Source organism: Microvirga sp. jy35, assembly GCF_056148915.1.
Genome location: NZ_JBWBEW010000017.1, coordinates 1 through 56,452 on the forward strand (window position 1 = coordinate 1; position 56,452 = coordinate 56,452).

Genomic DNA, 56,452 nt, shown 5'->3' on the forward strand with positions numbered 1-56,452 from the left:
GTAGGGGCAGTTTCCTGCGGGTAAGAGCCTTTTGTAGAGTATACTCCGTGGAGAAATACTCTACAAGGCGGTGCGATCTCGGGTATGTCGATCCGAGATGTGCTCGCCAAGAACGTAAGGAAATACCGAAAGGCTGCCGGGCTTTCGCAGGAGGAGCTTGCCCATCGGGCGGAGATTGACCGGACCTACATCAGTTCGATCGAACGCAGCGTCTACAGTGCGACCATCGATGTGGTCGACCGGCTCGCAAAGACTTTGGGCGTTGAAGCGGCTGATCTTCTTGTCCGGCCGCGACGGCGGCCCGTGCCGAAAACATCCACGACCCTTCGTTAAGAGAGGGGGGCTCCGGACACCTGCGGCCCGCCGCTCGGAGCAAGCATGCTGTTCCAAGGCCTCCCAGCTCGACTCTACGGACGTCAGTCAAGTGATCACGACCGGTGAGCATCAAGGGGTTTGGGAGTGGCCTGCCCAGACACCACGCCGATCCGTCCTCGCACATACCCGAACGACAGGTCTGCCGCCAATCGCTCGATCCGTTGTTCCTGAATGAGTCGCTCGACGAGGAGGGCCTTGATGGCGGTTCTCGGATCACCGCCGTAGGCCTCGATGACGGCTGAGACATCCGCTTCCATCGGATCCACGTCGCGTGCTGCCTGCTCCTGCTGGGTCATCGTCATCTCCTTTGGACGCCACAATGGTACGGCTTCGAGATATCAGCGACCACAGATATGTTCCTGATTTGTTCGTGGCCTGTGGAATGCGTGGATAGCCGTTGGTCGGTTCGGATGCTCTGCCGCCGCTTGGCAGCACCTGTGCTGGTTCTGGCCCATTGATTCGATGATGATTCAGATCCGAGGAGGTCCTGACGGCGGTCAAACTGCGCTTGCAATGCGACGATCTTCTGGGTGGTCGGATCGAGCGGGAGACACCAACCAGGCTATTGACGATCGCCATGGTTGCTCGGGAAGCCGACGGTCTCGTCGTGCGTGTGATCGACCCCCAGAAGGAGCAGGGCCTGGAGCAGCTCAAGGATCTTCGGACACGCGACTGTAGTGAATTGCAGCGGCGGATCGGCCGAACGGATGTGACGGTGACGATGCCGACCGGCTAGGGCAGGGGCCAAGCAGGAGCCGTACCCAAGCAGGCGCTCAGCGCAGGAAGAGCGGCAGGTAGAGAACACCGATGGTGCAGCTCAATGTGAAGACAGCGGTGATCGCCGCTGCTAACGAAAACCGTTCTCTGTCGTCTTGCATGGCACCCTCCTGCATGATCACGTGCAGGGTCTGGGATATCGCAACGGGAACCGGCCGGCAGTGCGGCCCCGCACGCGTCTGCACGGGGCGGCAATCTAAGGGGCCAGCTGTCTCACCGGACCGTGCGCGGCTCAGACCGTCTCGGAAGCGCTGAGCGGTGGGTGAGCCGTCTCGAGAGGCGGTTGGCTCGGTTCGCTCACAAGGGAGAACAATCGGCGGCGTTCACGAGGCTTCGGGTGGTGAGCGCGTCCCCCGTTGCGGCAAAGGCCGCCGTGTTGTCGAAGATGCACCACGTTTCAATGCCTGCCGCGGCATCCCTTGCGAGCACCTCCGCGATGGCTGCCAGATACTCCGCGCTGTAGGCCGAGTAGTAGATCCGGGGCGAGCCATGCAGGCGATAGTACGACAGGCCGCGCCAGCCGCCCGGCTCGTCAGCGCCTGGGACCGGAGGCGGGTCGGCCGCCACACGGGCAATCCGAAGCCCGTCGAGCAGGGCTTCGACCTCGGGTGTGAACCAGGACGCATGGCGGGGCTCGCAGACGATGCTGCCTTCGACCCGCTTCCTCAGCTCGCTGAGGAAGCCGTCGGCAATGCCGGGCTGGAAGCTCAGTCTCGGGGGCAACTGCACCAGAAGGGGGCCGAGCTTGGGCCCAAGGCCTCCCGCCTCCGCCAGGAACCGGTCGAGCAGGTCGCCGACGTCCTTGAGTCGACGCTCGTGGGTGATCGCCTTCGGAACCTTTACGGCAAAGCGGAAGTCCTCCGGTACCGAGGCCGCCCAACGCTCGTAGGTGGCCGTTCGATGGGGGCGGTAGAACGAGGAGTTGATCTCGACCGCGTTGAGGACGGCGCCGTAGCGCTCCAGGTGGGATCCCGTCACCGGGAAGGGGGCAGCATGCTCCTTCGGGATGCTCCAGGCCGCGGTGCCGATCCGGATTGTGGCAACGGCTGCGTCGGCGGATGGGCCAAGGCCTCGGAAGGTCAGGTGGTTCAGATCAGAAAAGGCCTCCATGATCCCTCACTCGGCGAAGCGGACGAGGGCGCGCAGGCCCTCGATCAGGAGCTTGCGCTGGTCGTCGGGCACGGAGCCCTGACAGGTGGCGTCCACGAGCGCCTCCAATTCCTGGCGGCTCGGGCGCCTCTCCCGGATCTCGCGGGCCCACATGCCGATCTGCGAGGCCTTGCCGGCGCAGGAGGGGCAGTCGTCAACGATCTCCCGCGACAGGGCCATGATCTGGTCGAGGGGGCTGGTGTCTGGATTGGCGGGCATGGGCGGAGCACTGTCGCTGGGGCTGATCGTAAATTCCGTTCGTCAGTAAGTCCTGCTCTGCCAACGCGAGCAGACCGCGGGCCGTTCCGCCTCGGCCAAGGTGTAAGCCCTTGTAAAAGCAGGCTTCTACTCCCATATCAGGGAAACCCAGCGGACATCGTATGTGGGCATTGAGAGCGGCGGGCGTCACCGTCGGCTCCAATGAGGCCGTGTCAGGACGGATGTACTCCGGCCCGGCCTGTTCCTGCGCTCGCCTGACGATGCGAACGCCCGTCTGGTATCCCATTTGCCCAGGCCCGTAGTGCGCGAGGCTGAGATGCGAAGGCATCCTGTCCGTTCGCCCCGGAGCCTGGGCCTTTTCGTTTGAGTCGCACAGATATGCGTCTGTCCGCCCCAGCAGGGCGGAGGAGCCATATGCCTCTTCTCTACGGTAGATCGCCGGCCGTCGCGACGTTGCCCCCGGCTCCCCGTGTTCCGCTGCGGTTTGCTCGATGTCGGCGGCCAGGGGCAGCGCGCTCAATGGTGGTTTCGGCGATGACCCGGTCCATGTGCTCGCGCGCCTCACGCTCCGTTCCGAAAGTGCCACAAAGTTCCAGTTGCCTGCGGGAGCCGCTGAAAAACTCGACCGTGGGGCGACGGCCATTGATATAGCGGACGGATTCCACCCGGCCGGTGCTCTCACAGGTCCATTCATTGTCGGACACGCGCACCCAGCGGCGGGCCAAGCCCAGCCGTTCCAGGGCCTCGCGGAACGCCGCTGCACTGGCATAGCGCCGCGTTGGGGCCGGATCACAGGCCCTCTTCAGGATCGACTTGAGCGCCCTCGGCAAGTAAGGCTTGAACCCAATCCGCCGCGCCATCGTCCCGTTGCGAAGATCCGTCTCCCAGGCCCCCGCGTCATCGATCACGGTTCCCCAGCCTGGCATGTTGTTGGCGACCCGCAGCAGGGTCAGGCCAGCGGCGAACACGTCCCCCAGCGGCGAGAACTCACCCGAGTTGACTGCCTCCGGTGCAGCATGAAACTGATAAAACAGATCGGTCACTCTGACGCCCGTCTGGGGTTGAATGATGGTGCCGAAGTCGGAGAGCTTCGCCTTGTTCTGCGCCAGCATGATGTTCGCGGGCTTCACATCCCGATGCACGATACCTCGTGAGTGGGCGTGCTCAAGTGCGAAGAGGACCTCCTTCACCGCTTGAACCCCGTCGATCAGTGGTACAAACCCCTTGATCAGCCGGTCACCGAGCGACCCACCCTCGATGAACTCCATCTCGATGAGGACGAAACCGTTAATCACGTCCGCCCCGTGAATTTTCACGACGTGGTCGTGGGAGCAGAGGTTTTGTGCCTGCGCCTCGACCACGGCGCGGTGCGTGGTCGGATCGGTGACCTCGATGATCTTGAGGGCCGCGGGGCGGCCCACGGGCCGATTGATGACGTGGTGGACCTCGCCGAAATGGCCATGACCAAGTGGGCGGATCACCTCGAACTTGTTGAGGAGAACCTCGCCGGGTTGCACGCGATAAGTATGATCAGGCATCGAGGGACATCATGCGGCGAGGGCACCCAGCTTTTCGGGGTCACCCCACTTATCCGGGCTGCCGGCGATCATCTCATCGCAGGCCTCGAACTTGTTCCCGGCGAAACCCAAGGCCTTCTTGGAAAAGGATTGGGACACGTACTCGCTGATCGGCAGGCTGAGGTCGTGGGCGACGGGGTTCAGGATGCCGAACGGGAACGTGAGATAGGCCACCTGATCAGCGCTGTTGGCGTCGAGAGATACTCGATAGGCCAGACGGTCCGGTGCTGTTCGAGAGATGACCTCTCCGAACGTTTGCTTGAATTAGTTCGCGAGCGCGGTCCTGGGTTGGTCAGGATCGAAGCGGTCGCGACTGTGTGAGACGTAAACGGGCTCACGGCGTGTGCCGCTTAGGACACAATGCCAAAGTTCGCCCTTCTTGATGTTGAAACCGAGTGCCGACACGTGCGGGGCCCCATTGAATCCGAATGGCGCCGGGCAAGCATCCTCGCGCTGGGCAGATGCTGGCCGGCGTTCGGGCTGATTTATTTTGATCGGGATTGGGGAGCTGGGGCGCCCTTATCCGGGCGCCCCAATTTCATTTTTGCGGAAGGCGAAGCTCAATTGCGGAAGAACTTCGCCTCACACTTCACTCACTTCAGCACGTTAGTTAGTCTTACGAGCATCCCGTCGTGCTACCGCAGGTATCGCACTTCAAGCACGTTCCGTTGCGCACCAGCGTGAAGTTTGCACACTCAGGGCAGGATTCGCCGACATAGCCCTTCATCTTGGCCTCGGCGCGCCGGTCGGCGACGGACGGGGCCGTGAAGGCGAGCTTGGACATTTCGGCTTCGCCGACCGGCTTCTCCTGCGCGGCGGGCTGAGCAAGCTCACCCTTGAGCGCGTTTGCGCCGAGGGTCAGGCTGCCGGTGCGCTGCACATTGCCCGTGGCGCCGCCACCGCCGGGGATGAGCATGAGGCGGTCGGAATTGCCGCGCACGAAGCCGCGGGAGACGACGGCCGTGGCGGGGGCGGGCTCCGGGGCCTTCGACTGGGCTTCGCCCTGGCCGATGGTGGTGGGGCCGGCTTCCGACGGGTCCACGTGGGCGAGGTCGTTGCGGCCGAGATAGGACACGGCGAGCTCGCGGAACACGTAGTCGAGGATCGAGGTGGCGGACTTGATGCGCTCGTTGCCCTGGACGAAGCCGGCGGGCTCGAAGCGCGTGAAGGTGAAGGCCTCCACGTATTCCTCCAGCGGCACGCCGTATTGCAGGCCCAGCGAGATCGCGATGGCGAAGTTGTTCATCATGGCCCGGAAGGCGGCGCCTTCCTTGTGCATGTCGATGAAGATCTCGCCGAGGCGCCCGTCGTCGTATTCGCCGGTGTGGAGATACACCTTGTGGCCGCCGACCACGGCCTTCTGGATGTAGCCCTTGCGGCGATCCGGGATCTTCTCGCGGTCGCGGATCCGCTCCACGCGCTCGACGATCCGCTCCACGATCTTCTCCGACACGTGGGCGGCTTTCGCCGCGGCCGGCATGGCGGCCAGCGCTTCCACCGCGTCGTCCGCATCCTCGTCCTCATCACTGATGAGGGCGGAGTTCAGCGGCTGCGAGAGCTTGGAGCCGTCGCGGTAGAGGGCGTTGGCCTTCAGCGCCAGCTTCCAGGACAGCATGTAGGCGTTCTTGCAATCCTCGACGGTGGCGTCGTTGGGCATGTTGATGGTCTTGGAGATCGCCCCCGAGATGAAGGGCTGCGACGCCGCCATCATGCGGATGTGGCTTTCCACCGAGAGGTAGCGCTTGCCGATCTTGCCGCAGGGATTGGCGCAGTCGAAGACCGGGTAATGCTCCACTTTGAGGAAGGGCGCGCCCTCGAGGGTCATCGCGCCGCAGATGTGGATGTTGGCGGCCTCGATATCGGCCTTCGAGAAGCCGAGGAAGGTCAGCAGGTCGAAGGAGGGGTCGTTGAGCCTGTCCGTCGGCACTTTCAGCGTGCCGGTGAGGAAGTCCTCGCCCAGCGTCCAGCGGTTGAACACGAACTTGATGTCGAAGGCCGATTTCAGGCCCTTCTCCACCGCGTCGATCTTGTCGTCCGAAAAACCCTTGGCGCGCAAGCTGCCGGGGTTGATGGCGGGAGCCTGCTTCATGGAGCCGTGGCCGACCGCATAGGCCTCGATCTCGGCGATCTCATGCTCGCGGTAGCCGAGCGCGCGGAGCGCATCGGGCACGGCGCGGTTGATGATCTTGAAGTAGCCGCCCCCGGCGAGCTTCTTGAACTTCACCAGGGCGAAGTCGGGCTCGATGCCGGTGGTGTCGCAATCCATCACGAGGCCGATGGTGCCGGTCGGCGCGATCACGGTGGATTGCGCGTTGCGGTAGCCGTTCTTCTCGCCGAGCTCGAGGGCCTTGTCCCAGGCGGACTTGGCATGGGCGACGAGGTCCTGGTCGGGGCAGGAGGCGTGATCGAGCGGGACCGGGTTGACGGCCAGGCCCTCATACCCTTGAGCCTCCCCATGGGCCGCGCGGCGATGGTTGCGGATCACGCGCAGCATGTGCTTCGCGTTGGCCTTGTAGTTCGGGAAGGGCCCGAGCTCGCCCGCCATCTCGGCCGAGGTGGCATAGGACACGCCGGTCATGATCGCGGTGATCGCGCCGCCGAGCGCGCGGCCGGCGTCGGAATCGTAAGGAAGGCCCATGGTCATGAGCAGGCCGCCGATGTTCGCGAAGCCGAGGCCCAGCGTGCGGTACTCATAAGATAGCTGCGCGATCTCCCGGGATGGGAACTGCGCCATCATCACGGAGATTTCGAGCACCACCGTCCACAGGCGGCAGGCATGCTCGAAGGATTCCGCGTCGAACTTGTGGCTCGAGCGGTCGAAGAACTGCAGCAGGTTGGCGGAGGCCAGGTTGCACGCCGTGTCGTCCAGGAACATGTATTCCGAGCACGGGTTCGACGCCCGGATGCGGCCACCGGCGGGGCTGGTGTGCCAGTCGTTCATGGTGGTGTTGAAGTGCAGGCCGGGATCGGCGGACGCCCAGGCGGCGTGGCCGATCTGCTCCCACAGGTCGCGGGCCTTAAGGGTCTTCACCACCTTGCCGTCCTTGCGGGCGGTGAGGTGCCAGTCCGCGTCGTTTTCCACCGCGCGCAGGAAGTCGTCCGTCAGCGAGACGGAGTTGTTGGAGTTCTGGCCCGAGACCGTGAGGTAGGCCTCCGAATCCCAATCGGTGTCGTAGATCGGGAAGTCGATATCCGTGTAGCCCTGCTTGGCGAACTGGATGACGCGCTTGATGTAGTTGTCCGGAATCTGCACCCGGCGGGCCAGCTTGATCTCCTTCTTCAGAGCCGGGTTCTTCTCCGGATCGAAGCAGGCATCGCCTTCGGCCTCGCAGTTGATGCAGGCCTTCATGATGGCCTTCAGGTGCTTGGCGGCGAGCTTGGAGCCGGTGACGAGAGCCGCGACCTTCTGCTCCTCCTTCACCTTCCAGTCGATGTAGCTCTCGATGTCCGGATGATCGACGTCGACCACCACCATCTTGGCGGCGCGCCGCGTGGTGCCGCCCGACTTGATCGCGCCGGCTGCCCGGTCGCCGATCTTGAGGAAGCTCATGAGGCCGGACGAGCGGCCGCCGCCGGAGAGCTTCTCGCCTTCGCCGCGCAGCTTCGAGAAGTTGGAGCCGGTGCCGGAGCCGTACTTGAACAGGCGCGCCTCGCGCACCCACAGGTCCATGATGCCCCCGTCGTTCACAAGGTCGTCCTCGACGCCCTGGATGAAGCAGGCGTGGGGCTGCGGGTGCTCGTAGGAGGACTTGGACTTGGTGAGCTTGCCGGTCTTGTAATCCACGTAATAGTGGCCCTGGCTCGGGCCGTCGATGCCGTAGGCCCAGTGCAGGCCGGTGTTGAACCATTGCGGGGAGTTCGGCGCCACCATCTGGTTGGCGAGCATGAAGCGCAGCTCGTCATAGAAGGCCTGGGCGTCTTCCTCGGAGGAGAAATAGCCGCCCTTCCAGCCCCAATAGGTCCAGCAGCCGGCCAGCCGGTCGAAGACCTGCTTGGAGGAAATCTCGGAGCCGAGGCGCTGGTCCTCTGGCAGCTGGCTCAGCGCCGCCTCGTCGGGCACGGAGCGCCACAGCCAGGACGGGACGTCGTTCTCCTCCACCTTCTTCAGGCGGGCCGGAACGCCGGCCTTGCGGAAATACTTCTGCGCCAGCACGTCGGAGGCCACCTGGCTCCAGGTCTCCGGCACCTCGATGTTCTCAAGCTTGAAGACGACCGAGCCATCCGGATTGCGGATCTCGCTCGTGGCGAGCCGGAAGGCGAGGGAGGAATAAGGCGATTGGCCAGACTTCGTATAACGCCGCTCGATCCGCATAGGTCACATCCTAAATTTGGAGACAAAAGGTCCCCATGGCCGCGATTTGCCCCGCAGCTCATCAGCCCACAATTATTGTTCGACGCCCCAACGATCCGTCTTTGCGGATCGCCCACGCAACACGCCTGAGTTTCGGCCCCCTTCGGGCGTCACAGGTGGCGCGGCAACATTGTCGCCACGGGCTCTGACGCCTGCTCTGGGGAGTGTCCAACCGGCCCTTTCAGGCTGGTCGCCGGTCTCTGGTCGGCACCCCGGCAAGCTAGTCGTGTTGCGAGCCTCACGTCAAGAACTAGTGTCAGCCCGAAGGGTTCCGAACTAGATGTTGTGTGTAGCTGTGAGAATTGTGGATAACAATGGCCCCTCCGGCTAAGCCTCTCAGACTCCTCTGAGAATCCGTTCCCGATTTTTGCAATGGCCAAGCTTCGCCGGCTCAGGGTCACAGCTCGGTTATGCTTAACAGACGGTCGATGTTGTGCCGGCGCATCAATCCGTAGTCAGCGCTCGGGGCGGCGGTTCTGGATGCCACCCAGGCCTAAAATGGCCTGATTGCGGGAAATTTGGCTCCCATGGCCGGGGAAGGGGAGAAACCGAGAATCAGGGCTGGCTTTCGCAGCCCGAAAGGCTGGACTTCACGGAAGGCAGCGGCCATATTCCGCGCAAATTCACGAACCCCTCCGGCGGCAGCAGCATGAAAGAGTTTTTCACCCAGTTCTTCACCTGGTGGAACGGACAGACCCTCGGCACCCGATTCTTCACCTGGCGCAAGGGCGTGTTCGTGGGCACGGACGAGTTCGGCAACACCTACTATCGCTATGTCCAGGCGCAGGCGATCGACTCGAACGTGGGCGCCGAGCGCCGCTGGGTCGTCTACAACGGCGAGGCCGATGCCTCGAAGGTGCCGCCCGGCTGGCGCGCCTGGCTGTGCCACAACGGTGACGTGCCCCCGAGCGAAGAGGCCTACCAGCCCCGCGCCTGGGAGAAGCCCTATGTGCCCAACATGACCGGGACGACACAGGCCTACCGGCCGCAAGGATCGCAGCTCGGGACGGGACAGCGCCCGGCGGCCACCGGCGATTACGTGCCATGGACTCCGGGCGAGTGAGGCTCCAGGCAGCCGCCTGATCCGTTATGCTGAAGAGAACCCAAGCCCGAAGCTGCATCGAGTGCGGCTTGCCGTATGGCCATCCGGATTTCGGCTATCATTATGGCCGGTTCGAGAACGGCCCGGCCTGTTGGTCGGAACGCGGACTCCTGTGCTCGCATGTCTGCTCCACGGCGCATTTCGAAAAGCGGGTGAGGGAGGGCGATCCGATGACGGAGCCTGCGCCCAATCCGCTGGAGCGGGGGTGGGGCTAGTCCCCGAAGGCTGAGCCTATCGTGCTGCTCTCTGTGGCCTCCTCAGGATGAGGGCAGAGTTTTGTGAGTCGGCCTGCAGGTGGGCGGATCGACCAGCCTCACCCCGCTCGCTCGCGAAATACCCCGACATTCTGGGCGAGATGCGCGGCCTTTCCTGTACCGGTAAGAATCACGGCGTTCGGAAGCTGCTCTTCGATGGTGCGGAACGCGGCCGCCGCCGCCTCGAAGGATCGCCCTGCCAGCAAACCACCCATGGCGAAGGGACGGTTGACGATTCCCGTGCGGCCGCGCGCTTCCAGTTCCGGCAGCAGTGGCACCATGCTCGTGTTCGACATGTTCAGGGGGAACTGCAGCGCGTCGTACAATCCGCTTTCCAGCGCGAGCCGCCCTGCTTCCACATCGCTGACGCTTGCACCGAAGACCGTGACCCCGCAGCGCCTCGCATAATCCATTACGGCGATCACATCAGGATGGGTGATGACATCGCTCGTCGCCTTGTGGATCTGCAGAACATCAATGGTTCCGAGAAGCGAGAGAGAGCGATCAATGCTTCGGACCAGCGCGTCGCGGCTGTGATCGACGAAGCTTGTGCCGCGCTCGAAATCCCAATGCTCTCCCATCTTAGTCATGATGGTGAGCCCCCGCCTGCGGGAGGGATCGAGGGTATCGAGAAATCGGCCGAGACGTGCTTCGCTCTCAGCATAGGCCGGTGCCGTATCGAAAATGGTGATGCCCAGTTCCAGGGCTTTAGCCAGAAGGGCTTGTGCCTCGTCCCCATCCGGCGAAGCACTCTGGGTGACACCCCACGGGCGGCCGATCGAGAGCAGGCCAAGGCCGAGCTTGAGGCCAGGACGCGTGAGTGGATGCAGCATGGACTCAACCGCCTGACTTGGGATGAAAATAAGACTGCCGCCTGAGGATCCCTTCCGAGAACAGCCCGAAGGCCTGGATGACAGATCCGGTTGGAACTTCGATCCGACGGGCGACGCCTGAGCCTTTGAGGACGCCGCCGCGCTCGTCCGGATCCGGGTCGCGATAGGTCCCGCCGTCGCCCAAGGTGCAGTTCTGGCAACGGATGGGCCCGAGGATCTGCGCGCCGCGCCCGATCCGGTTGGACAGGATGAGCGATCCTCAGCCCAGAAGACGCGCCCCATCGCCGATCTCGATCAGGTCTCCCGCCTCAGCCTTGAGGGTAAAGCCGCCTTCCTCGCCGATCTCGGTCTGAGCCCCAACCCTGATGGATCCGCCGGAGGCGACAAGCCTGCTCCCGGTGAAGAGGTGCGTGTCAGCGCCGATGGCGATGGTCCCATCGTGTCGGATCTGAAGGATGACGCCGGGCCAGAGCACCGCTCCCTTTCCAAGCTGGACGCCTGGTGAGATCAGCACGGAGGTCGGATCCGGTATCAGAACGCCGCCCTCGGCGAGGGCAGCCGTTTCTGCAGCAGACAGGAAGCCGAGTTGTCGTCGGGCATCATCACCTGGAGCCTGGACTTCGCTCATGCCGGTATTTTCGCTCCCAGGTTGCTCGCATTCCCAGGAGCTTAGTTGACCAGTCCCGATCCTGAACAGCCCAACGAAATTATAGAGCGTTGGTGCTTCTGTAGGAGACTACGTTCCGTAAGCCAGCTTCGGATACCAGTCCCTACCGCGGCCCTCGGGCGTCATGTCGAGCACGTTCCACAGGGGAGCGAGATCCGGTGCGCCGCGTGGGTCCTGGCCGGGATCGGCGGAATCGCCGGTCATCTCGCCGCTCCAGAAGTGACGAATCGTTCCGTCGCGGCGGGTGAAGACGTTGAAGCTCGGGATCTCCGACCCGTCCGGCAGGATCCCGTGGTAATCGCGGGAATAGTTACCGTTGAGATCGGTGTAGAGCCGCAGGTTCGTCCAGCCGCGTTCCCGCTTCCAGGCAATCAGCCGCTCGATCGGGGATCGCGCCACGACGGCGAGCGCCATGCGCTGCTGGATGTCGGCGCCGTTGCCTTCAAGTCCACCGAGCAGGTTGGTGCACATGGGGCAGGGGCGTTCGCGCTGCGGACCGAACATGTAGCTGTAGACGGCCAGCGTCTGCTTGCCGCCGAACAGGTCGGCGAAGCTCGCCGGGCCGTTTTCTCCTTCGAAACGGTAGTCGCCTTTCACCTCGCCCCCAGGTGGCAGGGCGCGGCGTTGGGCTGCAACCCGTTCCAGATGGCGCCGCAACTCGATTTCCTCCGCCAGCAGGGCCATGCGGGCGGCGCGGTACTCGGAGCTCTCGTTCGGAAAGCTCACCGGGGAGCGCCGTGCGAGCTCCTCGGCGGGAATGAGCGTATCGGGCATGAGATGCTCCTCGGATGTCGGCTTATGATCTGCGGGGGCCGACAAGGCCGAACATGGCTCCCTGCGGATCGCTGGCTACGATGATGAAGACTCCGCCCGGCACTTCGGCGGGACCGTAATGGATCGCGCCGCCGTTACTGGCGACGGCCTGTGCGGCGACATCAATGTCGGCGGCGCCGAAGTAGAACGTCCACAGAGGCGGCGGCCCGTCGGGCGTGCGCTTCATCACGGCCCCGATGGGCCGGCCGACATGGGTGATGAACTGGTAGTCGCCCATTTCGCCCATGGGCATGGCATCGCCCTTCTCCCAGCCGAACCGGGCTCGGTAGAAGGCCAGCGCCGCCTGCGGGTCGCTGGTGGCGAGTTCGTTCCAGTTGCAGTGTCCGAACTTGCTCTGGTCGAATGCCGTGCTCGTGCCGTCCACCGCGCCGCGCATGATGTAGAACATCACTCCTTGCGGATCGGAGAGCATGGCGAAGCGCCCGACGCCGGGAATGTCCGAGGGCGGCATATGCTGCGTGCCGCCGTCCCGGACGATGTCGGCCGCCGTCGCGTCGACATTCTCGACGGCGACATAGCCCAGCCAGATCGGGCGCATGCCTGCGCCCTCGGCGCCGGGAGGAAAGGGCATGAGCCCGCCTACATCCGTGCCCTTGATACCGAAGATCCTGTAATCTTGGTCGGATCCCTCCATCGGTCGGCTCTGCCAGCCGATCACCGCGCCATAGAAGCGGGCGGCAGCGTCCGCATCGTTCGTCAGAAGTTCATACCAGATGAAGTCGCCGTGCTGATTGGCCATGGTGGGGCTGCTCCTCAGACGTCAAGGATCGGCGCGAAGCCGCCGAAGATCATGCGCTTGCCGTCGAAGGGCATCTCTTCGCCCATCGCCTTCATGCGCGGATCGGCCATGATCTTGTGGTTCGCAGCATCGCGAACCTCTTTGGAAGGATATTCGATCCAGCTGAACACCACGACCTCGTCGTCCTTGGCCTTCACGGCGCCGCGGAAGTCGGTGACGGTGCCGTCCGGCACGTCATCACCCCAGCACTCGACCATTCGGGTGGCGCCGAACTCCTTGAAGAGGACCGAAGCTTCGGTCGCGAGCTTGCGGTAGCTCTCCTTGTTGGCGGCCGGTACGGCCACGACGAAACCATCCACATAGGCCATCGCTTCTCTCCCTCGCCTTACGGCATTCTCGGTTTCCCTTGACAAAAACGTTGATATCAACATAAATAGACCATGTCAAACACTCGGACCGTTCCTTTCGACACCACCCATCTGGTGCGGGACACCTGCCTGTGCCTGCATGCGCAGCGAGCGGCCCGGGCCCTGTCGCGGCGCTTCGACGAGGCGCTGCGGCCTGCCGGGATCACATCCGGCCAGTTCTCCCTGCTGAATGCCCTCAACCGGCCCAAGCCCCCGCCGATCGGTCCCGTCGCGCAGCTGCTGGCGATGGACCGGACCACGCTGACCGCTGCCCTGAAGCCGCTGGAGCGGGACGGGCTCGTGACGGTCGCCCGCGACCCGGAAGACCGTCGCAACCGGCTTCTCGGCCTCACCGAGAAGGGGCGGGAGGTGCTGGCCACGGCCGTTCCGATCTGGCGCGACCTCCATGCCGTTATCGAGGCGGGCCTGCTTGAGCTGGAGCCCAAGGCTCTACGCGGCGCCCTCAGGTCACTCTCGCAGGCAGGCTGAGCTTCAGCGCTACACAGGTCGCTCTCCTATCTTCCTGGCCTGCCCTTTTTCCATCATGGTTCACGTGCTATCGCGTTGCCGAGCATGAGACGGGCTACGGCCAGGCTCGGCCGGACAGGTAACGCCAGATCGGATTTGGCTTGGACAGCATGATGAAACTTGGATGGACGCGGGCGGCTCTGGTGCTCGCATCGCTTATCGGCGGCCTCGGCGCGGCACAGGCGGACAGGATCAAGAATCCCACGGCCGTCTTTTCCGGCCTGGACAAGATCACCGGGCGGATCGTGTCGTTCGAGGTGGCTGTCGATGAAACGGTCCAGTTCGGAGCGCTCCAGGTGACGCCGCGCGTCTGCTTCACCAAGCCGCCTACGGAAACGCCGAACACCACATCCTTCATCGAGGTGGACGAGCCCGGATCCGAGGGAAAGGCCAAGCGGGTCTTCTCGGGCTGGCTCTTCGCATCAAGCCCAGGCCTGCACGGCCTCGAGCACCCGGTTTATGACATCTGGCTCGTGGACTGCAAAGGCGGCATCGAGGTGATCGCGGAGCCCAAGGAGACGCCCGAGGAACCCCCGCCGATCCAGGACGCGGCACGCGGCCCGAACGATCCGGCGCGGCCCGGTGACATCATGACCCCGGCGGGAGGCACGGCCCCGCGCCCTCCAGCTGTCGAGACGGCGCCCCTGCGGCAGCCGGCACCTCAACGCCAACAGCCCGCACGGCGTCCTGCCGCGCCCATCATCAATTCGGATCGGCCGAATTAAGGGCTGCTCATGGCGGCGAGCACTTCCTCGCCGCTGACGATCCTGTCCCGCGGCCAGGAATCCCAATCCGCCGCATGCTCCATAGCGTTGCGCAGCATCTGCTTGTAGGCCCGCCGGGGAACTTCCGTGGCACCGAACTGCGCCAGGTGCGATGTCACGAATTGCGTGTCCAGGAGCGAGAAGCCGCCCCGGCGCAGGCGCGCCACGAGATGGACCAGCGCCACCTTCGAGGCGTCACGCTCCGTATGGAACATGCTCTCGCCGAAGAAGGCGCCGTTCAGCCTGACACCGTAAAGGCCGCCCACGAGGCGGCCCTCGCGATAAACCTCCAACGTATGGCAGTAACCGGCATCGAAGAGCTCGCCGTAAAGCTTGCGGATCCGGCGGCTGATCCATGTCTTCTCCCGGTCTGCTGCAGGCGCCGCGCAGCCGGCGATCACTGCGTCGAAATCATGGTCCACCCTAACCTGGAAGACGTTCGAGCGGACGGTGCGGGCGAGGCGCTTGGCAACATGAAAGCCGTCGAGGGGAATGATGCCCCGCTCGCGGGGCTCGACCCAGAACAGGGACGGATCGTCCGCATCCTCCGCCATGGGAAAGATCCCGGCCGCATAGGCTTTCAGCAGGATGTCGGGGGTAATCTCGGTTGCGTGGTCGGGGGAGTGGGGCATTCACCAACATATCTGATCGTTCGGCCGTTCCTTCAAAATAGGATAGCCGAAACGCTAAGTCAGACCGGGGTGAGATAGATTTTGCCCAGCTCTTTGATCTCATCGTCCTTTTTCGGGTGTTTTGTCGCCAATCCCCAGAGATCGTGCTTCCGCGGGCGCCGAAGCCGAAGAACTTGGCGAACCCGGCCCTACGCATGCATCTGCAAGGGATTTCAGCGTGAAGCCCGTGTGGTGGGCCATGTAGAGGTTCCCACCCGCCATTGCAGGCCTGAAGCCGTAGAGCATATCGAGGGGGGCGACCGGTCCCATGCCGCTGGTATAGATCGGCGTTTCAATGTCGCCCGAGGCCAACCGCTCGCCTATGATTTGAAGATCCGGGCAGGTGAGGATCACGAACCCATCGGGCTTGAGCACTCGGCGCATCGCTTTCAGCGCCAGCGGAACTTCGTGCGGATAGAGATGCTCGATATTGTGAGCCGAATAGACGGCGTCGAAGCTGTTCGATTCGACGAGGGACAGTTCGGGCAGCTTATCGAGGATGTCCGGACGGACGCTCTTGTCGATATCGAGCGTCACCTCCTCCCAGTCGGGCGTGGCGAACGCCTTGACGGTCTGGTTCTTGCGCTTGAAACCGCAGCCGACATGAAGAAAGCGAGGCATGTACTGTCCATGGCCTCGCCTCCAACGACGCGGCCCTCCATCTCGAAAGAATAGAAGGCCTGCTATGTCATAACAAGCCGTTATGCCTGCTCGTCGCCCAATCCACCCGTCTTCAGGAAGTTTTCGAGCCAGTGGATGTCGTACTGGCCATTCTGGATTTCCGGATTGCGCACCAGGGTGCGGAAGAGCGGGAGCGTGGTGTCGATGCCGTCCACCACGAACTCGTCCAACGCCCGGCGCAGGCGCATGAGGCACTCGTTGCGGGTGCGGCCGTGGACAATGAGCTTGCCGACGAGCGAGTCGTAATGCGGCGGGATGCGGTAGCCCTGGTAGGCCGCCGAATCGACCCGCACGCCGAGGCCGCCCGGGGGGTGGAAGTAGCTGATCGTGCCGGGCGAGGGGCGGAAGGTCGAGGGATGCTCCGCGTTCACGCGGCACTCGATGGCATGGCCCTCGATCCTGACGTCTTCCTGCCTGACCGAGAGCGGATGGCCGGCCGCCACGCGGATCTGCTCGTTCACCAGGTCGATGCCGGTGATCATCTCAGTGACGGGGTGCTCCACTTGAATACGAGTGTTCATCTCGATGAAGTAGAACTCGCCGTCCTCGTAGAGGAACTCGATGGTGCCGGCGCCCGCATATTGCAGCTCCTGCATGGCTTTCGCCACGACCCCGCCGATGCGCTCGCGCATTTCGAGGTTAAGGGCAGGCGAGGGACCTTCCTCCCAGACCTTCTGGTGGCGGCGCTGGAGCGAGCAGTCGCGCTCTCCCAGATGGATGGCGTTTCCCTTGCCGTCGCCGAGCACCTGGATTTCGATGTGGCGCGGCTTCTCGAGGTATTTCTCGATATAGACCGCATCATCGCCGAAGGCGGCCTTGGCCTCGGTCTTGGCCGTCTGCAGGGCGTGGACGAGGTCTTCTTCCGTCCGCGCCACCTTCATGCCGCGTCCGCCGCCGCCGGCGGCCGCCTTGATGATGACCGGGTAGCCGATCTCCTTTGCGACGCGCTTGGCCTCGTCGTCATCGGTGATGCCGCCCTCGGAGCCGGGTACGCAGGGGATGCCCAGGCGCTTGGCCGTGCGCTTGGCCTCGATCTTGTCGCCCATGATGCGGATATGCTCCGCCTTCGGGCCGATGAAGGCGATGCGGTGATGCTCCAGCACCTCCGCAAAGCGGGCGTTCTCGGACAGGAAGCCGTAGCCGGGATGGATCGCGTCCGCGCCGGTGATCTCGCAGGCGGCGATCAGGGCCGGTATGTTGAGGTAGCTGTCGCGAGCGGCCGGCGGGCCGATGCAGACGCTCTCGTCGGCAAGGCGCACATGCATGGCATCCGCGTCGGCGGTGGAATGCACCGCCACGGTGGCGATGCCGAGCTCCTTCGCTGCGCGAAGGATCCGCAGGGCAATCTCGCCTCGATTGGCAATCAGAATCTTATCGAACATATCGCGCCTTACTCGATGACGAGGAGGGGTTCGCCGTATTCAACAGGAGTTCCGTCTTCGACAAAGATGGCGGTTACGGTGCCGGAGCGGGGCGCCACGATCTCGTTGAAGGTCTTCATGGCCTCGACGAGCAGGACCTTGTCGCCAGCCTGGACCTTGGAGCCGATCTCGACGAAGTTCTTCGCGTCGGGGGAGGGCTTGCGGTAGGCGGTGCCGACCATGGGCGAGAGCACGGCGCCCGGGTTGGGCGCGCCGGGCTTCCCGGCAGCTTCAGCACCCGCCGCAGACGGGGGCGGGGCGACGACGGGGGCATGGTGAGCCGCGGGGGCCGCCACCGGAACGGTAACAGCGGCGGTGACCATGCGCGCCACGCGAATGCGAAGGTCGCCCTTCTCCACTTCGATCTCGCTGAGATCCGTGTCGGCGATCAGGTTCGCCAGCTCGCGGACGAGATCAGGATCGAAAGGGTTTTCCTTGGCCATGGGGCTTACCTCTGCTTTTTTGAGGAATTAGTGCTGAGAGGCCTTCGCCTGGCGGGCCCGCTCGGCCATCACCCGGTGAACCGCTTCCAGGCCGAGCAGATAGCTCATGGGCCCGAAACCACAGATCACGCCGACGGAGACGGGCGCTATGAGCGAGCGATGGCGGAAGCCCTCGCGAGCATGAACGTTCGAAAGATGGATCTCGACCGTCGGCGCGCCGCTGCCGGAGATGGCATCGCGGAGCGCGATCGAGGTGTGGGTGTAGGCTCCGGCATTGATGACGATGCCGGCCCCTTGCGCTCCTGCCTCCTGGATCCAATCGACCAGATGTCCCTCATGGTTCGATTGGCGGAACGTGACCGCTGTCCCCAGTGCCTCCGCCTTCTCGCGCACGAGCTTCTCGATGTCGGCAAGCGTGGTGCTGCCATAGATCTGAGGCTCCCTGCGGCCGAGCAGGTTGAGATTGGGTCCGTTGAGGACGAAAACGGTGGTCATCGATAAGGAGCATTCCTTGAAGCTCCGTCAGGCGGAGCCGAAACGCCCTCTTAGCCAAAAGGTGGGCAGGGGGGAAGGGGAAAACCGGGGCTTTCCCAAGCTTGGCAGGGGTTCCGTAGAGTGAGCAGGCCGCTTTTCCCGTCATGGCCGGGCTCGTCCCGGCCATCCCTTTCTGAAAAGCACCGTTCCTCCACTGATCGGGATCACCGGCACAAGACCGGTGATGACGCGTAGGAGATGAGGACAGGCGGCACTGAAGCCAGTTTCGGTCCTACCCGCAGTTCGCCTTTCCGCACTGGCGGACATTGTCCACGAGCTGCTTCAGGGGCTCCAGGCCGACGGCCCCGGGGATGACCGTGTCGCCGACGATGAAGGCCGGGGTTCCGGAGAGGCTCAGCTTGTCGCCCAGCGCCATGTTCTCCTGGAGGGCGTTGCGGATCTCCGCGCTCTCCACGTCCTTCTGCAGGCGTCCCATGTCGACGCCCATTTCCTTGGCGACCGCCATGGCGCGCTCGCCGTTTACCCGTCCGCGGGTGTCCATGACCTTGACGTGGTAGTCCAGGAGCCTCTGGCCCTGGAGTTGGTTCTTGACGGCAAGCGCCACCCGGCTGGCCTCGACGGAATCCGGTCCGAGCACTGGGAAGTCCTTCAGGACGACCCGAAGCTTGGAATCGCTTTTCATGAGGCTCTGGACGTCCGCCAGCGCCTTCTTGCAGTAGCCGCAGTTGTAATCGAAGAACTCGACCAGGGTGACGTCGCCCGAGAGGTTGCCGACCACGTAGGAGTGCGAGGCGTTCAGCAGCGACTGCCGGGTTTCCTTGACGGCGCCGGCCTGGGCCACCTGCTGGGCTTCCGACTGGCGCTTCTCGAGTTCGGAAATGACCTCGGTCAGAACCTCCGGGTTCTTCAGGAGATAGTCCTTCACGATCTCGCCGATGGCCTGCTTCTGCTGGTCGGTGAAAACCGCGCTCTGCGCCATCGCGGCGGGGGCAATGGCCAACGTGCCGACAAGGGCCACGGCCTGGCCGAGTTTGAGAAGCGAAGAGCGCATATCGGGTCCTTTGCGGAGAATTCTTCTAGACAAGTCCGATCCTTAAGAGTGGTTCAAGGCGGAGTTGAGACTCGTCCGTTCTCCTGCGAGTTAGCGGCTCGAGGCCAGGGGCGTCAAATCACGGCTTCGTTTCGTTGGTGGGGATTGCGTCTGGCGCGTCATGGCCGGGCTTGTTCCGGCCATCCCGATGCTGAAAAGCACCGCGCCTCACAGACCGGGATCACCGGCACAAGGCCGGCGATGGCCAGGACGGCAATGACGGCTCATTCCCGAAGAACCGTCTTGAGACCGGTTCTCCAACCGGTTACGAACTCTGTTCATGACCAAAGCACCTGCCAGTCTCCACCAGCCCCTCATCGCGCGCCGCATGGACCGTGTGGCCTCGTTCCTCGCCATGGACGTGCTGAGCGCGGCCGCGGCCAAGGAACGCCGCGGGGACAGCGTGATCCATATGGAGGTGGGCCAGCCCTCCGCGCCTGCGCCCCGCGCGGCGCGTGAGGCCGCGAAGGCAGCCCTCGACCTGGGTCGCATCGGCTATACGGAGGCCCTTGGGCTATCCGCGCTGCGCGAGCGGATCGCGCGGCACTACAGGGACACCTATGGGGTGAGCATCGCGCCCGAGCGCGTCGTGGTGACCACCGGCTCCTCGGCAGGCTTCGTGCTGGCTTTCCTAAGCCTTTTCGATCCGGGTCAGCGGGTGGCGATCACGGCGCCGGGTTACCCGGCCTATCGCAACATCCTGGAGGCGCTCGGCATCGAGCCGGTGACGATCCCGCTCGCCAAGGCGGACGGCTGGATCATGACCGCCGAGGCCATCGCAAAGGCCCATGCGGAGAAGCCTCTGCACGGCATCCTGGCCATGAGCCCGGCCAACCCCTCCGGCACCATGATCGGCCGCAAGGCGCTCGCCGAACTCGGCGAGACCTGCCGTCGGCTGGGGCTGTGGTTCGTGTCCGACGAGATCTACCACGGCCTCACCTATGGCGAACCGGCCTCGACGGCGCTCGCCTCGGACGAGGACGCGGTGGTGATCAACTCGTTCTCCAAATATTACTGCATGACGGGCTGGCGCATCGGCTGGATCTTGGTGCCGGAGCGGCTGGTGCGGCCCATTGAGAGGCTGGCCCAGAACCTCTACATCTCGCCGCCCTACCTGTCGCAGGTTGCCGCGCTCGCCGCCTTCGATGCCATGGAGGAGCTGGAAGCCGTCAAGGCAGGCTACGCCCGCAACCGCGCCTATCTGCTGGAGGAGCTGCCGGGGATCGGCATCACCGAGATGCACCCGGTGGACGGGGCCTTCTACATCTATGCCGACATTGCCCGCTTTACGAACGATTCCATCGGCTTCTCGAAGCGCATGCTGGAGGAGGCAGGGGTCGCCGCAACCCCGGGCCTCGACTTCGATCCCATCGAGGGCTCGCACTACCTGCGCCTGTCGTTCGCCGGCTCCGAGAGCGATTGCCGCGAGACGGTGGCGCGGCTGAAGGGGTGGTTGAGGTAGCACCACTCTCGTCATCACCTGCCTTGTCCCGGCCATGACAGGGGAGACATCGGGCCTGAATGAAAATGCCCGGCTCAAGGCCGGGCATTTCTTTTTGTCTTACGAACCGCTCAGAACCGACTTGGCCTTGGACCACCAGCCGGCGCGCTTCGGGCGCTCCGGGTCGGGCGGGGTCAGCACCACGGCGACCGGTTCGGGTTCGGGGATGGCCGGCGCAGGGGCGGGAGCGGCAGGCTCCTCCGCCACGGGTTGCGCAACGGGTTGAGACGGAGCCACGATGGGCTCTTCCTCGGCGGCTGGCTTGAGAGCCTCGGCCACAGGCTGCCCGTCCGCGGGAGAGGTCGCATCGGAGGCCGGTGCGGCCAGTGCCTGATCGGAGGCGACCAAACCGTCCTCCTGGGCGAGCTCGACCGCCTCGTCACGGCCGCGCCCGCGACCGCCGCGGCGCCCGCGACGGCGGCGACGTCCTGCGCGCTCGTCGTCGGATTCGCCTGATTCAGCCGGGGCTGCCTCGGCTTCGGACGTCTGGGTTTCCGTCTCTTCGTCGCCGGACTCACCTTCAGGTTCGTCGCCCTCGGCGCTCTCGTCTGTCTGGTCAGCTCCAGCGGAGGCCTCGCGGTCGCGTCCCCGGCGGCGGCGACGGCGCCGACGACGGCGACGGTCACCTTCGCTTTCGCTTTCGCCCTGCTCGCCACGCTCCTCGCCGGCGGCCTGGGTGTCCTCTGCGGTCTCCTCCTCGGTCTCGACCTCATCCTCCTCGACGGGCTCGTCGATGGGGATGATGGCATCGATCTGGATGCCGGTCGCGGCCGACTTGTGCTCCAGCTTGAGGGCCGGATCGCCGCGGTCGATGGCGTAGGTCGTGTGGCCCTGCAGGGTGTCGTCGGCCACGATGGAGATCGCGACGCCGAAGCGGCTCTCCAGCTCGCGCAGGTGAATGCGCTTCTGGTTCAGGATGTAGAAGGCCGCTTCCATCCTGGTGCGGACCACGAGGTTGTAACTGGCATTCTTGATGAGGGTTTCCTCGATCGAGCGCAGCACCTGCAGGGCGACGGACGGCGTCGAGCGCACGAAGCCGGTGCCGGCGCAGTGGGGGCAGGGGATCGAGGATGATTCGAGCACGCCCGTGCGGATGCGCTGGCGCGACATCTCGAGCAGGCCGAAGGGCGAGATGCGGCCCACCTGGATGCGGGCGCGGTCGTTCTTCAGGCACTCGTTCAGCTTCTTTTCGACGGCGCGGTTGTTCCGCTTCTCCTCCATGTCGATGAAGTCGATGACGATGAGGCCAGCGAGATCGCGCAGGCGCAGCTGGCGAGCGATCTCCTCTGAGGCTTCGAGGTTCGTCCGAAGGGCCGTGTCCTCGATATTGTGCTCGCGGGTGGAGCGGCCCGAGTTCACGTCGATGGAGACGAGCGCTTCCGTCGGGTTGATGACGAGATAGCCGCCGGACTTCAGCGTCACCACGTTCGAGAACATGGCATCGAGCTGGGCCTCGACACCGAACTTGGCGAAGAGAGGCTGCGGGTCGCGGTAGGGCTGGACCAGCTTCGAATGGCTCGGCATGAGCATCCGCATGAAGTCCTTGGCCTCGCGATAGCCGTCCTCGCCGGAGACCATCACATCGTCGATGTCCTTGTTGTAGAGGTCGCGGATGGCGCGCTTGATGAGGGAGCCTTCCTCGTAGACGAGGGCAGGGGCGGCGGACTTCAGGGTCAGCTCGCGCACGCTCTCCCACAGGCGCATCAGGTATTCGTAGTCGCGCTTGATCTCGGGCTTGGTGCGCGAGGCGCCGGCCGTGCGCAGGATGATGCCCATTCCCTCGGGCACCTCCAGCTCCTGGGCGATTTCCTTCAGGCGCTTGCGGTCGGCCGCATTGGTGATCTTGCGCGAGATGCCGCCGCCCCGGCCCGTGTTGGGCATGAGCACCGAATAGCGCCCGGCAAGCGACAGGTAGGTGGTGAGCGCCGCCCCCTTGTTGCCGCGCTCTTCCTTGACGACCTGGACCAGAAGGATCTGGCGCCGCTTGATGACTTCCTGGATCTTGTACTGCTTGCGCGGCGTGCGCCGGCGCTGGGGCAGGTCCTCGATGGCATCGTCGCCGCCGAGCTGCTCGACGATCTCGTGCTCTTCCAACTCCTCATCGTCGTCTTCGTCTTCGTGCTCTTCGTCCTCGTCGGACGATTCCTGATCGTCCTCGGTGGAACGGGCCTCAGCTTCGTCCGAGGCATCCTCGTCCTGAGCCGGCTCGACATGCGCCGACGCCTCAACGGCTTCGACCGCAGCCTCCTCGGCGCCCTCGCTGGGGGCTGTAGCCTCGCCCTCGGCCGATGCGGCTTCGGAAGCCTCCAGCTGCGGAGCATCATTCGATTCGCCGGCGGCCTCCACTTGGTCGGAAGCATCGCCCGCTTCAGCCGCCTCTACCGTGCCAGCCTCGGCTTCGGTCGAAACGATGGCCTCGCTGTTTTCGGCGCGGCGCGGCGAGGAACGGCGGCGGCGGCGGTTGCTGCGGCGCTCCTCCTCGTGCTCCTCCTCGCGCTGGGCTTCCGCCTCGGCCTCGAGCAGAGCCTGACGGTCGGCGACCGGGATCTGATAGTAATCGGGATGGATTTCGCTGAAAGCGAGGAACCCGTGGCGGTTTCCGCCGTATTCCACAAAGGCCGCCTGGAGAGACGGTTCGACCCGGGTAACCTTGGCGAGATAGATATTCCCGCGCAGTTGCTTCCGGTTAGCGGATTCGAAGTCGAATTCTTCGACCTTCTGACCGCGTACCACCACGACCCGGGTTTCTTCCGGGTGGGAGGCATCGATGAGCATCTTGTTTGCCATGTTGAACTCTCGACATGGCGATCGAGGGCAGGACCTGAGGCAGGGGCCGCATTGTGGGCGGTAAGGCACGCCGCAAGCGAAGGCGGCGAGCTGAAATTGCGTTCGGAGTGCTGTCGATCGCCATCCTGCGCCGCGAAGGGGCGCATTTTGGGTTGAATTGGGCCGGCGCTGGACCGGAAAGGGTGGTGCTGGGGCGTGCGCGAAGGGATACGCGCGATTCGAACGATGCAGAAACGAAGGTCATAGCTGACTTCGTGTGTGCAACCATTCGAGACGGCCCTTTCGTAGATATCGATGAGCCGGGTGAACCGGCCATCGGCGAGTGGCGACGGGAGTCGCCCTGTGATCCTGTCCGTGAGCCTGTCGAGGGTGAGGCGATCCCTGAAGGATCGGTCAACACAACCGTCTCCCTCGGAGCCGCCGTCAGATTCGGCCATGCCGGACGGGGTCATGATCATTACAGATCGAATGGGGCATTTGGCAAGATGCTGTCTTACTGTGCCATGAATGCAACAGAGTCTCAATAAAGTCCCGCCGGGCGTGAGGTTCCGTTAACCAAACGCTGGCTATCAGTATAGGAAAGGACGTCAGCGCATCGTGCGGAAAAGTGGGCCCGGTTTTCCGCATCAACGATGCGCCGCTTGAGGGATCGAGCATCGGATCGATCCCAAAAGTGGCCTCCACTTTTGGGTCCGATGCTCGAAACCACAGCGGTCAGCGATGCCCATCACCCTTCTCATACGCCTTGCCGGCGCGTGCCTCGTGGCGATCATTCTCGCCGCCGGGGCGGGGCGTGCCTGGGCGGTGGGGGACGGCGCGAAGCCCGCGACCCCGATCATCGCGGCCGCCGCTGCCGTCGAGGCGGACGGGACGAAGACACGGTTCAAGGTGACCCTTTCGAAGGCTGTGTCCGCCCAGGTTTCCCTCATGGAGCGCCCGGACAGGCTGATCATCGACCTGCCGGAGGTCGCCTTCCACCTCCCGGCCGAGGCCGGACGCAGCAAGGAGGGGCTCATCGCATCCTACCGCTACGGCCTCTTCGCGCCTGGGCGCTCGCGGGTGGTGATGGAACTGACGCAGCCGGCTGTCGTGTCCGGCATGACGACCATGCCCGACGCCACGGGTGCCGCCACGATCCTGACCATCGAGCTCTCCCGTGCCGATCGGGAGGAGTTCCGCAAGGCTGCGGCTGGTGGCTCCCCTCCGGCGAAGGACGCTCCCGCGCCCGTTGTCCAGGCTTCGAAGGACGCCCGGCCGGTGATCATGATCGATCCAGGACACGGCGGCATCGATCCGGGTGCGGCAGCATCCTCCGGGAGCATAGCCGAGAAGGACCTGGTCCTGTCCTTTGCCCAGCGGCTGAAGCGGAAGCTCGAGGAAAGCGGTCGCTACAAGTTGCTCCTGACCCGGGAGCAGGACGTATTCGTGTCCCTCGGCGACCGGGTGCGCGCCGCGCGCGCCGCCCAGGCCGACCTCTTCATCTCCATCCATGCGGATTCGATTTCGGGCGGTCAGGACGTGCGGGGGCTGACGGTCTATACAGGATCGGAGCGGGCATCCGACGCGGACTCAGCCCGCCTGGCGGATCGCGAGAATAAGGCCGATGCGGTAGCGGGCATCGAGTCGGGTGAGATGCCTGACGAGGTGTCCGACATCCTGATGGACCTGACCCTTCGGGAAACCCGTGGCTTCTCCCACGGCTTCGCCAGCCGGCTCGTGGGCGAGTTCGACTCCGTCGCACGTCTCAACAAGAACCCCCATCGGCAGGCTCGTTTCCAGGTGCTGCGGGCGCACGATATTCCGTCCGTTCTCGTCGAGCTTGGCTATCTGTCGAGCCAAAAAGACTTGGACTTGTTGATGTCCGAGGAATGGCGGGCCAAGATGGTCTCGGCCATGTCGAGTGCCGTGGATCGTTTTTTCGATACACGGTTCGCCCGGAGGGGTGCTGCCGCAGTTTTACCATAGATAGAGTGTGGATACCCGTAGCGGGGGCGCGATTCATCGGCTAACGAGGGTCCGCGTTTCAAGATCTACATAAACGGGCGCTTCAAGGCGCCGTCATGGAATACCTTCGGATGCGCTTCGTCCTACGATTTTTCGGCTTCCTCTTTAGCGTTGGAGCGATCTTCTTCCTGATCGGCGCTGTGGGGCTTGCCTATGGATTCTGGTTCTATTCGAAGGATCTGCCGGATCACGCGCAGCTCGAGACTTACGAGCCGCCGGTGATGACCCGCATCCACGCGTCGGATGGCAGCCTGATCGCCGAATACGCCCGCGAGCGCCGGCTCTATGTGCCGATCGACTCTGTGCCCAAGCTTATTATCGGCGCCTTCCTGTCGGCTGAGGACAAGAATTTCTACAAGCATCCCGGCATCGACCCGGAAGGGCTCATGCGCGCTGTCGTGGTCAACCTGCGCTCGGGCGGATCGCGGGAGCAGGGCGCCTCCACCATCACCCAGCAGGTCGCCAAGAACTTCCTCGTCGGCAACGAGCGCAGCTACGAGCGCAAGATCCGCGAGGCGCTGATCGCGCTGCGCATGGAATCGACCTTTTCGAAGGACAAGATCCTCGAGCTCTATCTCAACGAGATCTTTCTCGGCACCCTGACCCCGGGCCGCAACCTTCACGGCATCGCGGCCGCGGCCCTCGACTATTTCGGCAAGTCGATCCACGAGCTGACCATCGCCGAATCCGCCTATATCGCCGCGCTCCCCAAGGGTCCGAACAACTACCATCCCTTCCGCCAGCGCAAGGCCGCGGTCGAGCGCAGGAACTGGGTGATCGAGCGCATGGCCGTCAACGGCTATATCTCGCAGGAAGCGGCAGCCGAGGCCCAGAAGGAGCCGCTCAACGTCAAGCCGCGGATGGTCTCCCCGAACAGCATCGCGTCGGGCTATTTCGCCGAAGGCGTGCGCCGCGACATCGCCGAACGCTATGGCGAGGAAAGCCTCTACGAGGGCGGCCTGCTGATCCGCTCCACCCTCGATCCCAAGATGCAGGCCATGGCGCGCAAGTCCCTCGTGGACGGCCTGGTGCGCTTCGACGAGGCGCGCGGCTGGCGCGGCGCCCAGCAGAAGATCGATCTGGCGGGCCGTGAATGGGGCCTTGCCCTATCGGAAGTGCCGGTGCTCGGCGATGTCCAGCCCTGGCGCCTTGCGGTGGTGCTGGAGGTGGCCGGCGGCCGCGCCAGGGTCGGTCTGCAGCCGAAGCGAGAGGCCTCCGGCCAGCTGGTCAAGGACCGCGAAACCGGGCTAGTCACCGCTGAAGGCGTGAAATGGACCCGCCGCAGCGTCGATAAGGCGCTGTCGGTCGGCGATGTGGTCTATGTGGAGCCTCTCGCGGACAAGGAGGGCCAGTTCCGCCTGCGTCAGATGCCCGAGATCTCCGGCGCCATCGTCGCCATGGACCCCAATACGGGCCGCGTTCACGCCATGGTGGGCGGATTCTCCTACGACCAGAGCGAGTTCAACCGCGCCATCCAGGCCATGCGCCAGCCGGGCTCGTCGTTCAAGCCGCTCGTCTACGCAACGGCTCTCGACAATGGCTATACGCCCTCATCCCAGATCATGGACGCGCCTTTCGTGCTCGATATGGGGCCTGGCCAGGAGGCGTGGGCGCCTAAGAACTACGACGGCAAGTCGGGCGGCCTTCGCACCCTGCGCTACGGCATCGAGCATTCCAAGAACCTGATGACGGTCCGCCTCTCGAACGAGGTCGGTATGCCGATGATCTCGGAATATTCCCGGCGTTTCGGCGTCTATGACGACATGCTGCCGCTTCTCTCCATGTCGCTGGGTGCCGGCGAGACGACCGTGATGCGCATGACGGCGGCCTACTCAATGTTCGCCAACGGGGGACGCCGCATCAAGCCGACTCTCATCGACCAGATCCAGGACCGCAACGGCCGGACGATCTACCGTCACGACGACCGCAAATGCGCGAACTGTAGTGCGGAGAAGTGGGATGGCGGCGCTGCGCCCAAGCTCACCGAGAACCGGGAGCAGGTGCTCGACCCCCTCACGGCGTACCAGATGACATCGATTCTTGAGGGTGTGGTCCAGCGTGGTACCGCCCAGACGGTCAAGGCCGTCGGCAAGCCGCTCGCGGGCAAGACCGGCACCACCAACGACGCCAAGGACGTGTGGTTCGTCGGCTTCTCGCCGGATCTCGCCGTGGGCGTGTTCCTGGGCTACGACCAGCCGAAGTCGCTCGGCAACGCGGCAACCGCCGGCCAGTACGCGGCGCCGGTCTTCCGCGACTTCATGCAGATGGCCTTGAAGGACAAGCCTGCGACGCCGTTCCGGGTGCCGCCCGGCATCAAGCTCATCCGCGTCAACGCCTCGACCGGCACCCGCGCGGGCGGTGAGGGCGGAGGCACGATCCTTGAGGCCTTCAAGCCTGGACAGTCTCCTCCGGAATTCATCCCTCCGGAGCCCGAGGAGATCCCGCAGGCGGAGTACGCGCCGGCTCCTCCAGGAGCGCCCCGGCAGGCCGGCGGCGTAGGAGCCGGTGGATTGTACTGACGGGCTCACGCCGCCATATCGACGCCCATCCACATCAGGAGAACCGGAAGCCCTCCAGCCTGCCTTGGCTGGAGGGCTTCCGCCGGTCGGCTCAAAGCATCTGACCTCGAAGTGCATTCCCCTTTGAGGCCCAATGCTCTAAGACGCCGTCATCACAGGCACGGACAGAACGAACGGAACAATGCGCGCCGAAATCCAACACCTCGTAGAAGAGACCAAGCAGTCTGTCGGGCTGCTGAGGAGGCATCTTTGACTGGGATACCGCCCAGCGCCGCCTCGCGGAACTGAACGCCCAAGCCGAAGACCCCAACCTCTGGAACGATGCGGAAGCCGCGCAGAAGATCATGCGCGAACGCACCTCCCTGGAGGACCAGATCTCGGCCGTGAAGCGTCTCGGGCAGGAGCTCGAGGACGCCATCACGTTGATCGAGCTCGGCGAGGCCGAGGACGACGAGGGGACCATCAAGGAAGGCGAGGAGGCGATCCGCAGCCTTCAGGCCGAGGCGGCCCGCCGTCAGGTCGAGACCCTGCTCTCGGGGGAGGCCGATGCGAATGATACCTATGTGGAAGTGCATTCGGGCGCCGGCGGCACGGAAAGCCAGGATTGGGCCAACATGCTTCAGCGCATGTATGCCCGATGGGCCGAGCGCCGGAAGTACAAGGTCGAGCTGCTGGAAATCACCGACGGCGAAGAGGCCGGCATCAAGAGTGCCACGCTCCTGATCAAGGGCCACAATGCCTATGGCTGGCTCAAGACAGAGTCCGGGGTGCATCGCCTCGTGCGCATCTCGCCCTACGATTCGAATGCCCGACGCCACACGAGCTTCGCGTCCGTGTGGGTCTATCCGGTGGTCGACGACCGGATCAACATCGAGATCAAGGAATCCGACTGCCGCATCGACACGTTCCGCTCATCCGGCGCGGGCGGCCAGCACGTGAACACCACCGACTCGGCCGTGCGCATCACGCATATTCCGAGCGGCATCGTGGTGGCCTGCCAGCAGGAACGCTCCCAGCACAAGAACCGGGCCACCGCCTGGAACATGCTGCGGGCCCGCCTCTACGAGGCCGAGCTGAAGAAGCGCGAGGAGAAGGCCAGCGCCGAGGCCGCCGCCAAGACGGATATCGGCTGGGGGCACCAGATCCGCTCCTACGTGCTGCAGCCCTACCAGATGGTGAAGGACCTGCGCACCGGCGCCCAGTCCACGAGCCCGCAGGACGTACTCGACGGCGACCTCGACCCCTTCATGGAAGCCTCGCTCGCCCAGCGGGTTTATGGCGGCGCGGACGAGGTCGAGGATATTGACTAAAACAGTAAGGGCCGCTCCTCAGGAGCGGCTTTTCTCCTATGGGAGTGTCTTCGCCGTAGCGAGTACCTCTTCAACGTGGCCCTCAACCTTCACCTTGGTCCAAAGCTTGGCGATTGTCCCGTTGCGGTCGATCAGCACGGTCGTGCGTTCGACCCCCATGTATTTGCGGCCGTACATGCTTTTTTCGACCCAGACGCCATAGGCCTGCAGCATGGCCGTGGCCTCGTCTGAGGCAAGGGCGAAGTCCAATCCATACTTGGCCCGGAACTTGTCGTGGCTCTTCAAGCTGTCGGGCGAAACCCCGACGATCTCTGTATCCGCCGCGGCGAACTCTGCTTTCAGCGCTTGAAAGTTCTGCGCCTCCAGGGTGCAGCCGCTGGTGTCGTCCTTCGGGTAGAAGTAGAGCACGACCTTATGGCCCTTCAGATCGCCGAGGCCGATCTCCCGACCATCTGTCGCAGGCAGGGAGAAGGCCGGGGCCATGGTTCCAACGGTAAGAGACATGAATCGCCTTCCTTTTGGCGGAATGTACTGTTTGGAAACCTCTGGTGTGCACGACTGCTGGGGAAACAGTCGCGGGAGGCACCCGAGACGGTTAAGGTCTCACCTTCTGATTCCCTGATTAGCGCCTATGCGCAAGAACCGGATCGCCAAACGTCACAGGAATGAAGCTGCCCTTTCGTAACACGTTGTCCCGGCGAGACCCGGTCAAGCGAAGCCTGCTCAGGCGCGTGTTGCGTGGCACTCTCTATGTGAAGCTTGGGCTGATCGTCTTCCTGACAGCCGCCTTCGGCCTGCTCTATCTGCGCCTGGCGGCCGCCCCCATGAGCTTCGGGCGCCTGCCCGAGCGGGTCGCCGAGGCGCTGGCGGCGCGCATCGGGCCCGGTTGGAAAGTGACGCTGCGCAATACCGCAATCGAGCTGCATGACGGCTCGCCGGCACTCCGCGCGAACGGCCTCGATATCCGCGCCCCAGGCGGCGATCTCGTGCTCCGGGCTCCGTATGCCATCCTGAGCGCGGATCTGACCTCGCTCCTGACGGCCAATCTGCAGCCCAAGGCCATCGAGGTGCGCGACCTGCAATTGCGCATCCGCGTGAATCGGGACGGCTCGCTCTCCTTCTCGCCCGTGCAGGGAGCCGACGGGGAGGGAGCACAGCCAGCCCCCTCAGTGCTGGAGCCTTCCAAGGAGGCGGCTGCGTCGATGGCCCGTGACGGCAACGGACCCTCTCCCGTCTCCGGCACCGTCGGATCGCTGCTAGACCTCATTGTCGGCCCCGTAAGCGTTCTGAATTCCCTCAACCAAGCGCAGCTGACTAATGCGCGTCTGGTGTTCATCGATGCGGATGGCCGCGAGCGGGCGAGGTTCCAGCGGGTCGACGCGGCCTTCGACTGGACCGAGAACGGCGGTCGCCGGTTCGCAGCAACGGTCGAGGGACCGCAGGGCCCCTGGCAGCTGAACGGCGATGCCAACGTGGAAGGCAAGGACGCGTACCGGGCCAGCATCGTGGCGGAGCGGGCGCCGATCACGGACATTCTTCTACTCTCCGGAGCCTCGGACGTGCCGGCGACCACGGACCTGGAGTTCTCGGGCCGGTTCGACCTGGCATTCGCGGAAAGGCGCGTGACGGAGCTGAAGGCCCGTCTCGAGAGCAGCCCCGGCACGATCCAGATCCAGGACGAGGATACGTCTCCGTTCCCGGTCGAGAAGGCCGTCATCGAGGCGCACTGGGACGAGGCGGCGAAAGCCCTTGAGCTGGAGCGCATCGAGGCAAAAGGCGGGGACACGAACCTGCGTTTGCAGGGCCGTCTTCTCGCTCCCAATGGCAATAATCCATGGCGCCTGAGCCTGGGCGGACGGGACATCGCCTGGTCGGGAGCCGCCGCAGGGGACCGGCCCTTGCAGGTCGGTGAATTCGCGGCCGACCTCTCCGGTCACGACGGCGTCCGGATCAACGGCATCACCCTCAAAGGTCCGGAGCTTTCCGCCCGCATCAGCGGCCTCCTGGCGGCCACCGCCGACCCCAAAGGGCTGAATCTCGAGGTGCAGGCCGAAAAGACCGATATCCGCTCGGCTCTGCGGCTCTGGCCGGAGGCCGTAGCCCCTCCGGTGAGGCGCTATCTGGTGTCCCATCTGAAGGCCGGGATGCTCGAATCCATCGACCTCAAGGTGGCGATGGCGGGCGCCGATATCGAGAAGGCGCTGACCGGCGGCCCGACCCCCGACGAGTCCCTGAAGATCGCCTTCGCCGTCTCCAACGGCACGCTGCAGGTCGACGAAGGCATTCCGCCCATATCGGGAATGAACGCGACCGGCCGTGTGACAGGAACGAAGGTGCTGGTGCGCGCGCCCGCCGGCCTGGTTCAAATGGCGGGCAATCGCACCCTGTCGGCCTCCGAGGGCGTCTTTGTCCTGGACAATTACTGGGACGACAACGGGGTGGCGCGCATCGACTTCCGCCTCACGGGAGGTGCCGACGGCTTGGGCGCGCTGCTGCTGGAGCCGCGCATCAAGGAGATCGCGGGGTTCAACATCGATCCCGCCACCATGAAGGGAAAGACGGATCTGCGGGTCGGCCTCAGCCTGCCGGTTCATGACATTCCCGAGTTCAAGGACCTACCACTGAAGGTCGGCGGAACGATCAGCGATTTCGGCGTCGACGGCTTCTTCGGGAAGGATCGTCTCGAGGGCGCCGACCTGACCATCGCCTATGACCGGGGCGATCTCTCCGTCAAAGGCAACGGCAAGCTCGCTGGCAGCGCGGCTGTCGTCGACCTGCAGAAGAACCGCCAGGGCGGGCAGGCCAGCGTGGCCTTCTCCCTCGACGAGGCTGCACGCAGCCGGCGCGGGCTTTCCCTGGGCTCACAGCTTACCGGCACCGTCGGCCTCAAGGCGAGCCTGCCGCTGGGCGAGAACGCGCCGCCGGTCATCAATGTCGAGGCGGACCTGGCCAAGGCCGGTATCGATCAGCTCGTTCCAGGCTGGGTGAAGCCCGCGGGCAGGCCGGGCAAGCTCACCTTCACCATGGTCGACGGGCCGACCAGCGAAATCCGGGACCTGCAGCTCGACAGCGGCAATGTCCAGCTCCGGGGCCATGCCACGCTCAACAACGAGGGCGGCCTGGACAAGGCGGAGCTCTCGACCTTCAAGCTCTCGCCCGGCGACGACATGCGCGCGCAGATCGAGCGTTCCGGCGGCGTCTACAAGGTCCAGATCCGGGGCAACGTGGGCGATGCGCGGCCTTTCGTGAGAGGCGGAGGAACAACCCCTGCCGCCGGGCGCAGCGGGGCGGCGAGCAAGGACAGCAAGGATTTCGATCTCGACCTGAACCTCAACATCCTAACCGGCTTCAACGAGGAGGCGATCACCAATGCCTCCGTCAAGGCCTCAATGCGCAAGGACAGCCTGCGCCAGCTCGACCTGAAGGGACGCCTCGGCGCGACGGACATCCTGGGCCGCACCATTCCCCAGGCTGGAGGCACTCCGGTGGTCATCATCCAGGCTGAGGATGCGGGCGCGCTCCTGCGGTTCACCGACGTCTACAAGCGCATGTCGCGCGGCAGCCTCATCCTGCAGCTCTCCACAGGAGACGAGCCGCAGGCCGGTCATGTGATCATGCACTCCTTCGCGCTGGTCAACGAACCGGCCCTGCGCCGCATCATCCCGACCCAGACACAGGTCGTCGCAGGGCGCGATCAGGCCGGAAAGCCTCAGCTGGTCCGGGTGGACGTGAACGAGGTCCAGTTCACCAAGGCGAGGCTCGAGTTCTCCCGCAGCGCCGGGCGCCTCGATTTCAAGGATGCGGCCATCTGGGGCAACCAGATCGGATTCACGCTCGGCGGGTTCATCGACTATGCCCGCGACCGTCTCGATGTCTCGGGAACCTTCGTGCCGGCCTACGGGCTCAACAATGTCTTCGCCCAGGTGCCGCTGTTCGGCCCGCTGCTGGGCGGGGGGCAGAACGAGGGTCTGTTCGCCGTCAATTTCCGCCTGAACGGGCAGGCGAGCGCGCCGTCACTGTCGGTCAATCCGCTCTCCGCGGTGGCTCCAGGCTTCCTGCGCAAGCTCTTCGGCGTGGGAGCCGAGAGAGAGCCGCAGACAGGATCGCTGCCCGCGGCTCCCGATCGGTAAACCTACACGGCGCGCAGGAGAACGTGCTTCTTCTTGCCGAAGGATAGCTTGATCACCCCCTCGGCCGTGACGTCCGACAGGTTCAAAGTGCCCCGCTCGTCCGAGATGGTCTGGTCGTTGACCTTGAGGCCGCCGCTCTTGACCTGCCGGCGCGCCTCGCTCGAGGAGGGCACGAGCTTGGCGTAGTCCGGTCCGAAGGCCGCCAGCACCCCGATCCCGCCTTTGAGGACGTCGGACGGGATCTCGATCGTGGGCAGGCTTTCTGCCAGCGTCCCCTGTTCGAAGGTCTTGCGGGCGGTCTCCGCCGCCAGCTCCGCCGCCTCGCGGCCATGGAGGAGGGCGGTCGCTTCCGTTGCGAGAACCTTCTTCGCCTCGTTGATGTCGGCGCCCTGGAGCGCCTCGAGCCGGGCGATCTCGTCCATGGGCAGGATGGTGAAGAGCTTCAGGAAGCGGGCGACATCCGCGTCCTCGGTGTTGCGCCAGAACTGCCAGTAATCATATGGGCTCAGCATGTCGGCATTGAGCCAGACCGCCCCTGAGGCCGTCTTGCCCATCTTGGCGCCGGATGCGGTGGTGAGCAGCGGGCACGTGACGGCGTAGAGCTGCGGCGTACCGAGGCGGCGACCGAGATCGATGCCATTGACGATGTTGCCCCACTGGTCGGAGCCACCCATCTGCAGGATGCAGCCGTAGCGCTTGTTGAGCTCCACGAAGTCATAAGCCTGGAGGATCATGTAGTTGAATTCCAGGAACGACAGCTCGTGCTCCCGGTCGAGACGCAGCTTCACGCTGTCGAAGGACAGCATGCGGTTGACGGAGAAGTGCCGGCCCACGTCGCGCAGGAACTCGATGTAGTTCAGCTTCGTCAGCCACTCGGCGTTGTCGACCATCATGGCGTCTGTCTTGGCCTCGCCGAAAGAGATGAAGCGCGAAAAGACCGTCCTGATGCTGTCCTTGTTGGCCTCGATCTGCTCGACGGTCAGGAGCTTGCGGCTCTCGTCCTTGCCCGATGGGTCGCCCACCCGGGTCGTGCCGCCGCCCATGAGCGTGATCGGCCGGCCGGCGCCGGTTTTCTGCAGCCAGTGCAGCATCATGATCGAGAGCAGGTGGCCTACATGGAGAGACGGGCCAGTGCAGTCGTAGCCCACATAGGTGGTAAGCCGGTTCTCGAGCGCCGCCGCATCAACCCCCTCGAAATCGGAGGTCTGGTGAATGAAGCCCCGCTCGGTGAGCACCTTCAGAAAATCGGATTTCGGCGCGTTCATCGCGTCTCTCTCTGGCTCGTCATAAGTGGAGGGTCCCTCTAACAGCTTCGTTGCGGGAATTCACGTGGTTTTGCTTATGGCACGGAGTTTGCCGCTCTATAGGGCGGCCGGGCCACGCCACATCCTGATGCTTACGCTGCGTCAGCTTGACGCAGGTTTATCACAGTTCTACTTGTGAAACATAGTATCAAAAGGTGATGTGACCATGTCCTGGTACAACGATGTGCTGGATTGGATTTCCGATACAGCGGAGAGTGTCGGGCGAGGCGTCGCCGATGTGTTCAACTCCATAGCCGATTCCATCAAGAGCAGCATTCTGGAACTGCCTCTCTGGTTCAACTCTGCATTGGGCAAGGCTTTTCCGGGCATGGTCATCGGCGATGTGAAGTACTTCACCCCATCCCATCCCGACAGTGACGTTCAGGCGCTGATGTCAGGCTCCAAATGGAATGGGTCGACGATCACCTATTCCCTGCCGGATTATCGGGATGACTACTCCGCACTCAACCCTCATGCGACAGGGTTCGAACGCCTCTCGCTGCAATCAGAGACTGCCGTGCATGAGGCCATGGCCGCTGTGGCCGGCTATGTCAGCGTGGGCGTTGCCTATGCGGGGCGCAACGACGCGAATATCAAGGTTGCAAGCTTCATCCCCGGGCAGTTCATCACCAGCAGCACCGGCTGTTACCCGGGGATGCCGGCTTATGGTGGAGAGACCTGGATCGTCGGCGGTTTGTCGACGAACGTTAAGAAGGGGACGCAGAAATATGCCCTCATCCTGCATGAACTGGGGCACTCGCTGGGCTTGAAGCATTCCCACGATGAGGTTCCAGGCCTGCCGAAGATGTCGGCCGTGCGCGATACCTATGAATACACGGTGATGTCGTACAACGACACCGCGCAGGCGCCCCAGAGCTTCATGCAGTATGACATTGCCGCCCTGCAGGCGATGTATGGCGCCGACTTCAGCACCAATGCGGCCGATACGGTTTATACCTGGGATGCGTTCTCGGGTGCTATGTCCGTCAACGCCGCCAACCAGGGCAGTACGTATCTCGGCAAGATCTTCCTGACCATCTGGGACGGCGGCGGCATTGACACCTATGACATGTCGAATTTCAGCGACAATGCGTTGATCGACCTCGGTCCAGGCGGCTACTCGCGCTTCTCCAAAAAGCAGCTGGCTGAAAAAGGTGGTGGCCTGTTCGTCAACGGGAACGTCTACAACGCCTTCCAATACAATGGTGACGCGCGCTCACTCATCGAGAATGCGATCGGCGGCAGCGGCAACGACAAGATCACCGGCAATCAGGCGAACAACTCCCTGAAGGGGGGCTTAGGCCATTACGAGCTCCATGGCGGCCTCGGCAACGACACTCTCACTGGCGGTGACGGCAACGACAAGCTTTATGGCGGTTCGGGCGCGGATCGCCTGGAAGGCGGAGCTGACTGGGACACGGTGAGCTATTGGGCGGCGGCCGGTGCGGTGCAGGTCTATCTTTGGGGAACGGGCTACAACAAAGGCGAGGCCGCAGGCGACACCTACTCCGGGATCGAGGTGATCGACGGGTCGCGCTTCGGCGACGTGCTGGAGGGCGACGGCTCCGCCAATGGCTTCTGGGGTGATGCGGGCGATGACACCCTGAAGGGTGGGGCCGGGAGCGACGCGCTCTCCGGTGGTGACGGCAGTGATCGTATGGACGGTGGGGCAGGTGCGGACCGGCTCGATGGGGGAGCGGGCTCGGACACCGTGAGCTATTGGGGCGCCGCCGGAGCCGTGCAGATCTTTCTGCATGATGTCAGCCGCAATGCCGGCGAGGCTGCGGGCGACGTCTATACATCCATCGAGTTGATCGGAGGCTCAATGTACAGCGACGTGATGGAAGGCAACGCCGCTGCGAATGCCTTCTTGGCGGATGTCGGCCATGACGTTCTCAAAGGCTTCGGCGGAAGCGACACCCTATACGGCGGCGCCGGAGATGATCGTTTGGAGGGTGGCGCGGACGCCGACCGGCTCGACGGCGGCGACGGCTTCGATGTCGCGGATTATTCCGGCGCATCCTCCGGCATCATCGTAGATCGGGCCAACATGGCTCGCAGCAGCGGTGAGGCTGCCGGAGACCTTTATGTCTCGATCGAGGGCATTCAGGGTTCGGCCTATGGCGACCAGCTGCACGGCCAAGCGGGCTGGGATGGCCTGTACGGCGGCGCAGGCGACGACGTGCTGGAAGGCCGCATGGGTGGCGATCACCTTGTAGGAGGCGAAGGCTTCGACTTCGCCATCTACTGGAACGCCGCCTCGGGCGTTGTGGTGAGTCTTGGCAATCCCATGGTCAATACGGGCGACGCCTATGGCGACGCATACGACTCAATCGAGGGCCTGCAGGGATCGAGCCATGCGGACTCCCTGTATGGCAGCTGGTTTGGCAACTCGCTCTACGGCTGGGGCGGCAACGACCTGCTGATGGGCGACGGCGGCAACGACTGGATCCACGGCGGCGACCACTCCGATACTCTCTCGGGCGGGGATGGTATCGACTGGCTCGTGGGCGCGACCGGCCGGGATTACTTCCGCTTCGATACGTGGTTGGGAACCGGCAATGTGGATACGATCGAAGACTTCAGCGCGGGAGACGACTTGATTCAGCTCAGCCGTGGCATCTTCAGCAAAGCGACCGGAGCCTCCTATCTTGACAGCGCCGCCTTCACGATCGGTGCCGCTGCCACGACAGGGGCTCACCGCATCATCTACAACAGGACGAGTGGGGAACTCTCCTACGATGCCGATGGGGCCGGTCTGGCGGCCGGGCAGGTCAAGTTCGCGTCCATCGGTGCCGGGCACAACCTCACGAACTACCACTTCCTGCTCGTCTGAGCGGAAGGCTGGGACAGGAAAAGGCCGGCGCAAAGACGGCCTTTCTTTTTGCCGTGAGTCCAGGGAACTCGGATACGACAAAGCCGGCCCTCATCAGGCCGGCTTCAAGCTCACAGGAGCGACGTGAAGCAGAGGCGTGCTGGTCCTCAGCGCCTCAGGCCGCTTCCTCGGTCGTGCCGAGGCGCTTGTCCAGGTATTCGTCCACGGACACCATCAACTCGTCGACCCTGCCGTCGAAGAAGTGGTTGGCACCGTCGATCACCGCATGTTCGAGCTTTACGCCTTTCTGCGTCTTCACCTTCTCGATGACGCTGACCACGTCCTTGACGGGCGCGACGCGGTCTTCCGAGCCATGCACGAACAGGCCGGAGGACGGGCAGGGGGCAAGAAACGAGAAGTCGTAGCGGTTGGCCATGGCGGCGATGGAGATGAAGCCCTCGATCTCCGGACGGCGCATGAGGAGTTGCATGCCGATCCAGGCGCCGAAGGACACGCCGGCAATCCAGCAGGCGCGGGCATCAGGGTTCATGGCCTGGGCCCAGTCGAGAGCCGCAGCGGCATCCGACAGCTCGCCCTGGCCGTGGTCGAAGGCGCCCTGGCTGCGGCCGACGCCGCGGAAGTTGAACCGCAGCACCGAGAAGCCTCGCTTCGCGAAGTCATAATACAGGTTGTAGACGATCTGGTTGTTCATCGTCCCGCCGAACTGCGGGTGCGGGTGCAGGATGATGGCGATGGGAGCGCCCTTCTCCTTGGCCGGCTGGTAGCGGCCCTCGATGCGACCGGCTGGACCCGTGAAGATGACTTCAGGCATAAACGCGAACCTCTCGAACACCTCTCCATCAGGAGAGGGGGAATCCGGAACGACCTTGACTTCAGGTCGCGGATCCTCATAAAAGAACCCTTAGAACTATTCTAAAATGCTTCATTGTTTCACATGCCCGCAAGGCTTGGGGCATAGGATGAAACATCGGGCAGATGTGGTTGCGGTGCTTTAGCACGGCAACCAGGGTCGATTGCAAGAATTTCGTGAGGCCTTCAGGCAGCCATGGCGGTCAGCCAACGCACATATCTCGACCACAACGCTACCTCGCCCCTGCGGCCTGAAGTAGCCGAGGCGGTCCTGCATGCGCTGCAGCTGCCGGGCAACGCTTCATCGGTCCATGCCGAGGGCCGCGCTGCCCGCGCCGCCATCGAGAAGGCCCGCGAATCGGTCGCCCGCCTCGTGGGCGCCAAGGCCAAGAACATCATTTTCACGAGCGGTGGCACCGAGGCTGCCAACTTGGTGCTGACGCCGGGCTTCCGGCGCCTGGGGCAGGCGGGTGCGATCAGGCTGCTGGTCGGGGCCGCCGAGCATCCGTGCGTGCTCAACGGGCACCGGTTCCAGGCGGAGGTCGTCGGAATCATCCCGGTCGACTCCAACGGCATACTCGATCTGGCCTGGCTCGAGGCTCACCTGGAGATGGCCGGCGAGGAGCGGATTCTGGTTTCCGTCCAGCTTGCCAACAACGAGACCGGTGTGCTGCAGCCGGTGGCCGAGGCGGCCCGGCTGGTGCACGAGCACGGGGGGCTGATCCATACGGATGCGGTGCAGGCGGCCGGCAAGGTCCCGGTCGATATGGCCGAACTGGGCGCCGACGTGCTGACCCTCTCGGCCCACAAGATCGGCGGACCGAAGGGCATCGGTGCAGCGATCCTCGCCTCCGACCAGTTCGAGATCGCCGAGCGGCTGATCCGGGGTGGCGGGCAGGAGAAGGGGCTTCGGGCCGGCACGGAGAACGTTGCAGCCATCGTGGGCTTCGGCGCCGCCGCCGAGATTGCCTTGGCCGGCCTTGAGCGGGAAGCCGGCCGGCTTCGGGTTCTCAGGGACGCGGCCGAGGCCGAATTGCGCCGGATCGCACCGGATGCGGTTGTTGTGGGTGCGCAAGCTGAGCGGTTGCCTAATACCTTCGCCTTTGCCATACCCGGCCTCAAGGCCGAGACGGCGTTGATCGCCTTCGATCTGGCGGGTTTGGCCCTGTCCTCCGGTTCGGCCTGCTCGTCCGGAAAGGTCAAGCGGTCGCATGTGCTCGACGCCATGGGCGTGGAGCCGGCCCTCGCCGAGGGCGTTTTGCGCGTGAGTTTGGGGTGGTCGACCACGAAAGAGGACGTAATCCGCTTTGCGGAGGCGTGCGAAAGGGTGGTCGGCACCTTATATAAGCGGAAGGCGAGCGCAGCCTGAAAAGGCCTCGCTTCGCATTCCAGATCATCAACCCGCGGTCCTTGAAGCCGTGAGCGGTGGGAGAGACACATGCCTGCAGTGCAGGAAACGATCGATCAGGTCCGACTGATCGACGTCGATCAGTACAAGTACGGCTTCGAGACCGAGGTCGAAATGGAGAAGTCCCCGAGGGGGCTCTCCGAGGACGTGATCCGCTTCATCTCGGCCAAGAAGGGCGAGCCCGAGTGGATGCTCCAGTGGCGCCTCGACGCCTACAAGCGCTGGCTCACCATGAAGGAGCCGAACTGGGCGCGCGTGTCGTACGACAAGATCGATTACAACGACATCTATTACTATGCTGCGCCGAAAATGAACCCGGCGCCCAAGTCCCTCGACGAGGTGGATCCCGAGATTCTCAGGACCTACGAGAAGCTCGGCATTCCGCTGCGCGAGCAGGAGATCCTGGCCGGGGTCGAGCCGCAGCGCCGGGTCGCCGTGGACGCGGTGTTCGATTCCGTGTCGGTGGCCACCACCTTCAAGGAAGAGCTCGCCAAGGCCGGCGTGATCTTCATGCCGATTTCCGAGGCCATCCGGGAGTACCCGGACCTCGTGCGCCAGTATCTGGGCTCGGTCGTGCCGGTGACGGACAACTTCTTCGCGACCCTGAACTCGGCCGTGTTCACGGACGGCTCGTTCGTCTACATCCCCCCGGGCGTGCGCTGCCCGATGGAGCTGTCGACGTACTTCCGCATCAACGAGAAGAACACGGGCCAGTTCGAGCGCACCCTGATCATCGCCGACAAGGGCTCCTACGTGTCGTATCTCGAGGGCTGCACGGCCCCGAAGCGCGACGAGAACCAGCTTCACGCCGCCGTGGTCGAGCTCGTCGCCCTCGACGATGCCGAGATCAAGTATTCCACGGTCCAGAATTGGTATCCGGGCGATGCCGAGGGCCGGGGCGGAATCTACAACTTCGTGACCAAGCGCGGCGATTGCCGGGGCAAGAACTCGGTCATCACCTGGACGCAGGTGGAGACGGGCTCGGCCATCACCTGGAAGTACCCGTCCTGCATCCTGCGCGGCGACAACTCCCGCGGCGAGTTCTACTCGATCGCCGTATCGAACGGCATGCAGCAGGTCGATTCCGGCACCAAGATGATCCATCTGGGCAAGAACACCACGAGCCGGATCATCTCTAAGGGCATCGCGGCAGGCCGCTCCGAGAACACCTATCGCGGTCTCGTCTCGGCGCACCGCAAGGCGACGGGTGCGCGCAACTTCACGAACTGCGACTCACTGTTGATCGGCAACCAATGCGGCGCGCATACGGTGCCCTACATCGAATCGAAGAACGCCACCGCCGTGTTCGAGCACGAGGCGACCACATCGAAGATCTCCGAGGATCAGATGTTCTACTGCCAGCAGCGCGGCCTCTCGGAAGAGGAGGCGACGGCGCTCATCGTGAACGGCTTCGTAAAGGACGTGCTGCAGCAGCTCCCCATGGAGTTCGCCGTGGAAGCCCAGAAGCTGATCTCGATCTCGCTCGAAGGCTCTGTCGGTTAATCGCAACACAGCCCCTCATCCTGAGGAGTCGCCAAAAGGCGGCGTCTCGAAGGACGAGGGGCGTCTCGCTGAAGTCATCCTTCGAGAAGTGCGCAGGGCGCGCTCCTCAGGATGAGGGTTTTAGGAACATTACAATGCTCGAAATCAAGAACCTGGTTGTCCAGATCGAGGACAAGCGCATTCTCAACGGCCTCAACCTCACCGTGAACAAGGGCGAGGTCGCCGCCATCATGGGCCCGAACGGCTCCGGCAAGTCGACCCTGTCCTACGTGATCGCCGGCAAGGAGGACTACGAGGTCCTCGACGGCGAGATCCTGCTCAACGGCGAGAACGTGCTGGAGATGGAGCCCGACCAGCGCGCCGCCGCCGGCGTGTTCCTGGCCTTTCAGTATCCGCTGGAGATCCCCGGCGTCGCCTCGATGACCTTCCTGAAGGCCACTCTCAACGCCCAGCGCAAGGCGCGCGGCGAGGCCGAGTTGACCACGCCGGACTTCATCAAGCGCGTGAACGCCGCAGCCACCCAGCTCGAGATCCCGAAGGACATGCTCAAGCGCGCCCTTAATGTCGGCTTCTCGGGCGGCGAGAAGAAGCGCATGGAGATCCTGCAGATGGCGCTGCTCCAGCCCAACTTCTGCATCCTGGACGAGACCGATTCCGGCCTCGACATCGATGCCCTGCGCATCGTGTCCGAAGGCGTGAATGCCCTGCGCTCGGCCGACCGCGCGTTCCTGGTCATCACCCATTACCAGCGCCTGCTCAACCACATCGTGCCCGACACCGTGCACGTGATGTCGTCCGGCCGCATCGTGAAGTCGGGCGGCAAGGAACTGGCGCTCGAACTCGAGGCCAACGGCTATGCCGATTACCGGGACAGTGAGGCTGCCTGACATGGCTGACGTCACCCTCATGAAGACGCCGGCGGAAACCGCGCTGGCGCAGGCTTTCGACAGCGCGAAGACCAGCCTGCCGGGTCAGGCCGAGTCGCGCGCCCAAGCCTTCGAACTCTTCACCCAGCGCGGCCTGCCGCACCGCCGGGTGGAGGAATTCAAGTACACCGACCTGCGTGCCATGATGCGCGAGATCGCGCCTTTCGTAGGCGTTCCCGCTGCGGACGAGGCGAGGGCGGCCCTGGCCGGCGCTAAAGCGCTCGCCGGCATCGAGGCGCTGCAGGTGCCGTTCGTGAACGGCCATTTCGTGCGCGAGGCGGTGGACTTCCACAATCTCCCCGAGAACGTGGAAATCGTGCCGCTGGCCGAGGCTCTCGCCGAGAATCATGACTGGCTCGCTCGCTTGAGCCCCGTGAAATGGGCGAGCGACAATCCGGTCTATCAGCTCAACACTTCCTTCATGGCCGATGGAGTGATGATCCGGATCGCCGGACCTGTCGAGACACCGGTTCACCTGCGCTTCGTCACGGCAGCCGGCTCCGCCGTAGCCACCGCGACCCGCATCCTCGTGGTCGTGGAGGAGGGCGCCTCGGTGACCCTGCTGGAGACCCACGAGAGCACCGACGGGGCCAACCATCAGCCGAACGACGTGGTGGAGATGATCGCCGGCGACCGTACCAACGTGCAGCACGTGCGCGTGAATGCCGAGGGCGACAAGGCGCTGGCCCTGTCGACGCTCGCCGCTAGGATTGGCGGAGAGGCGGTGTTCAACAGCATCAACGTGGTGGCGGGTTCAGCTGCCTCACGGCACCAGGTCTTCACGGTTCTGAACGGTGAGAACACGAACCTGCGCGTCAACGGCGCGACGATGCTGAAAGGCACGCAGCATGCCGATTCCACTCTGGTGGTCGAGCACGCAGCTCCCCATTGCGAGAGCCGCGAACTGTTCAAGACGGTCATCGACAACGAGGCGACCGGCGTCTTCCAGGGCAAGATCATCGTTCCCCATCACGCCCAGAAGACCGATGGGCGCATGATGTCGGCGGCGCTCCTCCTGGAGGAGGGTGGCTCCATGAACAACAAGCCGGAGCTCGAGATCTTCGCCGATGACGTCCAGTGCGCCCACGGGGCCACCTGCGGCCAGCTCGACGAGGATCTCCTGTTCTACCTCATGGCCCGCGGCCTGCCGAAGAAGGAGGCCGAAAGCCTCCTGGTCCAGGCTTTCCTGGGCGAGGCGCTGGAGTTCGTCGAGAACGAGGCCGCCCGCGAGGCGCTGATCGGCACGGTCGAGAGCTGGCTGAAGGCTCGCTCATAATACTCAACACGTCATGGCCGGGCTTATCCCGGCCATCTCGACTGGAAAGGCACGGCGCTTTTTTTGCAATCGGGATCACCGGCACAATGCCGGTGATGACGAGAAAGAGGAAGACAGGTAAGGCAATGAACGCTCCTGTGAAGCCATACGACATCGAAGCGGTCCGGGCGGAGTTTCCGATCCTGAGCCAGCAGGTCTATGGCAAGCCGCTCGTCTATCTCGACAGCGCCGCCTCGGCCCAGAAGCCGCGCGCGGTGATCGACGCCATGGTGAACACCATGGAGACGGGATACGCCAACGTTCATCGCGGCCTGCACCACATGGCGAACGTCGCGACGGAAGGCTTCGAGCGCGCCCGTGAAACCGTGCGCGAGTTCCTCAACGCTGAATCCGTCGACGAGATCGTTTTCACCAAGTCGGCCACGGAAGCCTACAACCTCGTGGCGGATTCCTTCGGACGTATGAATATCGGGGAGGGGGACGAGATCATCCTCTCCATCATGGAGCACCACTCCAACATCGTGCCCTGGCACTTCCTGCGCGAACGCAAGGGCGCGGTGATCAAATGGGCGCCTGTGGACGACGAGGGCAACTTCCTCGTCGAGGAGTTCGAGAAGCTCTTCTCAGCCAGAACCAAGATGGTCGCCATCACCCACATGTCCAACGTGCTGGGCACCGTGACGCCGATCAAGGAGATCATCCGCATCGCTCATGACCATGATGTTCCGGTGCTGGTGGACGGAGCCCAGGGCGCCGTCCATCTGCAGGTGGACGTGCGGGATCTCGACGCGGATTTCTACGTCTTCACCGGCCACAAGGTCTATGGGCCGACCGGCATCGGGGTCCTCTACGGCAAGCGCGAATGGCTCGAGAAGATGCCGCCCTATCAGGGGGGCGGCGAGATGATCCGCGAGGTGCTCTGCGAGGGCATCACCTATAACGATCCGCCGCACCGGTTCGAGGCCGGGACGCCTGCCATCATCGAGGCGATCGGCCTCGACGCGGCGCTGCGGTTCATGATGAGCCTCGGACGCGAAAACATCCGGGCTCACGAGGAGGCCCTGTCGCAATACGCGCATGAGCGCCTCGGAGCCATGAATTCGGTCCGCATCATCGGCCGGGCCAAGGGCAAGGGCGCGATCATCGCCTTCGAGATGAAGGGCGCCCATGCCCATGACGTCGCCACCGTGATCGACCGTCAGGGCGTGGCGGTCCGGGCTGGCACCCATTGCGCCATGCCGCTGCTGAACCGGTTCGGAGCGACCTCGAGCTGCCGGGCCTCATTTGGCCTCTACAACACCATGCAAGAAGTCGATAAGTTGGTGGAAGCCCTGCAGAAGGCGGAAACCCTGTTTGCTTGAGGATGAACCTGTGAACGACCAAGCCCCATCCAACGCGCCGCAGGTGTCCCCTGGCTCCGCGATCCCGCCGGAAGAACTCGACCGCATGACGGACGACATCGTGGCGGCCCTGAAGACCGTCTACGACCCCGAGATCCCGTCCGACATCTATGAGCTCGGCCTGATCTACCGCGTCGACATCGACGACGACCGCAACGTCGCCATCGACATGACCCTGACGGCGCCTGGCTGCCCCGTGGCCGGCGAGATGCCGGGCTGGGTGGAAAACGCCGTCGCCACGGTCCAGGGCGTCCAGAGCGTCAAGGTCAACATGGTCTTCGACCCGCCGTGGGATCAGAGCCGCATGTCCGACGAGGCGCGGGTCGCGCTCGACATGTGGTAGGGGCTTCGACGGCTCCTATCGTTTTCTTGCGTCATGGCCGGGCTTGTCCCGGCCATTTACGTTTCAAGACCTGAAGACTTGGATGCCCGGGAGTGCCCGGTTCACACGATAGAGACAGGTCATGTCCGGTTGATGGACACGCCACCATCGACGAGCAGGGCCGTTCCTGTCGTGAAGCTCGATGCATCGGAGGCAAGATAGAGCGCCGACCGGGCGATCTCCTCGGGCCTGGCAAGCCGCTTCAGGGCGTGAAGGCCTTCGACGAACGCCTTTGCTTCGGGCGTGCTAACCCAGGCTTCGGCCAAAGGTGTATCTGTGCCGCCCGGCAGCAATGCGTTGACCCGGATGCCTCTCGGGCCGAATTCGGTGGCAAGAGACTGGGTTAGCCCGATCAGGCCCGACTTGCTGGCAGCGTAAGAGGCCACCCCGGGCATGCCTGCCGTGTATCCGACGAAGGTCGAGGTGAAGATCACGGAGCCGCCTCCGCGGGCGAGCATGGCCGGGATCTGGTACTTGGCACCCAGAAAAGCCGCTGTGAGATTGACCGCGAGAGTCTCATTCCACCTCGCAAGCGATACGCCAGGTGTCGGCGCCATCTCGCCGTTCATGCCCGCATTGTTGAAGGCGATGTCGAGGCCGCCGAACCGGCGGATCGCCGCCTCGACCAGCGCCTCGGCCAGAGGCTCGTCCCTGATGTCGCCCGCCAGTGCAACGGCCCGGCCGCCCTCCGCCTCGATTTCCGAAACCAGAGCATTGAGAGCATCAAGACGTCGTGCGGTGACGATGACGTTTGCGCCTTCGCGTGCAAAAAGCCGGGCCGTCGCGTAGCCGATGCCTGAACTCGCACCGGTCACGATGGCAGTTTTATTCTTAAGCGTTGTCATGGCTGAGACCTTTCCTCACTGAGCCTGTGGCTCGCGAATGGAATCTCAAATTTCTTCCTGGCTTCCGACCCGCTTCCTGCGCCCGATTCCTGTGATGGAGCATGGTTTCGCGCCATCCGCCGGACTGACTTTGGCTCATGAGGAAAAGGCGCTAGGCTCGGCCTGCATCCGAGCAGTTGCGGGTCTTCCCGAGGGAACCAATGAACACGCCTCAACCACCTACGCCCCTCGATGTCCGCTGCTGCATTGTCGGCGGCGGGCCTGCGGGGATGATGCTGGGGCTCCTGCTGGCCCGGCAGGGCGTCGAGGTGCTGGTCCTCGAAAAGCACGCGGATTTCCTGCGAGACTTTCGGGGCGACACCATCCATCCCTCGACCCTCGAGGTCATGGGTGAACTCGGCCTGCTCGACGAGTTCCTGGCACGGCCGCACCAGCGGACGCAGACGGTCAGCCTTGTGGTCGGCGGCGTACCGCTGACCCTGGGCGACTTTTCCCATCTGCCCACGCGCTGCAAGTTCATCGCCTTCATGCCGCAATGGGAGTTCCTCGACTTCCTGGCCGATCACGCCCGCGAATATCCTCACTTCCAGCTGCGGATGCAGGCGGAGGCGACGGATCTGATCGAGGACCGGGGCAGGGTGGCCGGCGTGCGGATTTCGACACCCGAGGGGCCTCTCGAGGTGCGGGCGGATCTCGTCGTCGCGGCCGATGGCCGCCGCTCCATCGTGCGCGGGAAGGCAGGTTTTGAAGTGCTGGACATCGGCGCGCCGATGGATGTGCTCTGGATGCGGGTGTCGAAGCGCCCTGGCGACCCGAGCCAGCTGCTCGGGCGCATCGAAGCGGGACAGATGCTCGTGATGATCGACCGGGGCGATTACTGGCAATGCGCCTATCTCATCCCGAAGGGCTCACTGGAACGTCTCAGGCAGGATGGACTGCCGGCCTTCCGGGCGAATCTCGCCCGGGTGGCTCCGTTTCTGGGGGATCGCCTCGAAGAGCTGCAATCCTGGGATAACATCAAGCTTCTGACGGTCGCGGTCGACCGGCTTCTGCAATGGCACATGCCGGGGCTGCTGTGCATTGGTGATGCGGCTCATGCCATGTCTCCCGCGGGCGGAGTGGGCATCAATCTCGCAATTCAGGATGCGGTTGCGACCGCAAATATTCTCGGCCCGCATCTCAAGCGGGGGCCAGTCACGTCCGAACAGCTGGCCCTCGTGCAGAAGCGGCGCGAATGGCCGACCCGGATGACCCAGAGGCTCCAGGTGCTGCTTCAGAACCGGCTGATTACCCCGGTCCTGAACAGCAAGGAACCCGTGTCACCGCCCTGGCTCGTCCGCCGCTTGACGCAATGGCCCTTCTTCAGGCGCATCCCCGCCCGCATCGTCGGCATCGGCTTCCGGCCCGAGCACGTGCGTTAGAGGCTCGGCCTCCTCCAGGTTCTCCTCCACGAGATCGTCCGCCTCCTCGACGGAGGAGAGCACCGGCTCCCTGGGAGCCTCGGGCACGGCGGCGAACATGGCGCGGGCGATCTCCTGCTCGCCCATCACGATCCGGGTCGCGCCGAGCTTCATGATGTGCTCCTCCTGGGCGAACGAGTGCGCGCGTACGATGATCGGCAGGTCCGGGTTGAGCTTGCGGGCCTGATCGACGACCTGGCCGCTCTCGAAGGCATCGGGAATGGCCACCAGGAGGCAGCGGGCCTGCCGGATATTGGCCGCTGCCGCAATTTCCGGATCGGCCGCATTCCCGACGATGACATCCAGGCTGCCCTGCTGCAGTTCGGCGACCTGCTCCTTGTTGGTCTCGATGACGAGAAAGGGAACGCCCATCGAGGCCATCTTTCGGCTGATATACTTCCCGACCCGCCCATGACCGACGAGGACGACATGCTCGGTGAGGGGTGTCACAGGAAGCGGCTCGCGTGAGGCGGCTGCCGCCTGTGCCGCCGCTGCGATCGTCTCCTGCTCGGCAGCATCCGTTTCGGCCTTGGCTTGAGCCCGCACGATCTCCCGCGTGGTGAACCAGCGGTCCAGCAGCGTGAACAGGAACGGGTTCATCATGATCGACAGGATCGCGCCCGCGAGGATCAGGTCGCGTCCTTCGGCCGGCAGGATCCGAAGCTCGACGCCCAGCCCAGCGAGAATAAAGGAGAACTCGCCGATCTGAGCGAGGCTTGCGGCGATGGTCAGGGCGGTCGCGTCCGGATGGCGGAAAAGCCGGACGATGGCGTAAGCCGCGGCCGACTTTCCGATGACGATGATCAGGAAGGTCGCGAGAACGGGACCGAAATCCTCGATCAGGATCATCGGGTCGAACAACATGCCGACCGACACGAAGAACAGAACCGCGAAAGCGTCGCGCAGGGGCAGGGTCTCGGACGCAGCCTGGTGGCTAAGCTCCGATTCGCTCAAGATCATGCCGGCGAAGAAGGCCCCGAGAGCGAAGGACACGCCGAAGAGTTCGGCCGCTCCGAAGGCTGTGCCCAGGGCGATGGCGAGAACCGACAGCCGGAACAGTTCCCGCGACCCGGTGTGGGCGACATAGTGCAGAATCCAGGGAATGACCCGGCGCCCGATGATCAGCATGATGGCCAGGAAAGCCAGAACCTTGCCGAGCGTCACGGCCAGCGAGATCACGATGGATTCGAGATCGGCCGATGCGCCAGAGGTGGCATTCGCGAAGGCCGGCAGCAGCACCAGGGTGAGCACCATGGCCAGATCTTCGACGATCAGCCAGCCGACGGCGATGTGCCCGCGCTCGGTCTCGACCAGGCGGCGCTCCTGCAGGGCCCTCAGCAGCACGACCGTACTGGCCACCGAGAGCGCCAGGCCGAAGACAAGGCCGCCGCCGATGCCCCATCCCATAATCCAGGCGAGCCCCATGCCCAGAAGCGTGGCGCTCGCGATCTGAACTATGGCGCCGGGAATGGCGATGGCACGGACCGAGAGGAGATCCTTCAGGGAGAAGTGAAGGCCGACACCGAACATCAGCAGGATCACGCCGATTTCCGCCAGCTGGTTGGCAAGCCCCTGGTCCGCCACAAAGCCGGGCGTAAAGGGTCCGGCGAGCACGCCGGCGAGCAGATAACCGACGAGAGGGGAGATCCGTAAGCGATGCGCAAGTGCGCCGAGGGCAAATGCCATCACCAGGCCGATGACGATGGTGGATATCAGCGGCATGTGATGCGGCATCGGCTCTCCTGCGAAAGGCACGGCTTTTCGGGCTGGTTTTCCCGATATGATCGACCTCGGCCGGTGGGGCAACCCTCATTGGTCTCGACGTTTGGGCTCCGACCGCTTATCTATTCATCATGTGAACTCGTTCTGCCCGGGCCTTGAACCCGGCTGTCAGGAGAGAAGGCTTATGGCTCTACCCGGCTTCAAGGTCGTCACCTTGACCGACGCGGCGGCAAACCGCGTCAAGGACATCATCAGCAAGGCGGATCGCCCCATCGTCGGCGTGCGGGTCGGCGTGAAGAACGGCGGCTGCGCCGGCATGTCCTACACCATGGAATATGCGGAAAGCGTCAACCCGCTCGACGAGCTGATCGAGGACAAGGGCGTGACCGTGCTCATCGATCCCAAGGCGGTGCTGTTCCTGCTCGGCACCGAAATGGACTTCCAGACGACCAAGATGTCGTCCCAGTTCGTGTTCAATAATCCGAACCAGACCTCCGCCTGCGGCTGCGGCGAATCCGTCGCCATCACGCCTGCGACACCGACCACCCTTCAATCGGCGGAGTGATCCATGGATGCCGAGGCCATTCGCGAGGTCTTCCGCGGCTTCGGTCCCGTTCAGATCCGGCACATGTTCGGCGGGAAGGGGATCTACCGGGGCGAGTTGATGTTCGCCCTCGAGGCAGATGGCGAGCTGTATCTCAAGGCGGATGAGGAAAGCATCAAAGTCCTCCAGGGGCTAGGCTCCCGGCCCTTCACCTTCGAAACCCGGGACGGCCGCGCGACCCTCACGAGCTACTGGCTCATGCCGGAATCGGCCCTGGACGACCCTGACGAGGCGCGGGAGTTTGCGGCCATGGCCCTTGAAGCGGCCCGGCGCGCCAAAGCCCGCAAGGGCACCAAGGCGGGATCGACCAGTAAAGCCTCGAAGAAGGCCCGAAAGCCTGCTGCCGAGACCGCTACTTAGCCTTCTTGACCGGCACCGGCCTCATGAGGAAGGCCGGAACGTGATCTCCGAGGCCGATGACCTGCTCGTCGTCGTCCTCGCGCCGGGAGCGTCCCTGATATCCGCGGTCCGAGGTCCTGTCGCGCTCAGGCCGTTCCCGTTCGCGCCGAGGCGCGCGATTCGGCTGCTCCTCGCGGGGAGCCGGAGCCGGGCGAGGGGCCGGGGCTTCTTCTCGTGCCGCTTCAGCAGGCTCCTGCGATCGTCCCGAAGACCCGACCTTGACCTTGCGGCCGCGTGAGCGCTCTTCGCCGCGTTCACCGCGCTCACCACGTCCACCGCGGCGGCGGGAGGAGTTCTCGGATTGAGGGCGCTCTGCCAGCGTCGGACCCTGCCATTCGACGGGCTGGCCGATCAGCTTCTCGATCGCCGCAAGGGATTTTTCTTCGCCCGGTCCAACCAGCGTGAAGGACTGGCCGGAGCGCCCGGCGCGGCCCGTGCGGCCGATGCGGTGCACGTAATCCTCGGCATGATGCGGGATGTCGTAGTTGAACACGTGGCTCACGGCAGGGATATCCAGGCCGCGGGCGGCCACGTCACTGGCGACCAGGATAGGCATTTCTCCGGTCCGGAAGCTGTCCAGAGACGCCATGCGGGCGTGCTGGTCCATGTCGCCATGGAGCGCCGTCGCCCCGAAGCCATGCTTCTGCAGGGATCGGTGAAGGACGGCGACATCACGCTTGCGGTTGCAGAAGACGATAGCGTTCTGCAGGTCCGTCGCGCTGCGGATCAGCTCGCGAAGGGTTTCCCGCTTCTCGAAATCCTCCCGTCCCGTCGCCACGAGGCGCTGGGTGATCGTCGAGGCCGTGGAGGCGGCGCGGGCCACCTCCACCTTCACCGGATTGTGAAGGAAGGCGTCGGCCAGGCGCTGAATTTCCGGCGGCATGGTCGCGGAGAAGAACAGGGTCTGCCGGGTGAAGGGCACGAGCTTCACGATGCGCTCGATGTCGGGGATGAAGCCCATGTCGAGCATGCGGTCGGCCTCGTCGATGACGAGGAGTTCGACGCCCGTGAGCAGGAGCTTGCCGCGCTCGAAATGGTCGAGCAGGCGGCCAGGGGTCGCGATCAGCACATCGACGCCGCGGGTGATCTTCGCGTCCTGGTCGCCGAAGGAGACGCCTCCGATCAGGAGCGCCACGGAAAGCTTGTGGTTGATGCCGTACTTGTCGAAGTTGTCCTCGACCTGGGCGGCGAGCTCGCGGGTCGGCTCGAGGATGAGCGTCCGCGGCATGCGGGCCCGGGCGCGGCCTGTCTCCAGCAGGGTCAGCATCGGCAGGGTGAAGGCCGCCGTCTTGCCGGTGCCGGTCTGCGCGATGCCGAGTACGTCCCGGCGGGCGAGCACATGGGGGATGGCCTGGGCCTGGATCGGCGTAGGCTCCGTATAGCCTGCGCTGGATACGGCCTGTTGAACTTTCTCGCTAAGTCCGAGTTCGGCGAAGGACATGAATTCTCATTACCGTTGGGGCTGGGTGCGCTCTTCAGTGCCGGCCGCGCTCTACGGCAACAAACAGGCGCGAGACTGGTTTCACCTGAGGCTCTTGCTCAAGTTAAGGAGTGGCCGGACCATAAGATAAGCTATGCGCTTGTCAATCCAAGGAAAGTTGCCAGAGGACAGCGAAGGAACATTTGATGGCCGAAACACTCGTTCTGATTCCCGGTCTGGCCTGCACCTCCCGGCTGTTCGAGCCGCAGATCGCCGCTTTTGGGGCCGAGCGCACGATCATAATCGCGGATCACACCCGCGATGATTCGGTTGCAGCCATCGCGGCACGCCTCTTGCGGGAAGCCCCCGAGCGCTTCGCTGTCGCAGGACTCTCCATGGGGGGATACATCGCCTTGGAAGTCATGCGGCAGGCGCCGGAACGGGTGGCGCGGCTAGCCCTCCTCGACACGAGCGCCCGCCCGGACTCGGTGGAGGCGACCCAGGACCGCGAGCGGCTCATCGCGCTCGCTGAGGCCGGCCGCTTCGAGGACATTCATTCCAAGCTCTGGCCACGCCTCGTGCATCCCGACCGTCAGGCAGATCAGAACCTGCAGGAAGTCGTTCTCGGCATGATGCGCGAGATGGGGGCTGAGGCCTATATCCGCCAGCAGCGGGCCATCATGGCCCGCGCCGACTCACGGCCGAATCTTCCGGGCATCGAGGTCCCGACCTTGGTGCTCGTCGGGGAGGGGGACGCCATCACGCCGCCGGAGATCGCAAGGGAAATGGCCGAGATGATCGAGTGGGCCTCTCTGATCGTCGTGCCCGATTCAGGGCACCTGTCGACCCTCGAGCAGCCCGAGCGCGTCACGCAGGCCCTCAGATTGTGGCTGGACAAGGATTAACCACGATTCCCACCCACCCTTGCGGAGCACTTCGCGATCATGGTCAATGATTGGTTACTGCTGGATTGTGCATCTAAGGGGTAAGTTTCAAATCAATCTAAATATCTGATATTGAATAACTTTTTCCCAATTCAGGGCAAGATGTCAGGTGCGTCGCGCAGCCCTGATGGCGTGTGATCCGCCAGGCCGTGGAGCCAATGAGAGGGCAAAGTCATTGCTGGATGATGGACTGTGGCAGGAAAGTGACAGACGGAACGTCAGGTCTGGGCTACAAGCTGTGCCACATCCTTCTAACAGACGGACCAAACCAATGAAAAAGATCCTCCTCTCTTCGGTCGCTCTCCTCGGCCTCGCCACCGGCGCAATGGCTGCCGATCTGCCTTCCCGCCGTGCTGCTCCGGCTCCGATTCTTGCTGCTGCTCCGATCTTCACCTGGACCGGCTTCTACGTCGGTGTGAACGCCGGCTACGGCTGGTCGGATGACGACTTCGACTCGGTTGCCCTGGCTGACGACGACAACGACGGTGGCTTCATCGGCGGCGCCCAGGTTGGCTACAACTACCAGATCGGCTCGTTCGTGGTCGGTCTCGAAGGCGACATCCAGTACGCCGACTTCGGCCGTGAAGGCGCTTTCGTGGTTGGCGGCGTCACCTATGACGTCGACAACAGCGACTGGTTCGGCACGGCGCGGGCTCGCGCCGGTGTGGCCTTCGGCCAGGCCCTGATCTACGCCACCGGCGGCTTCGCGTTTGCGGACGACGCCACCGGCTGGACCGTGGGTGGTGGTGTGGAGTACGCCTTCACCAACAACCTGTCGGCCAAGATCGAAGGTCTGTACGTCAACCTCGAGAACGACGACGAGATCCCGGGCTTCGACGGCGAGACCGACTTCGGCGTCATCCGCGCCGGTCTGAACTTCCGCTTCAACACCTTCTAAGACCCGTCTCCCACAGAGACGGTTCAAGGACAGATCAAGGCCCGGGTCTCCACCCGGGCCTTTTTCGTGTCGGATTTGATCTATGGGGTAGAAGTTATCAGCTGAGCAGCCCGCACCTAGTGCCGTGTAGCTTCCGGTAGGTTTGGATTACGTTTCGTAACTGTGTTCTCAGTGTCACAGCATACGGCGTTGATCCAGTGTACAAATCGCCTCTGCGGCTCAGTTTAACGGATCAAATCATGAAGAAGGCTCTGCTCTCCTCCGTGGCCCTGCTCGGCCTCACCACCGGCGCTCTTGCCGCTGACCTGCCATCCCGCGCCGCACCGGCTCCCTTGATCGCCGCTGCCCCGATCTTCACCTGGACCGGCTTCTACGTCGGTGTGCAGGCCGGTTATGTCTGGGGCGACACCTCCGGTACGATAACGACCCCTCTGGCAACATTCCCCCTCAATGCGGACGGCGACTTTGACGGCTTTGCCGGAGGCGCGCATGTCGGCTACAATCTTCAGCTGAGCTCATTCGTCGTTGGCCTTGAGGCTGACATCGAAGCTGCCGGCATCGACGGTGTGTACGGCCGCATCAGCCCCACCACTGGATCGTCCACTCTTGCTGATACCAGCATCGGCGTCCAGGGTTCGTTGCGGGCTCGCCTTGGCTTCGCTTTCGACCGCGCTCTTATCTATGCGACAGGTGGTCTGGCTTTCGCCAATTTCGACTCCGACTTCAGGGCGCTCGACGGCACCACGGGTGCTACGACGTCTGGCAGCTACGACAACACAGAATGGGGCTGGACTCTTGGAGCTGGCGTTGAATACGCCTTCACCAACAATCTGACAGCCCGTGCCGAGTATCGTTACACGCAGTTCAACGACCTCAGCACCGACCTAAGTGCTCTATACACTGGGCGCGTCACGACTGATGCTGAGCTGGAATTCCATACAGTTCGCGTAGGCGTGAGCTACAAGTTCGGCAGCTACTGAAATCAATACATGCTCACAGGATCTCAGGCCCGGCTAAGCCGGGCCTGTTTCGTTTTCAATGCCCAGTCAGGCGGCAAACTGCCGAGCCATTTGGATTCTAGTCGTGGAACTGCTCCTCGACGATGGTCATGCCCTCGAGGATCTGCGGGTCCAAGAGAACCGTTTCGCCATACTGGTGAGATGGCAACAGCCTCTTACGGATGGAATTGTCCGGGACCTCTCCAGGACCAACTGCGGTTCGAAACCTCTGGCACGGGAGCCCACCACGTGAACCGATCTTCCGCTCACTTCGAAATCTAAAAATATGGACTGATACGAAACGTTCTCCTGCGTGGGCATCCCTGGTCCTTCCTCCAGAGGAAGTCCCTGCCGGCACGAAACAAAAAAAGCCGGAGCCCGAAGGCTCCGGCGAAGGCAGGCTGCGGATCCGCAGCCGGGAGGATAAGCGTCCGTTAGACGGAGTAGTACATCTGGAACTCGACCGGGTGCGGGGTCATCTCGAAGCGTGCGACCTCGGCCATCTTCAGCTCGATGAAGCTGTCGATGAAATCGTCGCTGAAGACGCCTCCGGCCTTCAGGAAGCCGCGGTCCTTGTCGAGGCTGGCCAGGGCTTCGCGAAGCGAGCCGCAGACGGTCGGGATCTTCTTCAGCTCGCGCGGAGGCAGATCGTAGAGATCCTTGTCCATGGCCGGGCCGGGATCGATCTTGTTCAGGATGCCGTCGAGGCCGGCCATCATGATCGCCGCAAAGGCGAGATACGGGTTGGCGGTCGGATCGGGGAAGCGGATCTCGACGCGCTTGGCCTTCGGCGAGGTCGTCCACGGAATGCGGCAGGACGCCGAGCGGTTGCGGGCCGAATAGGCCAGCAGCACCGGAGCCTCGTAGCCCGGGACGAGCCGCTTGTAGGAGTTCGTCGACGGATTGGTGAAGGCGTTGAGCGCCTTGGCGTGCTTGATGATGCCGCCGATGTACCACAGGCATTCCTGGGACAGGTCGGCATACTTGTTGCCGGCGAAGAGAGGCTTGCCGCCCTTCCAGAGGGACTGGTGGACGTGCATGCCCGAGCCGTTGTCACCATAGACCGGCTTCGGCATGAAGGTGGCCGTCTTGCCGTAGGACTGGGCGACGTTGTGGATGCAGTACTTGTAGATCTGCATCTCGTCGGCGGTGCGCACGAGGGTGTTGAACTTCGTGCCGAGCTCGTGCTGGGCGGAGGCCACCTCGTGGTGATGCTTCTCGACCGTGACGCCCATGGATTTCATGGCCGCCAGCATCTCGCTGCGCATGTCCTGCGCGGAATCCAGCGGAGGAACCGGGAAGTAGCCGCCCTTGGTGGGGATGCGGTGGCCGAGATTGCCGCCTTCGTAGGGAGTGTCGCCGTTGGTCGGCAGCTCGGCGGAGTCGAGCTTGAAGCCGGTGTTGTAGGGGTCGGCCATGAACTTCACGTCGTCGAAGATGAAGAACTCGGCCTCGGGGCCGACATAGACTGTGTCGGCGATGCCCGTGGACTTGAGATAAGCCTCAGCCTTTTTGGCGATGCCGCGCGGATCGCGGTTGTAGGGCTCCCCGGTGGCAGGCTCGAGAATGTCGCAGTTGATCGACATGGTGGAGGCCGCGAAGAACGGATCCATCTGGGCGGTTGTCGGATCAGGCATGAGAGTCATGTCG

The 56,452-nt window shown here is 63.9% G+C and carries 49 protein-coding genes (1 of these 49 cut by a window edge); 23 read left to right on the plus strand and 26 right to left on the minus strand.

Annotation, left to right across the window (positions count from 1 at the left end):
• The first annotated feature begins 84 nt into the window (after positions 1-84).
• Entirely contained in the window at positions 85-333 is a 249-nt protein-coding gene (locus tag AC0QTX_RS14190; protein WP_474604470.1) for a helix-turn-helix domain-containing protein, read from the plus strand.
• A 95-nt stretch (positions 334-428) separates the two neighbouring features.
• Here the strand turns inward: AC0QTX_RS14190 and AC0QTX_RS14195 are convergent, their stop codons facing one another.
• On the minus strand, positions 429-671 hold the full coding sequence (locus AC0QTX_RS14195) for a hypothetical protein (RefSeq protein ID WP_474604471.1): 243 nt from the start codon (positions 669-671) through the stop codon (positions 429-431).
• 281 nt (positions 672-952) lie between these two features.
• Between AC0QTX_RS14195 and AC0QTX_RS14200 the strand changes: the two genes are divergently transcribed.
• A complete protein-coding gene (locus AC0QTX_RS14200) occupies positions 953-1,111 on the plus strand; it encodes a hypothetical protein (RefSeq protein ID WP_474604472.1) in 159 nt (52 codons plus the stop codon).
• 338 nt (positions 1,112-1,449) lie between these two features.
• Here the strand turns inward: AC0QTX_RS14200 and AC0QTX_RS14205 are convergent, their stop codons facing one another.
• The 5 genes from AC0QTX_RS14205 to AC0QTX_RS14225 form a co-directional block, all read right to left on the minus strand.
• Positions 1,450-2,262: a DUF72 domain-containing protein gene (locus AC0QTX_RS14205; RefSeq protein ID WP_474604473.1), complete on the minus strand. Its 813-nt coding sequence runs from the start codon at positions 2,260-2,262 to the stop codon at positions 1,450-1,452.
• Between the two features lie 6 nt (positions 2,263-2,268).
• The gene (locus AC0QTX_RS14210; RefSeq protein WP_474604474.1) at positions 2,269-2,520 is read right to left on the minus strand and encodes a hypothetical protein; all 252 of its coding nucleotides are present in this window, start codon (positions 2,518-2,520) and stop codon (positions 2,269-2,271) included.
• A 425-nt stretch (positions 2,521-2,945) separates the two neighbouring features.
• Positions 2,946-4,058, minus strand: a complete 1,113-nt coding sequence (locus AC0QTX_RS14215; protein ID WP_474604475.1) for a serine/threonine-protein kinase — start codon at positions 4,056-4,058, stop codon at positions 2,946-2,948.
• A 9-nt stretch (positions 4,059-4,067) separates the two neighbouring features.
• The gene (locus AC0QTX_RS14220; protein ID WP_474604476.1) at positions 4,068-4,271 is read right to left on the minus strand and encodes a hypothetical protein; all 204 of its coding nucleotides are present in this window, start codon (positions 4,269-4,271) and stop codon (positions 4,068-4,070) included.
• Between the two features lie 442 nt (positions 4,272-4,713).
• Positions 4,714-8,409: a vitamin B12-dependent ribonucleotide reductase gene (locus tag AC0QTX_RS14225; RefSeq protein ID WP_474604477.1), complete on the minus strand. Its 3,696-nt coding sequence runs from the start codon at positions 8,407-8,409 to the stop codon at positions 4,714-4,716.
• Between the two features lie 688 nt (positions 8,410-9,097).
• On the opposite strand from AC0QTX_RS14225, the gene AC0QTX_RS14230 reads away from it, so the two are divergent.
• Positions 9,098-9,511 (plus strand): NADH:ubiquinone oxidoreductase subunit NDUFA12, encoded by a 414-nt coding sequence (locus tag AC0QTX_RS14230; RefSeq protein WP_474604478.1) that lies wholly within the window; start codon positions 9,098-9,100, stop codon positions 9,509-9,511.
• A gap of 352 nt (positions 9,512-9,863) precedes the next feature.
• On the opposite strand, the gene AC0QTX_RS14235 is transcribed toward AC0QTX_RS14230, so the two are convergent.
• From AC0QTX_RS14235 to AC0QTX_RS14260, 6 genes are all read right to left on the minus strand, one after another.
• The gene (locus tag AC0QTX_RS14235) at positions 9,864-10,637 is read right to left on the minus strand and encodes an aldo/keto reductase (protein WP_474604479.1); all 774 of its coding nucleotides are present in this window, start codon (positions 10,635-10,637) and stop codon (positions 9,864-9,866) included.
• A 4-nt stretch (positions 10,638-10,641) separates the two neighbouring features.
• Positions 10,642-10,821 carry a hypothetical protein gene (locus AC0QTX_RS14240; protein ID WP_474604480.1) on the minus strand — a complete coding sequence of 60 codons (180 nt, stop codon included), beginning with the start codon at positions 10,819-10,821 and terminating at the stop codon, positions 10,642-10,644.
• 75 nt (positions 10,822-10,896) lie between these two features.
• Positions 10,897-11,265, minus strand: coding sequence for a hypothetical protein (locus tag AC0QTX_RS14245; RefSeq protein ID WP_474604481.1), 369 nt, complete (start codon positions 11,263-11,265; stop codon positions 10,897-10,899).
• A 108-nt stretch (positions 11,266-11,373) separates the two neighbouring features.
• The gene (locus AC0QTX_RS14250; protein WP_474604482.1) at positions 11,374-12,078 is read right to left on the minus strand and encodes a DUF899 family protein; all 705 of its coding nucleotides are present in this window, start codon (positions 12,076-12,078) and stop codon (positions 11,374-11,376) included.
• 22 nt (positions 12,079-12,100) lie between these two features.
• On the minus strand, positions 12,101-12,877 hold the full coding sequence (locus AC0QTX_RS14255) for a VOC family protein (RefSeq protein ID WP_474604483.1): 777 nt from the start codon (positions 12,875-12,877) through the stop codon (positions 12,101-12,103).
• Between the two features lie 14 nt (positions 12,878-12,891).
• Positions 12,892-13,245 (minus strand): DUF1428 domain-containing protein, encoded by a 354-nt coding sequence (locus AC0QTX_RS14260; protein WP_474604484.1) that lies wholly within the window; start codon positions 13,243-13,245, stop codon positions 12,892-12,894.
• 72 nt (positions 13,246-13,317) lie between these two features.
• On the opposite strand from AC0QTX_RS14260, the gene AC0QTX_RS14265 reads away from it, so the two are divergent.
• Together AC0QTX_RS14265 and AC0QTX_RS14270 are read left to right on the plus strand one after the other, a co-directional pair.
• Positions 13,318-13,773, plus strand: a complete 456-nt coding sequence (locus AC0QTX_RS14265) for a MarR family winged helix-turn-helix transcriptional regulator (RefSeq protein WP_474604485.1) — start codon at positions 13,318-13,320, stop codon at positions 13,771-13,773.
• Positions 13,774-13,925: 152 nt separating this feature from the next.
• Positions 13,926-14,537, plus strand: a complete 612-nt coding sequence (locus tag AC0QTX_RS14270) for a DUF2155 domain-containing protein (RefSeq protein WP_474604564.1) — start codon at positions 13,926-13,928, stop codon at positions 14,535-14,537.
• Here AC0QTX_RS14270 and aat read toward each other — a convergent pair.
• From aat to AC0QTX_RS14300, 6 genes are all read right to left on the minus strand, one after another.
• The gene (aat, locus tag AC0QTX_RS14275) at positions 14,534-15,208 is read right to left on the minus strand and encodes a leucyl/phenylalanyl-tRNA--protein transferase (protein ID WP_474604486.1); all 675 of its coding nucleotides are present in this window, start codon (positions 15,206-15,208) and stop codon (positions 14,534-14,536) included. The two genes, AC0QTX_RS14270 and aat, sit on opposite strands and share 4 nt — an antisense overlap.
• Positions 15,209-15,307: 99 nt before the next feature.
• A complete protein-coding gene (locus AC0QTX_RS14280) occupies positions 15,308-15,868 on the minus strand; it encodes a class I SAM-dependent methyltransferase (protein ID WP_474604487.1) in 561 nt (186 codons plus the stop codon).
• 80 nt (positions 15,869-15,948) lie between these two features.
• Positions 15,949-17,310, minus strand: coding sequence for an acetyl-CoA carboxylase biotin carboxylase subunit (accC, locus tag AC0QTX_RS14285; RefSeq protein ID WP_474604488.1), 1,362 nt, complete (start codon positions 17,308-17,310; stop codon positions 15,949-15,951).
• 8 nt (positions 17,311-17,318) lie between these two features.
• On the minus strand, positions 17,319-17,792 hold the full coding sequence (gene accB / locus AC0QTX_RS14290) for an acetyl-CoA carboxylase biotin carboxyl carrier protein (protein WP_474604489.1): 474 nt from the start codon (positions 17,790-17,792) through the stop codon (positions 17,319-17,321).
• Between the two features lie 27 nt (positions 17,793-17,819).
• On the minus strand, positions 17,820-18,287 hold the full coding sequence (gene aroQ, locus AC0QTX_RS14295) for a type II 3-dehydroquinate dehydratase (protein WP_474604490.1): 468 nt from the start codon (positions 18,285-18,287) through the stop codon (positions 17,820-17,822).
• Positions 18,288-18,558: 271 nt separating this feature from the next.
• Positions 18,559-19,338 carry a DsbA family protein gene (locus AC0QTX_RS14300; protein WP_474604491.1) on the minus strand — a complete coding sequence of 260 codons (780 nt, stop codon included), beginning with the start codon at positions 19,336-19,338 and terminating at the stop codon, positions 18,559-18,561.
• Positions 19,339-19,657: 319 nt separating this feature from the next.
• Between AC0QTX_RS14300 and AC0QTX_RS14305 the strand changes: the two genes are divergently transcribed.
• The gene (locus tag AC0QTX_RS14305) at positions 19,658-20,839 is read left to right on the plus strand and encodes a pyridoxal phosphate-dependent aminotransferase (RefSeq protein WP_474604492.1); all 1,182 of its coding nucleotides are present in this window, start codon (positions 19,658-19,660) and stop codon (positions 20,837-20,839) included.
• Between the two features lie 99 nt (positions 20,840-20,938).
• On the opposite strand, the gene AC0QTX_RS14310 is transcribed toward AC0QTX_RS14305, so the two are convergent.
• A complete protein-coding gene (locus tag AC0QTX_RS14310) occupies positions 20,939-23,665 on the minus strand; it encodes a ribonuclease E/G (protein WP_474604493.1) in 2,727 nt (908 codons plus the stop codon).
• 720 nt (positions 23,666-24,385) lie between these two features.
• Between AC0QTX_RS14310 and AC0QTX_RS14315 the strand changes: the two genes are divergently transcribed.
• The 3 genes from AC0QTX_RS14315 to prfB all read left to right on the plus strand — a co-directional run bounded on the left by AC0QTX_RS14315 (position 24,386) and on the right by prfB (position 29,498).
• On the plus strand, positions 24,386-25,630 hold the full coding sequence (locus AC0QTX_RS14315; protein ID WP_474604494.1) for an N-acetylmuramoyl-L-alanine amidase: 1,245 nt from the start codon (positions 24,386-24,388) through the stop codon (positions 25,628-25,630).
• A gap of 110 nt (positions 25,631-25,740) precedes the next feature.
• The gene (locus tag AC0QTX_RS14320) at positions 25,741-28,188 is read left to right on the plus strand and encodes a penicillin-binding protein 1A (protein WP_474604565.1); all 2,448 of its coding nucleotides are present in this window, start codon (positions 25,741-25,743) and stop codon (positions 28,186-28,188) included.
• Between the two features lie 181 nt (positions 28,189-28,369).
• Positions 28,370-29,498 (plus strand): peptide chain release factor 2 gene (gene prfB, locus AC0QTX_RS14325; protein ID WP_474604495.1). Its coding sequence is split into 2 segments (ribosomal slippage): positions 28,370-28,438 and positions 28,440-29,498, totalling 1,128 coding nucleotides; the frame shifts between segments, so codons are not numbered across the junction.
• 36 nt (positions 29,499-29,534) lie between these two features.
• Here prfB and AC0QTX_RS14330 read toward each other — a convergent pair.
• Positions 29,535-30,002, minus strand: a complete 468-nt coding sequence (locus AC0QTX_RS14330) for a peroxiredoxin (protein WP_474604496.1) — start codon at positions 30,000-30,002, stop codon at positions 29,535-29,537.
• 227 nt (positions 30,003-30,229) lie between these two features.
• Here AC0QTX_RS14330 and AC0QTX_RS14335 point away from each other — a divergent pair, with 227 nt between their 5' ends.
• Positions 30,230-33,628, plus strand: a complete 3,399-nt coding sequence (locus AC0QTX_RS14335) for a hypothetical protein (protein WP_474604497.1) — start codon at positions 30,230-30,232, stop codon at positions 33,626-33,628.
• A gap of 2 nt (positions 33,629-33,630) precedes the next feature.
• On the opposite strand, the gene tyrS is transcribed toward AC0QTX_RS14335, so the two are convergent.
• Positions 33,631-34,893, minus strand: a complete 1,263-nt coding sequence (gene tyrS / locus AC0QTX_RS14340) for a tyrosine--tRNA ligase (RefSeq protein ID WP_474604498.1) — start codon at positions 34,891-34,893, stop codon at positions 33,631-33,633.
• Between the two features lie 205 nt (positions 34,894-35,098).
• On the opposite strand from tyrS, the gene AC0QTX_RS14345 reads away from it, so the two are divergent.
• Positions 35,099-37,768 carry a M10 family metallopeptidase C-terminal domain-containing protein gene (locus AC0QTX_RS14345; protein WP_474604499.1) on the plus strand — a complete coding sequence of 890 codons (2,670 nt, stop codon included), beginning with the start codon at positions 35,099-35,101 and terminating at the stop codon, positions 37,766-37,768.
• A 154-nt stretch (positions 37,769-37,922) separates the two neighbouring features.
• Here AC0QTX_RS14345 and AC0QTX_RS14350 read toward each other — a convergent pair whose 3' ends face one another.
• Positions 37,923-38,579: an alpha/beta hydrolase gene (locus tag AC0QTX_RS14350; protein WP_474604500.1), complete on the minus strand. Its 657-nt coding sequence runs from the start codon at positions 38,577-38,579 to the stop codon at positions 37,923-37,925.
• 234 nt (positions 38,580-38,813) lie between these two features.
• Between AC0QTX_RS14350 and AC0QTX_RS14355 the strand changes: the two genes are divergently transcribed.
• The 6 genes from AC0QTX_RS14355 (at position 38,814) to AC0QTX_RS14380 (ending at position 45,473) form a co-directional block, all read left to right on the plus strand.
• Positions 38,814-39,986: a cysteine desulfurase family protein gene (locus AC0QTX_RS14355; protein WP_474604501.1), complete on the plus strand. Its 1,173-nt coding sequence runs from the start codon at positions 38,814-38,816 to the stop codon at positions 39,984-39,986.
• A gap of 69 nt (positions 39,987-40,055) precedes the next feature.
• Positions 40,056-41,528: a Fe-S cluster assembly protein SufB gene (sufB, locus tag AC0QTX_RS14360; RefSeq protein ID WP_474604502.1), complete on the plus strand. Its 1,473-nt coding sequence runs from the start codon at positions 40,056-40,058 to the stop codon at positions 41,526-41,528.
• Between the two features lie 134 nt (positions 41,529-41,662).
• Positions 41,663-42,415 carry a Fe-S cluster assembly ATPase SufC gene (gene sufC / locus AC0QTX_RS14365; protein ID WP_474604503.1) on the plus strand — a complete coding sequence of 251 codons (753 nt, stop codon included), beginning with the start codon at positions 41,663-41,665 and terminating at the stop codon, positions 42,413-42,415.
• 1 nt (position 42,416) lies between these two features.
• On the plus strand, positions 42,417-43,730 hold the full coding sequence (gene sufD / locus AC0QTX_RS14370; RefSeq protein ID WP_474604504.1) for a Fe-S cluster assembly protein SufD: 1,314 nt from the start codon (positions 42,417-42,419) through the stop codon (positions 43,728-43,730).
• A gap of 125 nt (positions 43,731-43,855) precedes the next feature.
• Positions 43,856-45,091 carry a cysteine desulfurase gene (locus tag AC0QTX_RS14375; protein WP_474604505.1) on the plus strand — a complete coding sequence of 412 codons (1,236 nt, stop codon included), beginning with the start codon at positions 43,856-43,858 and terminating at the stop codon, positions 45,089-45,091.
• Positions 45,092-45,176: 85 nt separating this feature from the next.
• Positions 45,177-45,473, plus strand: coding sequence for an SUF system Fe-S cluster assembly protein (locus AC0QTX_RS14380; RefSeq protein ID WP_409564900.1), 297 nt, complete (start codon positions 45,177-45,179; stop codon positions 45,471-45,473).
• 119 nt (positions 45,474-45,592) lie between these two features.
• Here the strand turns inward: AC0QTX_RS14380 and AC0QTX_RS14385 are convergent, their stop codons facing one another.
• Positions 45,593-46,357: an SDR family oxidoreductase gene (locus tag AC0QTX_RS14385; RefSeq protein WP_474604506.1), complete on the minus strand. Its 765-nt coding sequence runs from the start codon at positions 46,355-46,357 to the stop codon at positions 45,593-45,595.
• Positions 46,358-46,557: 200 nt separating this feature from the next.
• On the opposite strand from AC0QTX_RS14385, the gene AC0QTX_RS14390 reads away from it, so the two are divergent.
• Positions 46,558-47,778, plus strand: a complete 1,221-nt coding sequence (locus AC0QTX_RS14390; protein WP_474604507.1) for an FAD-dependent oxidoreductase — start codon at positions 46,558-46,560, stop codon at positions 47,776-47,778.
• Here AC0QTX_RS14390 and ybaL read toward each other — a convergent pair.
• Complete coding sequence (gene ybaL / locus AC0QTX_RS14395; protein WP_474604508.1) at positions 47,677-49,551, minus strand: YbaL family putative K(+) efflux transporter; 1,875 nt, start codon at positions 49,549-49,551, stop codon at positions 47,677-47,679. The two genes, AC0QTX_RS14390 and ybaL, sit on opposite strands and share 102 nt — an antisense overlap.
• Positions 49,552-49,723: 172 nt before the next feature.
• Here ybaL and sufA point away from each other — a divergent pair, with 172 nt between their 5' ends.
• Both sufA and AC0QTX_RS14405 read left to right on the plus strand, forming a co-directional pair.
• Positions 49,724-50,104 carry a Fe-S cluster assembly scaffold SufA gene (sufA, locus tag AC0QTX_RS14400; protein WP_474604509.1) on the plus strand — a complete coding sequence of 127 codons (381 nt, stop codon included), beginning with the start codon at positions 49,724-49,726 and terminating at the stop codon, positions 50,102-50,104.
• Positions 50,105-50,107: 3 nt separating this feature from the next.
• Positions 50,108-50,503: a TfoX/Sxy family protein gene (locus AC0QTX_RS14405; protein ID WP_474604510.1), complete on the plus strand. Its 396-nt coding sequence runs from the start codon at positions 50,108-50,110 to the stop codon at positions 50,501-50,503.
• On the opposite strand, the gene AC0QTX_RS14410 is transcribed toward AC0QTX_RS14405, so the two are convergent.
• Positions 50,496-51,983: a DEAD/DEAH box helicase gene (locus AC0QTX_RS14410; protein WP_474604511.1), complete on the minus strand. Its 1,488-nt coding sequence runs from the start codon at positions 51,981-51,983 to the stop codon at positions 50,496-50,498. The genes AC0QTX_RS14405 and AC0QTX_RS14410 overlap by 8 nt on opposite strands.
• A gap of 185 nt (positions 51,984-52,168) precedes the next feature.
• Between AC0QTX_RS14410 and AC0QTX_RS14415 the strand changes: the two genes are divergently transcribed.
• From AC0QTX_RS14415 to AC0QTX_RS14425, 3 genes are all read left to right on the plus strand, one after another.
• Positions 52,169-52,867, plus strand: a complete 699-nt coding sequence (locus tag AC0QTX_RS14415; RefSeq protein WP_474604512.1) for an alpha/beta fold hydrolase — start codon at positions 52,169-52,171, stop codon at positions 52,865-52,867.
• A 310-nt stretch (positions 52,868-53,177) separates the two neighbouring features.
• On the plus strand, positions 53,178-53,804 hold the full coding sequence (locus AC0QTX_RS14420) for an outer membrane protein (RefSeq protein ID WP_474604513.1): 627 nt from the start codon (positions 53,178-53,180) through the stop codon (positions 53,802-53,804).
• 239 nt (positions 53,805-54,043) lie between these two features.
• Positions 54,044-54,784: an outer membrane protein gene (locus AC0QTX_RS14425; protein WP_474604514.1), complete on the plus strand. Its 741-nt coding sequence runs from the start codon at positions 54,044-54,046 to the stop codon at positions 54,782-54,784.
• A gap of 452 nt (positions 54,785-55,236) precedes the next feature.
• Here the strand turns inward: AC0QTX_RS14425 and glnA are convergent, their stop codons facing one another.
• Positions 55,237-56,452, minus strand: partial view of a type I glutamate--ammonia ligase gene (gene glnA, locus AC0QTX_RS14430; protein ID WP_474604515.1) — the 3' portion only. 194 nt of this gene lie beyond the right edge of the window; only the last 1,216 of its 1,410 coding nucleotides appear in the window; its start codon lies off the right edge, out of view — the gene reads right to left on this strand; the stop codon is at positions 55,237-55,239.

Excerpts from the sequence above, each read along its gene's own strand:
- AC0QTX_RS14280 (WP_474604487.1), bottom strand. The coding sequence starts at position 15,868 with ATGCCTCGCTTTCTTCATGTCGGCTGCGGTTTCAAGCGCAAGAACCAG.
- AC0QTX_RS14205 (WP_474604473.1), bottom strand. The coding sequence starts at position 2,262 with ATGGAGGCCTTTTCTGATCTGAACCACCTGACCTTCCGAGGCCTTGGC.
- AC0QTX_RS14345 (WP_474604499.1), top strand. The coding sequence starts at position 35,099 with ATGTCCTGGTACAACGATGTGCTGGATTGGATTTCCGATACAGCGGAG.
- AC0QTX_RS14215 (WP_474604475.1), bottom strand. The coding sequence starts at position 4,058 with ATGCCTGATCATACTTATCGCGTGCAACCCGGCGAGGTTCTCCTCAAC.
- AC0QTX_RS14235 (WP_474604479.1), bottom strand. The coding sequence starts at position 10,637 with ATGCTGCATCCACTCACGCGTCCTGGCCTCAAGCTCGGCCTTGGCCTG.
- AC0QTX_RS14305 (WP_474604492.1), top strand. The coding sequence starts at position 19,658 with ATGACCAAAGCACCTGCCAGTCTCCACCAGCCCCTCATCGCGCGCCGC.
- AC0QTX_RS14315 (WP_474604494.1), top strand. The coding sequence starts at position 24,386 with ATGCCCATCACCCTTCTCATACGCCTTGCCGGCGCGTGCCTCGTGGCG.
- AC0QTX_RS14420 (WP_474604513.1), top strand. The coding sequence starts at position 53,178 with ATGAAAAAGATCCTCCTCTCTTCGGTCGCTCTCCTCGGCCTCGCCACC.
- AC0QTX_RS14380 (WP_409564900.1), top strand. The coding sequence starts at position 45,177 with ATGACGGACGACATCGTGGCGGCCCTGAAGACCGTCTACGACCCCGAG.
- tyrS (WP_474604498.1), bottom strand. The coding sequence starts at position 34,893 with ATGAACGCGCCGAAATCCGATTTTCTGAAGGTGCTCACCGAGCGGGGC.
- AC0QTX_RS14245 (WP_474604481.1), bottom strand. The coding sequence starts at position 11,265 with ATGAGCGAAGTCCAGGCTCCAGGTGATGATGCCCGACGACAACTCGGC.
- AC0QTX_RS14195 (WP_474604471.1), bottom strand. The coding sequence starts at position 671 with ATGACCCAGCAGGAGCAGGCAGCACGCGACGTGGATCCGATGGAAGCG.
- AC0QTX_RS14270 (WP_474604564.1), top strand. The coding sequence starts at position 13,926 with ATGAAACTTGGATGGACGCGGGCGGCTCTGGTGCTCGCATCGCTTATC.
- aroQ (WP_474604490.1), bottom strand. The coding sequence starts at position 18,287 with ATGACCACCGTTTTCGTCCTCAACGGACCCAATCTCAACCTGCTCGGC.
- aat (WP_474604486.1), bottom strand. The coding sequence starts at position 15,208 with ATGCCCCACTCCCCCGACCACGCAACCGAGATTACCCCCGACATCCTG.
- AC0QTX_RS14300 (WP_474604491.1), bottom strand. The coding sequence starts at position 19,338 with ATGCGCTCTTCGCTTCTCAAACTCGGCCAGGCCGTGGCCCTTGTCGGC.
- AC0QTX_RS14190 (WP_474604470.1), top strand. The coding sequence starts at position 85 with ATGTCGATCCGAGATGTGCTCGCCAAGAACGTAAGGAAATACCGAAAG.
- AC0QTX_RS14355 (WP_474604501.1), top strand. The coding sequence starts at position 38,814 with ATGGCGGTCAGCCAACGCACATATCTCGACCACAACGCTACCTCGCCC.
- AC0QTX_RS14350 (WP_474604500.1), bottom strand. The coding sequence starts at position 38,579 with ATGCCTGAAGTCATCTTCACGGGTCCAGCCGGTCGCATCGAGGGCCGC.
- sufA (WP_474604509.1), top strand. The coding sequence starts at position 49,724 with ATGGCTCTACCCGGCTTCAAGGTCGTCACCTTGACCGACGCGGCGGCA.
- AC0QTX_RS14320 (WP_474604565.1), top strand. The coding sequence starts at position 25,741 with ATGCGCTTCGTCCTACGATTTTTCGGCTTCCTCTTTAGCGTTGGAGCG.
- AC0QTX_RS14260 (WP_474604484.1), bottom strand. The coding sequence starts at position 13,245 with ATGGCCTATGTGGATGGTTTCGTCGTGGCCGTACCGGCCGCCAACAAG.
- accC (WP_474604488.1), bottom strand. The coding sequence starts at position 17,310 with ATGTTCGATAAGATTCTGATTGCCAATCGAGGCGAGATTGCCCTGCGG.
- AC0QTX_RS14225 (WP_474604477.1), bottom strand. The coding sequence starts at position 8,409 with ATGCGGATCGAGCGGCGTTATACGAAGTCTGGCCAATCGCCTTATTCC.
- AC0QTX_RS14255 (WP_474604483.1), bottom strand. The coding sequence starts at position 12,877 with ATGGCCAATCAGCACGGCGACTTCATCTGGTATGAACTTCTGACGAAC.
- accB (WP_474604489.1), bottom strand. The coding sequence starts at position 17,792 with ATGGCCAAGGAAAACCCTTTCGATCCTGATCTCGTCCGCGAGCTGGCG.
- AC0QTX_RS14385 (WP_474604506.1), bottom strand. The coding sequence starts at position 46,357 with ATGACAACGCTTAAGAATAAAACTGCCATCGTGACCGGTGCGAGTTCA.
- AC0QTX_RS14210 (WP_474604474.1), bottom strand. The coding sequence starts at position 2,520 with ATGCCCGCCAATCCAGACACCAGCCCCCTCGACCAGATCATGGCCCTG.
- AC0QTX_RS14405 (WP_474604510.1), top strand. The coding sequence starts at position 50,108 with ATGGATGCCGAGGCCATTCGCGAGGTCTTCCGCGGCTTCGGTCCCGTT.
- AC0QTX_RS14230 (WP_474604478.1), top strand. The coding sequence starts at position 9,098 with ATGAAAGAGTTTTTCACCCAGTTCTTCACCTGGTGGAACGGACAGACC.
- sufD (WP_474604504.1), top strand. The coding sequence starts at position 42,417 with ATGGCTGACGTCACCCTCATGAAGACGCCGGCGGAAACCGCGCTGGCG.
- AC0QTX_RS14390 (WP_474604507.1), top strand. The coding sequence starts at position 46,558 with ATGAACACGCCTCAACCACCTACGCCCCTCGATGTCCGCTGCTGCATT.
- AC0QTX_RS14330 (WP_474604496.1), bottom strand. The coding sequence starts at position 30,002 with ATGTCTCTTACCGTTGGAACCATGGCCCCGGCCTTCTCCCTGCCTGCG.
- AC0QTX_RS14200 (WP_474604472.1), top strand. The coding sequence starts at position 953 with ATGGTTGCTCGGGAAGCCGACGGTCTCGTCGTGCGTGTGATCGACCCC.
- AC0QTX_RS14410 (WP_474604511.1), bottom strand. The coding sequence starts at position 51,983 with ATGTCCTTCGCCGAACTCGGACTTAGCGAGAAAGTTCAACAGGCCGTA.
- AC0QTX_RS14250 (WP_474604482.1), bottom strand. The coding sequence starts at position 12,078 with ATGCCCGATACGCTCATTCCCGCCGAGGAGCTCGCACGGCGCTCCCCG.
- AC0QTX_RS14415 (WP_474604512.1), top strand. The coding sequence starts at position 52,169 with ATGGCCGAAACACTCGTTCTGATTCCCGGTCTGGCCTGCACCTCCCGG.
- AC0QTX_RS14425 (WP_474604514.1), top strand. The coding sequence starts at position 54,044 with ATGAAGAAGGCTCTGCTCTCCTCCGTGGCCCTGCTCGGCCTCACCACC.
- AC0QTX_RS14310 (WP_474604493.1), bottom strand. The coding sequence starts at position 23,665 with ATGGCAAACAAGATGCTCATCGATGCCTCCCACCCGGAAGAAACCCGG.
- sufC (WP_474604503.1), top strand. The coding sequence starts at position 41,663 with ATGCTCGAAATCAAGAACCTGGTTGTCCAGATCGAGGACAAGCGCATT.
- sufB (WP_474604502.1), top strand. The coding sequence starts at position 40,056 with ATGCCTGCAGTGCAGGAAACGATCGATCAGGTCCGACTGATCGACGTC.
- ybaL (WP_474604508.1), bottom strand. The coding sequence starts at position 49,551 with ATGCCGCATCACATGCCGCTGATATCCACCATCGTCATCGGCCTGGTG.
- AC0QTX_RS14265 (WP_474604485.1), top strand. The coding sequence starts at position 13,318 with ATGTCAAACACTCGGACCGTTCCTTTCGACACCACCCATCTGGTGCGG.
- AC0QTX_RS14375 (WP_474604505.1), top strand. The coding sequence starts at position 43,856 with ATGAACGCTCCTGTGAAGCCATACGACATCGAAGCGGTCCGGGCGGAG.